The following is a 56,130-nucleotide window of genomic DNA, read 5'->3' as shown; positions in this document are numbered from 1 at the left end:
TTTTTGCTAATGCTTGCAAAGGTGTTCTGGAAAATTGGAAAATTAGTAGGTCCCCGCCTAAAAGGCGTTAGGGTGTGATGGTTTTTAATTCTGGTCTATTCTTTTTGAGTGAGGGTACTCTGAAAATCATTGGAGATGTTTATCCTCTTCTGACGCCTTTTGGGTGTATATTTAGAGTTAAACCGTTCAAAAAGAAGTGACATTCCATATACTTCTTTTATCACCTTTAAAATGCTCAAAACGTTGTAGGAAGTTCCAAAAACGAATTGTGGTGCGGTGGCCGGGATTTGAACCCGGGCCCGCGGCGTGGCAGGCCGCTGTCCTAGACCAGGCTAGACTACCACCGCACAACTCCGGTAGATAATCAACTATAGACGCTTTATAAATTTTTCGCTGGAATACTTTTAAATCCCACCGCTTTCCCGAACTCTTTTTCTAACGTTTGGGTCCCTATCGGCTATTCTTTTTAGTGCTTCTTCAAAGCTCATCCACTCGGGCACTTCTTCATTGAGGTATATCCCGGTTCTCCCTATTGCATCCCTTCTTGTCAAAATCTTCACTCTTTCTTGAACGGTCTCTATGCTAACCCCAAGAATCTTTGCAACTTCGCTTTCTCTTCCGACGACTTCTTTCTCTATGTGTCCTTTTTCGGTTGGGGTTATTAGTATCAGCTTTTTGTTGACTCCGGGTACTCGAAGGTTCGTCTTAAGCCCCCAAATGTCAACCATTCCGCCCCATTTGTAGAATTCGAGCTCCCTATCTTTGGGCTCAACTAATGGGAACGTTATCGTAGTCTCCTCGTCAATCTTGATATGCCCTTTTATTAGATGCCAGGGAGTCGCCATAACAATTCTCCGCTTTTCAAAGGGTATTCCTTCCAAGCTCAGCTCAATTAAGAAGCTGGGCACTTTATATGGAATTATAATGTCAATATCGCTGTCCTTTCTGACGTCTCCCCTAGCAACGCTTCCGTAAACATGAGGGTCAAACTGACTTAACCTTTCTATGATCTTTAGGGCTTTCTCACGTTTTTCCTTTAAGATTTCCCACCGCTTTGGTGAATAAATAACCTCTCTCTCGTCCCATATCCTGGCGACTTTTTCTCTTGGCATGTTATCTTTTTGTCGTCATTCTTTTTTAAATCCAATAGTTGACATCCTCGTCTCTTGGAAAATGCTTTCAAAAGGTAATCTTTAATAAGGCTATGGTAATCTTTAGAAGGAGGTGGAAACATGCCTGTTGTAGGTGTTAATGTAACAAAAATTGAGGTTGAAAAGCTGGGAGGGACAGTCAGTAAGGTTGAGGTAAACCTTTCCCCAAAAATTGAGGAAGTTAGGCTGGGGGAAATAAAGACCCCTTCTGGAAAGGTTAATGGGATTGAGGTTCTCTTCACTTATCAAATAGGGTACAACCCTGAAATTGCGAGAGCAGTAATAAAAGGAGCGGTATTTTATCTGCCACCTAAAAAAGAGCAGATAGACGAAATCTTGGACGGATGGGAAAAAGAAAAGAAGATACCTCCCGAAATGTTTGCGGAGATAGTGAACTTTGTGACAAATGAAATGACCCCCATAGTAATGGTAATTTCCAAAGAAATGAGAATCCCATATCCAATCCCGCTTCCAAGAGTTGCCCTAAGACAGCAGTCTTGAAATTGCCTCTATCAAAACTCTTATAAATTCCTTTTTCTCTCCCTTTTTGGTGGTTGTGATGAGGGGGGATTTACTTTGCTTTGCCAAAATCGGCGATCCAGGTATTTAACGCTTTAGGAGACAGACCCATGTCTTCTAAAGAACTTGCAAAAAGAACAAACCTTTCTGAAAGGACTGTCCGCTATGCTTTAAAGATTCTCAAGGAAAAGGATCTTGTTGAAGAGATATTTTTCTTGAAGGATGCTAGAAGGAGGGGGTATAGAAGGAAAGTTATTCTGGGCTGAACCCTTCTACCTTTTGTAATCCTTTTTTAATTTCTGGGAACCTTGTCTCAAAAATTAGCTCCGCTAAATCTATTGCCTGCGCATAGGCCTCCCTTTTTGCATAGAACTCCATCTGTTCAACGAATTCTAAGTAGTTCCTGCTTCTTTCCTTAGCAGCCAGATAAAAAAGAAGAGCTTTTCTTATTCTGTATCTGTGCTCCAATGTGACTTCTGCTTCATTGATGAGTTCTTTGTAAGTTTTTAAGCCCTCTAAAAGCTTGTCGAGGGCAAAGAGGGATTGAGCTAACATTACCAGAGTATCTCCGAGTTCCTTCATAAATCCTTTCTTTCTGTACTCACCTGCGAGCTGGTAAAGCATTTTTGCAGTATCTAATCCTATTAGCTCTGTTCGCTCAGAGTTTCCCGCTAAGAGGTAGGAATATTCAGCTTTAAGAAATGCTTTTGCGGCATAATAAAGGTCTCCATAAGCATACCATTCTTTACCTGCCTTCTCATAGTTTCTTCCTGCGTTCTCCATGAGCTCCATAAAATGGTCATCATACCCAAAAACATCCTTAACAATAAATGCAAGCTTGAAAAATGTGTCGCCTGCCTTTTGGTATTCTTTCTCGGATATGAATATCTCCGCCCCTTTACCATAAAGGTCGACTAAGATTGTCCCAACCTCTGAAATGCCGCTTGAGTTGTGGATTGTCTTGTGGTATCTATATGCCGTTTCGTAAGACTCGATAGCTTTCTGAATATCATGTCTTCTCATTTGAATATCACCAATGGACTTGTATATTATGGCAAACTCCCTTGCGTATTTTTCAAATTTGTTATTCTCTCCAAGAATTTCAAATATTCTGAGGATGTTGGAGCAGAATTCATCAAAAAGTTCTAAATTGGGCTCTTCAAGTTCAATTTCCCTCTCAAGAAGATCCAGATAATAATACGCACTCTTAAGGAGAAAAGGACGAGCGTCTTTCAAAGCTTGGGGATCAGCACTAAGAATGAGATCTCCTATGTATCTATAAATCCGGGCTGCATCTAAAACTCTTCCCTGTCTTTCATATTCCCTTGCAGATTTTATAAGAAGCCGCATACCGCTTTTCAGGTCTCCCTTGGTTACTAGGGTCTTTCCAGCGAGTTCAAGTTCGCCTGGACTAGACCTTATTATACCCGTTATCAAAAGGGCCCACCCCACTTGGTTTTAGCAAACTGTTTATTATTATATCCCCAATGTATTTAACGCTTTCTCCGATAGACAATAAAATGCATTAAAATTCGAAAAATTTTTGAAAAATTAGACTTTTAGTACTCTATATCCGGCTGCTTTCTTGAGCCTATTCATAACCGCGAGCCCTAATCCTTTTTCTTCAACTCCTTCGGCCAGTATTATATCCACTCCATCTTTATCAAGTTCTCTAAGGGCTTTGAATAGGTTTTTTGCTATTTCTTCTTCGCTCTCCCCTATGTTGAAACATGCATCTGCCTCGTAGAAGTCACCAGTTGCCATTACACCGACTTTCATACCTTGAGCTTTATATTCCTTGATAAGCTCCTTGATCTTTTCTTTGACTTTCTCTCGTTCCCCTTCAATAACAATTACCTGCGCCTCTGGGGCATAGTGTTTATACTTCATTCCCGGAGCTTTTGCAAGGTCTACAGGCTTTCCTTTCACGGCTGGGTGGATTTTTATCTTACCGATTACCTTTTCTATCTCCTCAAGGGGCAATCCACCGGGTCTTAGAAGCATTGGTGGATCTGTGGTTAAGTCTATTACAGTTGATTCGACTCCTATTTTAGTCTCCCCACCGTCTATTATGCACTCTATCTTTCCGTAAAAATCGTCAGCTACATGTTCTGCTAAAGTGGGACTCGGCTTTCCGCTTATGTTCGCAGAGGGGGCGGCAATTGGTCTTTTACTTTCCTCTATTAGCGCTAGTGCAATCTCATGGGCAGGCATTCTTATTGCTACTGTATCTAGTCCTCCAGTAGTGGCATAGGGGACTTTATCACTTTTGGGAAGCACTATTGTTAGAGGCCCTGGCCAGAACTTCTCCGCGAGTAGTTTGGCCTTTTCCGGGACTTCACTTGCAAGCTCGTAAACTTGAGTGAAGTCAGCTATATGGATTATTAGGGGATTATCGGGAGGTCTTCCCTTTGCCTCGAAAATACGTTTAACGGCATTCTCATTTAGCGCATCTGCTCCGAGCCCATAGACTGTCTCCGTAGGAAACGCAACAAGCTTTCCCTCTCTAATAGATCTCGCGGCTATCCTAATCTTCTTCCGATCAACGACATCTCGCATGTTTATTACTATTGTCATGTCCCTCACCTAAAACTTCTCTATAAACTTCCTCAACTTTCTCGGTTATTTTTTCCCATGCATATTTTTCACTGATTCTTCTTCCGGTTCTGCCCATTTTTAAAGCTTTTTTATTATCGAGTAAAAGCCTCACTTTTTCCAAAAGCTCGTCAAAATCCTTGAAGAAGTATCCATTTTTTCCATCTCTTATGAGCTCCTTTATCCCCCCAACGGCTCTCCCAACCACGGGAACGCCAAGTAAGTTAGCTTCAACTATCACAAGCCCGAACCCCTCTCTTAGAGAAGGCACTACCAGCATTTTACTTTCTGCCAGTACATTCTCGATGTCTGTTCTATATCCCAGAAATTTGACGTTGGGAGGTGCTTTGTTCTTCAATTCTCCCATAAGGGGGCCATCACCAACTATCAAGAATTTCTCCTTGGGAAAATGCTCTGCAAGACGTATAAATGTTTCTGGGTCTTTGTAATATGTTAACGCCCCTATAAATGTGATGTACCTTTTCACGGCTTTCTTTGGCTTTAATTTTCTTATACCGTTTGGGATAACATTTATTTTCCTGGCTCCAAGGTCGAGGGCTCTCTTTTTCAGGTAGTGGCTTACAGCTATTATCATATCGCTCTTAGATAGGCTCTCTCTGACAAAGTACCTTCCCAAGGGGAGTTTTGACATAAAGTCGAGGTCACTTCCATGAGCTGTTGTAATCAATGGGATGTTCAGCTTCTTTTTTGCAAGAACTCCTGCATAACTGGTAGTTCCAACGTAATGAGCGTGGATAAGATCAAACTTCAGCTTTTTGTGGAGCTTCAATATCTTTAAAAAAGCTAGGATGACAAACAAAACACCCCTCAAGCCGAATACTGGAGGAACCCTAACTTGATAAACTAGCTCTCTCTCAAACTCTCGCGGGGTTATGGGTCCATAAGTTAAAACATAAACCTCATGCCGCTTTCTAAGCTCTTTAACTAGGTTGTCAGTATGATTTGCGACTCCCCCTTTATGGGGGGGATAATGGCCTATTACCAAAATTCTCATGAATAAAAAATACAGAAGAGAAGTAAAAAGCCTTTCTATTACTTGCCTTTACCTTTTCCACGTGGTGGATTTACGGGCAAGTACTTCTCCCTTATCTTGCCTCTTTCTTGGATAAAGACTTCTCTTAACAAGTTTTTGGCATCCTCAATGAGCTCTCTGGCTGTCTCGTAGTCTCCTCCCTGTATTGCAGCTTTTGCAGCATCTATCTTTTCCTTTATTGCACTAACATCTATGCCTGCCTTTTCGAGAACTCTTACTTTAATTTCAAGCCTGTGTATTTCTCTTTCAAGCTTCATCTCTACCCTTGCGTGGATAACCTTTTGCCACTCCTTACTGGCCAGTTTAATTACTACCTCTGCGTGGGCTTTTGCTGCTATTGCCTGTCCATAAGCTTTTCCATAGTTTCCTTCGTTGTAGCTCTCGTTTGCGATTTGTATCTTCTCTTCGGCGAGCTCAATTAGCTTTTTGGCAGCTGGAACTGGGAGATCATCTAACATCTCTTTGGCTGTTTCAGTTCTGTTGATCGCTACTTGTATTGCTTCCCATGCCATCTCGGGTGTTATCGTCACGTTTTCTTCGGTTATGTTTCCGTCTCTGACCCTTTCTCTAATGCGCTCCCTTATCCTGTTGAGTGTTTCATTGTCTATCAAGTAACTCTTGAGTATTACAACTTTCTTGGTTTTGAGCAAGGTACCGAGTATTTCGGTTGTGTTTGTTAGGTTGTTGTCCACGTAGAGAATGAACTTCTTCCCTTCTATGCCCTTTGCCATTTTGATTGCCCCCAAATCCCTTCCGTGGGCAATGACTACCTTAACATTCTCAAAGAGTTCTGGGTGTTCTTCAATGGCTTTCTTAAGTACTTCTAAGTTCGTTCCATACCTGTCTTTACCGTACCACCTAACGTATGAAATTCCCATCTCGTTTAGATCTGTCTCATAATCCTTTGGCACTGCGTCGGGACCGCCTATGATTATAACTTTGTCTGGGGCATAGGACATTATTTCTGCTGTTACGTTTGGATCGTATACTCCCCATGTTGTTACCACTATGCTTGCGTTCAGCAAGGTGGCAAGTTCCTCTGCAAGTGCTGAGTCTGCCTCGTTGTCGCTTACGAGGATTACTATTGAAAGGCTCTGTGCCTGTGATAGTGGTATGATACTACCTAAAAGCAAAGCGCTAAACAGCCATACTAATACTTTTTTCTCCATCATGGCGTATCACCTCATTTTATTATAGTGAAGAACTCCTATTTAATCTTTTTTCACGAAATCGTTTTGCTGTGTCTTTGTTTGTTTATTAAAATCCTCTGAGAAATCATTCTGACTGTGGGAAAGTTAAAAAAGGTTTAAAACCGTTTATGTATGTTCAAAAACCTCGTAAAAGAGCTTTTCGGCAAATTGGGACAGTCTTAATCCTTCTTTTTTTGCAATCTTTTCGAGAAGCTTTTGTGCATTAGTGCCATACTGGCAGGCTTTCTTCTCCCTGTATGCGACCTCTTTGGGAAGACCCAGTTCGAGTGCGATCTCTCTTAGGATAACCTTTCTTGTCCCATTCTTTATTTTATACTCCAAGGGCGTTCTAAGCCCACTCCTAACAACGTTGAGGTCTAAAAATGGAAACCTTCCTTCAACGCTATTCAGCATGGCAATTTTGTCGTCTCTGGCAAGATTCTTTTCTCCAATTTCTAATATATCTTTCTCCATTAAAGAAGGATTCTCGAGGTATTTTGCGTATCCTCCAAAAAGTTCATCGGCTCCTTGACCCGTTAAAAGCACTTTGGTATTGTCCTCTCTGGCAAGTTTTGTTGCGAAGTATATTGGAATCCCTATTGCGAGGTTCATGGGGTTAGGTTCTTCTATAGCGAACATAACCTTTTCGAGGGAGTTCTTCACGTCGTCCAGGCTAAACACGTACTCCCTAAATTTCAAACCAAGCTTGTCACTGACTTTTCTTGCCCATTCTAAGTCTTGACTCCCTTCCGCTCCCGCCGTATAGAGAGTGACATCTGAGTATTTTGAAGCAAGAAGGGCTATTAAAGAGCTGTCCAAACCGCCAGAGAACAAAACTCCCACATTTTTTGCACTTCTAATTCTCACGGCGTATTCCAGACTTTTCTTTATGCTCAGCTTCGCTTGCTCATAGGAAAAGTATCTTCCCCTAAGTTCTAAGATATTAAAGAGCTGGGCTCTTTCAATGCCTTTTCTGGATATTTTAACGAGCTCTCCGGGGTTTACTGGAGTAGGTCTTTCACCTATGCTCCAGAGAACTTTCTTTTCCGAAGCAAAGAATCCATTTTGGGAGTAGTAAAGCGGTCTAACTCCAATAGGATCTCTGAAAAGATAAATGTTCTCTTTATCGGAAAATGCCACTGCGTAGTCTCCGTTTAAGGTTCTCATAAGATACTTCACACTTTTGGCTATAGAATTGTCGCTTTCAACTTGAAACTCCAAAAGGCGCAAAATTACTTCCGTATCAACGTCGCTCTCGAATTCCACTCCTTTTCTCTCTAAAAACTCCCTTATTTGTCTGTGGTTATATATCTCCCCATTGTGAACCAAAACAAAGTTATTAAAAAACGGCTGAGTAAAGCTTTTTGAACCTGTCATAGCTAAGCGGCACTGGAGAAGACCTATACTGCCATCTGGAATCTCGTTAATTTGGGAAAAGTCCTCGCTCTTCAATACTCCTTCATCGGTCCACACACCAAATGAGTCCCCACCCCTATGCTTTCCGGAGTTTATCATTGTTATGAGTTTGGGTTTTAGATGATTTCCGATTCCCCCAGCAATAAGGCACACTTCTCTCACCGAAATCTCTTAGTTTCTCCTAAATTAAAAACCTTCCCAGTTTCTTCCTAAAAAAGGATTCATTTTGGAGGACCTTTCTTGAATAAAGGTTCTGTTTTTCAGTTTTCCGTTGAACTTATGTTAAATCTCCACAGGTGCAATAGTGCTCATAAGCCAAAGTTTCAAGTTCATCAAACCCTTTTCTTTTCTTTGCGGATAAATAAAGCACCCTTACTGGAGGTGAGATCTCCGGCAAAAACTTACATAACTTGTATGCCAAAAGCCCCTGCATGGAAGTGTCGAGTTTTAAGCGGCCTGTGAGGTATTCAACATCCTCAAGATATCTTTTTGTCTCTTCCAAGTCCTTAAGGAGGTCTATCTTGTTTAGGGCTGGCACAGTCGTCGCACCAAGTCGGAGGTCTATTAAAAGTGCAAAGAGCCTTACGAAGCAGTAATCATGGGGCCTTCTAAGTATTGTTGGGTCAAATAAGTATACAACAAGTGGGTTTGGAAGGTTTTCCATTAGCTTAACTCCAAAATCGTGGAAAAGAAACGTTTCCATCTGCCCGGGAGTGTCTACAAGGACGTAGTCGTTTTCTTTCTCCAGCATCAGTATCTTTTCGATGTAATCTTCAAGGTAATTCATGAGGAAGTCATAACTTTCCACAATGGCTCCATTGGGCCCATACCCCTTTTTCATAAGCTCTTCTACGGTTATATGTTCTCTAACATCTACCGTGGGGATGTAAGGAAGACTCTTAACTCCAGTATCCAGATTTACGTATGCAACTTTCTTTTCGTTTTCCTCCAAAAATTTGCCAAATTCTCCCGTTAGGGTTGTTTTTCCGCTTCCAGCAGTCCCAACAAATACTACTATCATTCCATCCACCATTGTCTCTCTGTTTCCATTCTCACAAGCTTCTCTGCAAGCTCAAAAAATGCTTTTGTGGCCTTTGACTCTGGATTGTATGCCACTACTGGTATTCCCTCCAATGTTGCCTCTCTAACTTCTGGATCTTCTGGGATAACTGCCAAAAGAGGAAACTCCATGACCTCTTCCGCGGCTTCCGGCGGTATGTCGTTTTTATTTTTACCATACCTATTGAGTACAAAGCCTAGGATTTCTCGTCCAGCTTTTTTTAAGACCAATCCTACTTTCATGGTGTCGCTTATGCTTGCTATCTCCGGATTGGTTACTAGGATAATTTCCTCTCCGCTTAACATGGCGCTCATAGCATCTATTTGCAATCCAGCTGGACAATCTATTAGCACATAGTCAAAATCATTTTTTAACTTTGGGATTACCTCCGGGAGCTCTCTGGGGTCTGCTTTAGCAACGTGTTCCCAATCTACTGCAGCTGGAACCACATATACGAGTTCATATTTTGTCGGGTGTACAGCTTCCCTTATGTCTCCCCCTTCAATCAGCACGTCGTGGATAGTTTTTCCCGCATCATCTAACCCGAAATGCAGGCTTAGGTTTGCCATAGTTAGATCTGCATCAACTGCACATACTTTTTTTCCTAACTTTCCTAGAGCAATTGCTAGATTTGCTGTAGTGGTTGTTTTTCCGGTACCCCCTTTTCCAGATGCTATTGAGATCATTCTTCCCATATCGGTTCCCTACTACAATTCTCCTAAACCTTTATGAACTTTTACCAAAACCTTATATTTTTCTTCCGAACCTCGCCCTTTAGGGTGGGATGCAAACACTCTAAAGGCAGGCACCGAAAGGGTTAAATACCTCTATTACACACATAATAATGAGTGATGTCAATGTACCTCACCCAAAAGAACCATCTCCGAGTAGACAAGAAGACATACAAACTACTTCGAATACTCTCTCATCTCTCCAAAGACCTCTACAACCTCACCCTATATGTGACAAGACGACACTACGAGCTTAATGGAACTTTTCTACCATATGCCGAAGCCTATCACTTGGTTAAAGACAGTGAACCCTACAAACTCTTGCCAAGTCAAGTGGCACAGCAAACCATGAAAATTGTCGAAAGAAACTACCGCTCCTTCTTCAGACTGTTAAAAGAAAGGAAAAAAGGCAACTACAACAGGCCAATTCACCCGCCAAAGTTTTTACCAAAAGACGGTCACTTTGTTCTAATCTTCCCCTACCAGTCCTTCAAGGTAAAAGAGGACAAAATTGTTCTAACTCTTGGCCGAAACTTTGCCAAGAAGTACGGTGTAATGTACCTTGAAATCCCACTACCAAAGAACGTTAAAGGACACAAGATAAAGGAAGTCCGCATTTTGCCAAGACATAATGCCCTTTGGTTCGAGGTTGAGTACGTTTACGAAGTCCAGCCGGAAAAGAAGGATTTAGACTACTCAAAGTACTTGGCCATTGATTTGGGAGTTGATAATTTTGCCACTTGCGTCGACACCACCGGGACGGCCTTCATCGTTGAAGGCCGGTGGTTGAAGAGCTTCAACCGGTGGTGGAATAAAGAAAAGGCCAGACTCCAGAATCAATACGCTAGGCAAGGAGTAAAGTTTGGCAAAAAGATGGCTTGGCTTTTGAGGAAGAGGAAGAATGTAATGAATAATTTTATGAACCAAGCCGTCAACTACATAATAAAATACTGCTTGAAGAATAAAATCGGGAATATAGTAATTGGAGAGTTGGAGGAAGCAAAGCAAAGGGCTTCCTTGGGGAAAGTGAATAATCAGAACTTCCAGTATATCCCATACGGCCTCTTCAAGCAAAAGCTGAAGGCAAAGTGTGAGCGTTACGGGATTAACTTCATCGAAGTTGATGAAAAATACACGAGCAAGGCAGATGCTTTGGCTTTAGAACCGCTGGTGAAGAAGGAGAAGTATTGGGGTAAAAGAATCAAGAGGGGTCTCTATCAGTCTTCGACTGGAGTTTTGATTAATGCTGACGTGAATGGGGCTTTAAATATTTTGAGGAAGGTAGCCGGCGATTCTCCCGTTAGGGAGATAGCCGGTAGTGGCCGTGTGACCCGGCCAGTGAGAGTGAGGGTAGTCCCTGTGAACTCTCACGAAGCCCCGCCCTGAAGGGCAGGGCAGGTCACAAGTGGAGAGACTAAGCAAGGTGAGAGGTGGGAATAGTGAAGGTATTTGTTGCGGACACAAGCGTTATAGTTGATGGAAGGCTCACCCAGTATCTTAATAGGATTAACGAAAAGGTCAAGGTAATCATTCCTGAGGCAGTCGTTGCTGAGATTGAGCACCAGGCAAATGAAGGCAAGGCTATAGGGCACACTGGACTTGAAGAGTTAAAGAAACTCAGAAAGCTCGCAGATGAGGACAAGATTCTTTTAGAGTTCTATGGTGAGAGACCAGAGCTGTGGCAGATCAGAAGGGCAAAAGCTGGAGAAATTGACCACATGATAAGAGAAGTTGCCAGAGAGCTTAACGCAATTCTCATAACCGGAGATCAGGTGCAAAGAGACATTGCCATAGCAAAGGGCATAGAGGTAATCTATTTAGAGAGCAGGAAAGAAGTCAAACACAGACTCGAAGACTTTTTTGATGAGCATACAATGAGCGTTCACCTAAAGGCAGGTGTGAAGCCTCTAGCAAAGAAAGGAAAGCCTGGCCAGTGGAAACTCGTTCCCATAAGGGATAAGGAGCTTACCGATGAGGAGCTTGAAGAGATTGCAGACGACATAGTTGAGAGGGCTAGGAGAGACCCAGAATCTTTTATAGAACTCGATGAACCCGGGGCTACAGTAGTTCAGTTAAGGAACTATCGTATAGTTATAGCAAAACCCCCGTTTGCCGATAGAATAGAAATTACAGCGGTCAGGCCAATAACCAAATTGAGCATAGAGGATTACGACCTGAGCGAGAAGCTCCTTGAGAGGCTCATGGACAAGGCCGAGGGAATACTCATAGCTGGAGCGCCGGGTGAAGGGAAGTGCCTGCCTCCAGAAACCCCAGTACTCCTTGCCGATGGGACTTTTGCCCCCGTTTCCTCACTGCGGTCTGGAATGAGTGTGGTGACGCTCTCCCACAACAAGACTGAAGTCCAGAAAATTGAAAGGGTGTACCGGAGAGTTGAAACAAAGCTCCTCAAACTGAAAACCGCAACCGGAAGAGAGATAACCTTGAGTCCAAACCATCCGGTCTTGACGATAAGAAACGGTTTTGTTGTTTGGGAAGATGCGGGCAACCTTGAGATAGGCTCTCCCATAGCGGTTCCGAAAAAAATAGCGGTGAAGTCGGACCTTCCAAATGAGATTTGGGTTGGAGAGTTAGTCAGCGAAGGCTTCTTTGCGCGGCTAAAGGACGGAAGCGTTGTTCCCGTAAATGAAGCGTCGCCCAATGAGACGGTTAGCGTGTTCTACAGGGGGCGGAATTACAGGAGCTCACGTGAGATACCGCCCGTTATCAAGCTCAATGAAGAGTTCTTTGAATTCCTAGGCTTCATGTGGGCAGAGGGGTCAGGAAGCGTCTTTGAGTTCAACAATTTTGATGGGAAACTAATCAAACATTTCAAGCAATTGGTTAAGTCCGTGTTCAGCGTGCCGGAGGAGGACTTCTACTTTGTCTCACCGGGCAGATTGCGCGTTAGGAACTCGAAGACGATAGAGAAACTCCTCAGGGCCATGGGATACCCTGAGAAAGAAAAAGCAAGGACGATAAAAGTCCCCCAGCTCGTCCTCAAGGCAGATGAGAGGAGAATAGCCGCCTTCCTCAGAGGAGTGTTTGAGGGCGACGGATACATCGGGAAGGAACTTGAAATAGCAACCGCGAGCAGGGACTTTGCCCAGGGAATTCACTACCTGCTCCTCCGTATAGGAATTCCATCCATAGTTTCAAAGAAAAAGGTCAAAAGCCGCTATTACTATAGGGTGCTTGTCAAAAATTCGGACGACATCAGAAGGTTTTATGAACTCATTAGACCAAGATTTAAGGTCGAAGGGTTTGAGAGGCACCTGGATACACAGGCAAACCCCAACGTGGGCACTATCCCAGCGGGTGAGACCGTGAAGGCACTCGGCCTGTTGCTCCGTAAACCCTTCAAAGACCCGCTTAAGACTTCATACTCAGCAGACAGACTGAGGAGAGTCTACCAAGAATACCTCACACTTTATAGGGATTATCTTGGGATTGAAGGAGAAGTTAGGAAGCTTATGCAGTACGCGAAGGAGCTGGGCCGCTGGAAAGAAATCGTTGAACTCGTGGATTCTCAAGTCTCAAACGGATTCTACAGAAGAAACGGAATCGATGAACAGGGGCCAAAGCTGTGGTTGAAGGGCGAAAGGAGTCCCATGCCCTCGACTATAGCCAAGCTGATAAGCGCATTTCACAGAGAGAGCGGTCTGCTTGAACGGGAAGCAAAAATATGGAAGTCTCTCGGCGATGATGTTAGGGGATTGCTAACCGTTATATTCGAGAAGATAGGGCGCTCCACATACGGAACAATGTCCCAAGCAATGCTCAGCCTTTTCCTGTCTGGGGCAGAGGTTCAGGTTCCAACGCTGAGAAAACTTATCGAGAAAGCGGTCGAGGAATACTACACTAGGGCTGAGTTCATTGAAGAGTACCTTGCTCATCTGCGCCTCATGCTCGACGAAAACATATTCTGGGATAGAGTCAAGGAGATCGAAGTCATTGAAGGCGAATTTGAGGTCTACGACATAACAGTACCCAACCACAACTTCATAGCGGGTAGTACGCCGGTATTGGTTCACAACTCGACCTTCGCCCAGGCCTTAGCGGAGTGGTACGCGAGCATGGGCAAGATAGTTAAAACCATGGAGAAGCCAAGAGACCTCCAGGTTAGTGAAGAGATAACTCAGTATACAGCACTTGGAGGAAGAATGGAGAAAACTGGAGACGTTTTGCTATTAGTTAGGCCAGATTATACGATATTCGACGAGATGAGGAAGACAAGTGACTTTAAGATCTACGCAGACCTAAGGCTGGCTGGAGTGGGAATGGTTGGTGTCGTGCACGCTACAAAGCCCATAGACGCTATCCAGAGATTCATCGGAAGAGTAGAGCTTGGAATGATTCCCCAGATAGTTGATACAGTAATCTTCATAAAATCCGGAAATGTCGCCAAAGTTCTGACTTTAGAGTACAAGGTTAAGGTTCCCAGCGGAATGACAGAAGAGGATTTAGCGAGGCCAGTTATAGAAGTTAGGGACTTCATGACGGGCGAGCTTGAATACGAGATTTACACCTACGGTGAAGAAATAAGCGTTGTTCCTGTAAAGAAAGAAGAGAAGCCACCAGCACTAAAACTCGCAGAGAAGAAGCTCAAACAAGAAATCAAAAAGTTTCTCCCTGACGTTTATACGGAGGTTGAGCTTGCAAGTCCACACAAGGCAATAATATACGCCGATGAATTCGACATTCCTGCAATCATAGGTAAAAAAGGCAAGAGGATCAGCGAAATAGAGAAAAAGCTTGGAATAAGCATTGATGTAAGGAGCTTTGACGAGAAGCTTGCAGAAATGCCTAAGGAAAAGATTCCTGTGGAAGCTGAAGAAAAGAAGAAGCAGATAGTTCTTAGAGTTTCACCAGACTTCGCAAAGAAACCTCTCAAATTCTTTGCAGGCGACCAGTACATTTTCACAGCCACTCCATCGAGGAAGGGGCTTGTAAAGGTTAACAAAAACACTCCAATAGGCAAAGAGCTTAAAAGAGTGTTGGATGCGGGAATTGAAATTTGGGCTTCCCTTTGATCTTTTTTCTGGCTCAGTTGCGAGGGTACTCGTCACCCATCAGCTAGCGAAATTGTCTTCATCGCCCAAAATTTTTATATTTTGATTCCTTAAGTGTCTTTTGATGAGGCTGATCCTAGCATCCCAAAGCCCCAGAAGAAGGGAAATACTGTCCAAGTTCTTTAAGAATTTTGATGTTATCCCAAGCAAGGTTAGTGAAGAATCTATCGCAAAAACACCGGAGGAGCATGCCGTTGAAGTAGCCAGAAAAAAGGCTTGTGATGTCTACTCAAGGTATGGTGGAACTGTTGTAGGGGCAGACACAATAGTTGTTCTCAAAGACAAAATCCTTGGAAAGCCAAGAAATAAGGAAGAGGCCAGAAAAATGCTTAGGGAGTTAAGTGGAAAAGTTCACAAAGTCATAACGGGTTACTGCATAATTCACGAAGGAAAAGAAATTACGGGATATGTTGTTACCGAGGTCAAGTTCCGCGAGCTTAGTAAAGAGGAGATAGAGTGGTATATTTCCACAGGTGAGCCTCTCGACAAAGCAGGTGCCTATGGAATTCAGGGGAAAGGTGGCGTTCTGGTGGAATGGATAAAGGGTGATTATTACAATGTTGTTGGCTTTCCAATGAAAATAATCCTTGAACTTAAAAATCTAGGATTCAAACTCTCATAGGAGCTCTGAGAAAAGTAAATCTTCTTTTCTACCGCCGGCTTTTTTAAAAGCCTTTAAGCTCCAGCTTATGCTTCCAACGTCTCTTGGCTGGTGGGCATCGCTTGCAAAGGTGAGCTTCACTCCCCGCTTTATGCACAGCTTTATGAAATCCAACTCCGGCACCCTGTAGCGGGAGCTTATCTCAAAGGCTTTTCCGTACTCCGCTGCAAGGTCGACGATTTCCTTGTATTCCTCCATCGAAGGGTAACCGATATAGGGGAAAACGTTTCCAAAGTGGCCTATTATGTCCACGTTTTCATCTTGAATTGCGAGTTTTATGAGTTCAAGGTACTCATCATGTCTTCCAGGCTCAAGGTAAAGGTGCACAGAGGCTATTACATAATCGAGCTTTTTTCTAAAGTCATAACTTATATCAACTCCCTCCGGGAGGATATTGGCTTCAACTCCAGCTAGCACGATTGTCTCGCTTTCCTTTTTAGCCTGTCCTATGAGGGATAGGTACGAGTTGAGCAAATGAGGCGTGAAGAAATGTACATGGTCGCTGATTCCAACAATCTTTAATCCCTTTCTCTCGGCCTCTGCTATGTTGTCCCTTATATTCCCAATTCCATCAGAAAACACTGTGTGAGTATGGAGATCCATCATTTTAGCTCCCGTATTTTCCTTTGCTTAAGAATTTAAAAGTCTTGCACTATTATGGATAAAATATCCAATGTAAACCCTGACCTTTAGGTTTGACAACCTTTAAATACTATTTCACTCTAATGAAACTCGGTGGTGAAGGATGGATCGCTCAAAAGTTAGGGTTCTAATAGCCAAGCCAGGATTGGATGGGCACGATAGGGGAGCAAAGGTTATAGCGAGGGCGCTGAGGGATGCGGGTTTTGAGGTCATCTACACTGGGATAAGACAAACGCCTGAACAGATCGTAGAAAGCGTCATTCAGGAGGACATAGACGTTCTCGGGTTAAGCATCCTTTCTGGAGCTCACATGGTTCTTATACCAAAGATTCTCAAGCTTTTGGAAGAGAAGGGCATAAAACCAAATGAGGATATACTTGTACTTGCAGGAGGTATAATACCCCCTGATGATGCCCAAGAACTTGAAAAAATGGGCGTCGCTAGAGTCTTTGGTCCTGGAAGTCCAATTGAGGAGATTATTAAGTTTATCGATGAGAACGTTCCAAAACTGAAGAAGTTCAGGGGAGAAAGCTAAGGTTTATATTTTCTTTTTTGGATAATTAATCCAAGTGATAGAAATGATAGACGAGTTAATTGAGAGGATGCTTAAAGGAGATAAGAGGGCAACCGCAAGGCTGATAACGTTAGTAGAGAACGACGAAGAAAAAGCGAGAGAGATAGTCAAAAAAATCTACCCTTATACCGGAGATGCTTATATCGTCGGAATAACAGGTCCACCGGGTTCTGGGAAATCAACTCTGGTTGATAAACTAATAAAAAAAGCCAGAGATGAAGGAAAAATAGTGGGAGTTATAGCCGTAGACCCTACTTCCCCCTTTACAGGAGGGGCTCTTCTTGGAGATAGGATAAGGATGCAAAGACATTCCACAGATCAGGGCGTTTTCATAAGGAGCATGGCAACGAGGGGATCCCTTGGGGGGTTAGCAAAGGCAACCAACGATGCGATAAAAATACTCGATGCCTATGGATGTGATGTCATCTTTGTGGAAACCGTAGGTGTGGGACAGATTGAAGTGGACATTGTAAAAACTGCCGATACAGTGGTTCTAGTCACTGTTCCTGGCTTGGGTGATGATATCCAGGCCATAAAAGCCGGTTTAATGGAAATAGCAGACATCTTTGTAGTCAACAAAGCTGACAAGGAAGGTGCAGAGGCTACAATGTTTGAGCTTGAGCTAATGCTTGACCTTGAGAAGGAGAAATGGGAGAAAAAGGGCTGGAGGCCGCCGGTGATTTCTACAGTGGCTTTTACCAATAAGGGAATTGACCAGCTTTGGGAAGCTATCAATAAACACAAAGCTTTCTTGATGGAAAGTGGGGAGATCGAAAAGAAGAGGAAATTCAGGGTAGAGGAAGAGATTAAGGCTATTGTCTCAAGTACAATTGCAAGAAAAATTGGAGAAATGATGGAAGATAACGAAATAGCTCGGCTTATAGATAAGATTGTAAATAGGGAGCTTGATCCATACTCTGCCGCTGATCTTGTTTTGGAGAAAGCTTTGGGGGTGAAAGTATGATAAAGAAAGTCGACCACATTGGGATTGCCGTTAAGAACCTTGAAGAAGCCATAAAAATTTGGGAAAACCTTGGGTTGAAGGTTGAAGAAATTGAGGAAGTTCCTGACCAGAAAGTTAGGACTGCAATATTCCATGCAGGTGAAACAAGAATTGAGCTCTTGGAGGCAACTGCAGAGGATTCTCCAATAGCGAAGTTCATCGAAAAGAGGGGAGAGGGAATACACCACATAGCCCTTGGAGTTGAGAATATTGAGGAGCACTTGGAGAAGCTCAAGGAAAAGGGATTCAGGCTTATCGATGAAAAGCCCAGAATAGGAGCAGGTGGGGCTAAAATAGCTTTTGTACATCCTAAGAGCGTTGGCGGAGTTCTCCTTGAGCTTTGCGAAAGAGAAGAATGACTCCTTTTTGTTTTTCTAGATTTTTTGATTTTCTAGAAAGCTAACAAGGCAAAATCGCCCAATCTTGTTTGTTCTTGGAAGTTTTTGCAGAAAAGTTTGTTAAAATTTGTTGAGTGGCCGGCGGCGTCCCCGGTTTCCCGCCCCCTCTCGGAGGGCAGTACACCCGGGATCGCTGGCGGGCTTAACTTCCGGGGTCGAAACGAGTCCGGGTGTGGCCCCGCCGCTATGACCGCCGTACCGATACTAACTCTCAGCATAGGGTTTATAAAGTTTACGGTTGTATTTCCTTCGATGATCTACACATTGCTTAGAAGTGTTGAGAGATTAGCAATAAGCCCATCAAAAAGGGCTAGAGACTTTCAAAGGGTTATTCAATCATATAAAAATGGAGAGCCTATTGAGGTAGAGGGATTCTTAATCTTGAGACAGCCTCCCAATGTGCCGAAAGATGGTGCCTATTACCTTCTCTCCCCGTTATCTCCAAGTGAGCTCCCAAAGAGCGATATTAGGCCTTATGTTGTAATAAAGATTACTGAAAAGAGCAAAATAAATGCAGAGCTTAAGAGCGGGGAGTATGTTAAACTTAGCGGCATTGTGGATGCTTATCCATTTGGAAACATGCGTCTTATACACGTTATCTCTCTGGAGAAAGCCAGCGTTGAGGATTACTGGCTTCGTTACAAGGAACTTGCCCTTACAAAGGAAGAGCTGGAGCATCTCATAGATTCAACTATAACAGCTAATTACGAGCTAAAAAAGGCTATCCTTTATTCTCTCTTTGCTTCACCCTCTATAGTAGGGAGTAAAAAGGTTTGGGGCGATGGAGTGACTTTTTCTGCACTCAAAAACGACCCCAAAATTATAAAATCTCTCTGGGAAGCTTCGAGGTATTTAATCAGCCTATTTCCAGAGGAGCTGATTTTAAAAAAGAGAATATCAAAGTCCTTCGTAGATGAAGACCTCGACCTTGACTTCTCTTTCTTACTTGGGGGAGGGAGGTACTACTCGCCCCCGAGCAAAAGTCTCCTTAGAAAAGAAATTCCAGTTGCGGAGTGGGCTAGAGAGTATTTTGAAAAAAAGCAGGCAGTCTTTTTGACTCCAAAGATGTATAAGCGAATTTCTCCAGAGGATCCCTTAGCTTATACCTCCGAAGCCCCCTTTATTGTAAATGAGCACGTAGGATGGGAGAGGAACCGGGAGCTTGAGCAGCTTGTTCCTAACCTCTTGGCTACCATATTCGTAGAAAAAGAAAAAATTCCCTCTCTCAGCCCTTCTGATAAGACTGTTGAAAAGTTTAGAGAGAGATTTGAGAGATGGGTTTTTAGAAATGCCAGGGAGTACGGGGAGAAGTTCGATGCTTTGCGGCTTAAAGGAATGATATTTGAAACTAACACAAGATACCTCTTAAGCCTACGCCTCTTGGGGTCGATAGCAAGATTTGAAGGGGAAATAAACAACAGGATCATAAGCGACGTTATAAACATGAACCAAGAGATAGTGGACATGTGGATAAACGAAATCTCCGAAAGAGACATGCTGAAGGTGCTGGAGGTTTACGAAAAATATATTGAACGGGACTTCAGAAACAGGCGCTTAGTAATGGCTTTGAGGGTTTTCATGGACTTGGAGGCTGTTTCTACGGATGGATCCGTTAGTAGGGAGGAGTTTTACACCGCTCTGGTTGAGTATGGATTTAAGCCGTCATATGCAGAAGAAGTTATAGAACGCCTTATTGCCGATGGCTACCTCTATGAGCCGTTTATAGGCAAGCTGAAGATGATAAAGCCGGAGTAGGTGAGAAGATGGCAAAAAAGTTCATAAAACGCAAGGAGCAGAGGGAAAAGAAAAAGATCGCCCTTGAGAGAATAAATATTCTTTTTAGCTTGGCTGAGAGGGTCTTTCCTTATGATAAAGAGCTGGCAAATCGATATGTTGAGATAGCCTTAGCAGTCCAACAAAAGGCCAAAGTTAGAATGCCGAGGAAATGGAAAAGGAGATACTGCAAGAAATGCCATTCTTTCCTTGTCCCCGGTGTTAATGCAAGAGTCAGGCTAAGACAGAAGAGAATGCCCCATGTTGTCATACAATGCTTGGAATGCGGGCACATAATGAGGTATCCGTATTTGAGGGAAAAGAAGGAGCGGAGGAAAAAGAAAGAAGCAGAAACATCGGAAAGGAAAGATTAAGTGAGAGTAAGCGACTATTTGCATCACTTCTTCTTTTCCACCGGCACTATCTCCTTAAATCCTGTATACGGCCAGAGGACTTTTGGTATCTTAACCGTTCCGTCCTCCTCTTGGAAGTTTTCAATTATCGCAACTATTGCTCTTGATGTCGCTATTGCTGTGGAGTTAAGGGTGTGAACAAAGCGCGGCTTTTCATTTGGCTTGTCCCTAAATCTAATGTTTAGCCTTCTTGCCTGCCAGTCTGTACAGTTTGAACAGCTCACTACTTCCCTAAACTTCCCTTGCGCACTCATCCACGTCTCTATGTCGTACTTCTTTGCCGCAACGTAGCCCAAATCACCGGTACATATGTTGACAACTCTGTATGGGATTTCAAGAGCTTGGAAGATTTCCTCTGCATTTTGGAGGAGCTTTTCATGCCATTCCCAGCTTTCTTCTGGCCTTGAATACACGAACTGCTCAACTTTATGGAACTGGTGCACTCTAAATATTCCTTTGGTGTCTTTTCCAGCAGTTCCCGCTTCTTTTCTGAAACACGGGCTAACTCCAGCGTAGAGAAGGGGCAAGTCTTTTCCGTCAAGGATTTCATTTGCATGGAAACCTGCAAGCGGGTGCTCTGATGTGGGTATTAGGTAAAGGTCTTCTCCTTCAACTTTGTAGATAACGTCCTCGAAGTCCTCAAAGCTTGTGACTCCCTCTTCAACATACCTTCTAACCATGTAGGGTGGTATTACTGGAGTAAACCCTTTTTCAATGAGCTTGTCGAGAGCAAACCTTATCAATGCCAGGTCGAGAATTACGAGTTCGTTTAAGAGGTAGAAGAACCTTGAACCGCTAACCTTTGCGGCTCTTTCAAAGTCAGCTCCTCCAAGTTTGGGTAAGAGGTCAGCGTGAAGCTGGGGCTTCCATTCGATTACTTCGTATTCCATTTTTCCTTGGCTCTGCTCTAAAAAGCTCTCTAAGTGGCCTTTCCATACCCTTGCTTTACCCCAGAATTTTATTGGGACGTTTTCTGTGTCGTCTTTTCCTATGGGAACGCTTTCGTGGGTTATATTGGGCAAACGCCAGAGGTAATAGTCAATTTTTTCTTTGATTTCTTTGTTTTCCCTCTCGATTTCTTCAATCTGCTTTGCTATCTCATTGCTCTTTGCTAAAAGTTCATCTACAGGCTCTCCTGCCTTTTTCCTTTTGCCTATCTCTATAGCAAGCTTGTTCCTTTCTCTCCTGAGGGCGTTAATTTTCTTTAGGTTTTCTCTCCACTTCTTATCGAGTTCAAGAATTTCGTCTACCCACTTGAGCTTCTCTAACTCCCCACGCTTTATTAGGTCGCCCTTTACCAAGTCCGGATTTTCGCGGATGAGCTTTATATCAAGCATTCCCTTTCACCTACCATAATAACGGATGAGTTATTTAAAAGTTATTTGGAGTTAAAAGCGGAACAAAATAACGTCAATTTCCTCCCCTTCCTCGAGTATCTCAACGTTCTCTGGAATCTCAACGAAGCCGTCCGCCTCGATAAAGCTTGTAACTGCCCCGCTTCCTTTTAAAATTGGTTTAGCGATTTCTCCTTCCAGTTTAACCGGCAAAAACTGCCTCCTTCCCTTCACGGAGAACACTTTGTGAGCCAATCTCTTTTTGGTTCTCTCAGCTTTGAATTCCCCTCCTAGGAGCTTTCTAATTAAGGGAGCAACAAGAAGGGTAAAGTTCGTTAGGCACGACGTAGGATACCCCGGAAGTCCAAAAATGGGCTTTCCTTGGATAACTCCAATGATAGTCGGCTTACCGGGCTGTATTGCTATTCCATGCACCTTTATCTCGCCAAGCTCCTCTATTATCGAAGCCGTCAAATCCCTCGTTCCCCCACTCGCTCCGCCGGATAAGATTACTATGTCGTATTTGAGCCCTTCAACTATTTTCTCTTTCAAGCTTTCTTCGTTATCTCGGGCTATTCCGAGGAAGTAAGCCTCGCCTCCAAGTTCTTTAACGGCGTCGCTTATAGCTCGTCCGTTGATATCGTAAATCTTTCCACGTCTAAGCTCTTCTCCCGGCAAAATAACTTCATTTCCCGTGCTGATTACCGCCACCTTGGGCTTTGCAAAGACCTTTACCTTACTTATTCCAACAGCAGATAGGAGCGCGGTTTCCTTAAAGCCTAATTTCGTTCCTCTCTTTAGAATGAGCTTTCCCTTGGGGATATCTGCTCCAGCTTTCATTACACCCGCTTGAGGGTAAGTGGGCTTAGAGATTATTACCTCGTCCCCTTTCCTCTCCACAATCTCAAACTCTATCACAGCGTCTGCGCCTTTTGGCAAGACTGCTCCAGTTGATATGTATGCCGCTTCTCCTTCTTTGAGTTCAATTTGGGGCTCTTCTCCGGCATGAATTTCCCCAATTACTTTTAGAACTACTGGGTTGCTCTCGCTCGCGTTCCATGTATCTTGACTTCTTACGGCATATCCATCCACCGTGGCTCTATCAAAAGGGGGTACATCTGCAGGAGACCTTATGTCCTCTGCGAGAACTCTCCCCAGAGCATCTTCCAAGGCAACATCTTCAATTTTCGGCTCGAGCGGTAAAGAGTTAATGACGTTTAGTGCTTCTTCAAGAGGAACCACTTTCAAAAATGCCATTTCACCACCCAAATAAAGAAGGAGAAAAGGATTAATAAAATTGTTGGGAGGTTGTGAGAATCACCATTCTTCTTCCTCTTCGTCCCAGTCTTCATCCCACTCTTCTTCAAAATCTTCCTCCCAATCCTCCTCTTCCCACTCCTCTTCATTCCATTCCTCATCCCAATCTTCTTCCCATTCCTCCTCTTCAAAGAGCTCCTCTTCCTCCTCATAATCTTCAATCTTTTTCTTCTTGGGAGGCTGCACCTATATCACCCCCGCCCCTTCTAGGGGCAGTTTTATCTCCGCATTTGGAGTTTATAAACTTTATCATAAAATTTCCTGGCTCTTATCGCTTAGTTCTTAAATTTGGGCTGTTTTATTCTTCTTTTTGTTTTCCCTAATGTTTTTAATATTCTCCCTTGATTTATCAATCATGAGAGTTGCAGTTGTTACTGAGAACGCAAGGGTTTACTATATCGCAACAAAGGTCCTGCGCGAGTACAAGATCCCTTTTTACAGCCTTAGGCTTACCGATAAAATCCCTTTTGATGTTGAAGTTGTTCTAACGAGTGTAGAGGAGTATGATAAAATTAACTTCCCAGTAAAGATAGCGGTTGTAAATGAAAACTTTATAGATGAATTACTGGCGAGGCTTGAGGGGAGAAAAAGGTTTAAGAACGTATACATTGCCATAGACCCCGGGGAGAGGCCTGGTGTGGCCGTTGTTGCGGACAATAGAGTAATTGAGGTCTATCACCTCAAAAGCCCTAAGGACGTTGATACAATATTGGAGCTTTTGGAGAAGTATCCAAAGGCAAAGATTAAGATAGGGCACGGGGCAAAGAGACACAGGGTGTTAATGCTTAAAACTCTCGCCTCAGTACTTGGTGAGGAGTTCCCTATTATCCTCGTGAATGAAAGAGGCACAACCCCAAAGGTTGGCGGGATAGAGGTTTCCCAAATACAAGACATAGTTGCCTCGATAAATATAGCTTTAAGAGATGGGAGAGAGGTCAAGCTGAAAGACCTTATCCATGCCGGCGAGCCTACAAAGGGTGAGATCGAATACATAAAAACTCGCAGCCGAGAGCTTAGCAATGGTAAAATAACAATTTCATCAAAGCTCGCGAGGGAGGTTGCTAAGGGTAATTTAACTCTAGAAGAGGCAATTGAGCTTCATAGAAAGAAAAAGGGTGGTAAAAAATGATTTTTGGAAAAGAGGAGACTAAAAAGGAAATAAAGTTGAGGGTTGCTGAGGCATTAAAGCGAGACGTTGGTAGGGGAATAGTTAGGTTTGATAGAAAATATCAAAGGCAGCTCGGTGTTCAGCCAGGAGATATAGTGGAGCTTGAAGGAGAGCGTAAGACCGCAGCAATAGTTGAAAATGCTCATCCCGATGACAGGGGACTTGACATAATAAGGATGGACGGTTACATCAGGAGAAACGCTGGAGTTAGCATAGGTGATTACGTCACTGTAAGAAAAGCAGAGGCTCAAGAGGCCAAAAGGGTCGTTTTAGCACCTGCACAAAGAGGGGTTTATCTCCAAATTCCAGGGGAGCTTGTGAAAAGGAATCTCCTTGGGAGGCCGGTTGTTAAAGGAGACCTAATAGTGGCAAGCGGCAGAGAAACGGAGTTTTATACTGGGTCTCCATTCGATGAGCTGTTTAGAGGGCTCTTTGAAAGCCTTCCCTTAGGATTTGGCGAGCTTAAGTTCATTGTTGTGAACACAATCCCAAAGGGAATCGTTCAGATAACCTACAACACCGAAATAGAAGTTCTTCCACAGGCAGTAGAAGTGAGAGAGGAGAAAGTACCCGAGGTTACCTACGAGGACATCGGTGGTCTCAAGGATGCCGTTCAAAAGATTCGCGAAATGGTGGAGCTCCCATTAAAGCATCCGGAGCTCTTTGAGCGCCTTGGTATTGAGCCGCCAAAGGGTGTTCTGCTTTATGGACCACCGGGAACTGGTAAGACACTCCTCGCTAAAGCAGTTGCTAACGAGGCAAATGCCCATTTCATAGCTATCAACGGGCCGGAGATAATGAGCAAGTACTATGGTGAAAGCGAAGAGAGGTTAAGGGAGATCTTTAAGGAGGCGGAGGAAAACGCCCCAAGCATAATCTTCATTGACGAGATCGATGCAATAGCTCCAAAGAGGGAAGAAGTTACGGGAGAAGTTGAAAAGAGAGTAGTTTCCCAGCTTTTAACACTTATGGATGGACTGAAGGGCAGAGGGAAGGTTATAGTTATCGCCGCTACAAACAGGCCTGATGCCCTTGATCCAGCTTTGAGAAGGCCTGGCAGATTCGATAGAGAAATTGAGGTCGGCGTTCCAGACAAGCAGGGAAGGAAGGAAATACTCCAAATTCACACAAGAGGAATGCCAATCGAGCCAGATTACGACAAGAAGAGCGTTTTGAGGGTATTAAAGGAGCTGAAGAGGAAATCCTCCTTTGACAGAGAAAAGCTTGATGAGATTATCAAAAAAGTCGAGAAGGCAAAGGATGAAAACGAAATCAAGGCTATTCTGAAAGAGGACGGAGAAGTGTACAAAGAAGTAAAGCACCGTTTGATTGACCTCCTCCTCGAGGAGATCGCGGAGAAGACTCACGGATTCGTTGGGGCTGATTTGGCAGCACTGGCAAGAGAAGCCGCTATGGTGGTGTTAAGGAGGCTTATAACTGAAGGTAAAATAAACCCCGAAGAAGATAGAATTCCACCTGAAGTGCTTCAAGAGCTTAAGGTCACAAAAGATGACTTTTACGAGGCTTTGAAGATGATTGAGCCTTCGGCTCTTAGGGAAGTCCTCTTGGAGGTTCCGAATGTTAGGTGGGAGGACATTGGAGGTCTTGAGGAAGTCAAGCAAGAACTAAGAGAAGCCGTAGAATGGCCTCTCAAATATCCAAAAGCTTTCCAGAGGCTTGGCATTACTCCACCTAAGGGGATTCTCCTCTATGGACCTCCTGGAACAGGTAAGACTTTGCTTGCTAAAGCAGTTGCCAACGAGAGTGAGGCTAACTTCATAGGCATTCGCGGACCGGAAGTCCTTAGCAAGTGGGTCGGAGAAAGCGAGAAGAGGATTAGAGAGATTTTCAGAAAGGCAAGGCAAGCTGCTCCCACGGTTATCTTCATTGACGAAATAGACGCAATAGCCCCTGCAAGGGGGGTTCACGAGGGAGCCCACTACATGGAGACTTTGCTAAATCAGCTTTTGACTGAGATGGATGGTATTGAGGAGAACAGCGGTGTGGTAGTTATTGCTGCCACGAACAGGCCTGATATACTCGACCCGGCGTTGCTTAGGCCTGGCAGGTTCGACAGGCTTATCTTGGTTCCAGCGCCGGATGAAAAGGCAAGGCTTGAGATTTTCAAAGTCCACACAAGGAGAGTTCCGTTGGCAGATGATGTTGACTTAGAGGAACTTGCAAAGAAAACCGAGGGCTACAGCGGTGCTGATATCGAAGCCGTAGTAAGAGAAGCCGCTTTAATTGCCCTTAGGGGGGCAGTTTCTAAGACTCCCAGGGAGCTCGTGGAGGAGCAGGCTGAAGAATTCCTTGAGAAACTTCGCGTTTCAAGGAAAGATTTCGAAGAAGCACTGAAAAAAGTTAAGCCAAGCATAACTAGATACATGATTGACTACTACAAGCAATTTGAGGAGAGTAGAAAAGGTGCCGCAAGAGGGGAGCGTAAGGAAGTTGATTACTTCACTCTCTGACCCTAATTATTTTTAAGCTTAGAAAAGATTTTATAGAAAAAGGACGATTTCCTATGTAGGTAAAAATTGGAGGGGATTATGATGGTGAAAATTAAGGCATCAAAGCTTAGGGATATGGAGCTTATAACAGACACGGGAATAAGACTCGGATGGCTTTATGATTTGAGTTTTGACGAGGAAACCGGAGAAATTTTGGTGATTGTTGCTGAGCCGGATGAAGACCTAGACACGAGTGAGTTCGTTACCGATCATGAGGGTCTTCTCCTTATACCAATGAAGGCAGTTAAGAGCATCGGAGAATTTATTGTCATCGACCACAACAAGCTTGCCGTAAAGTCCAAGCTAAGAAGGCTTTCAACAATAAAGGAGAAACTCCAAGGGCCTTGATCTCCGCTTCCTCTAATTTTGGATAATCCCCTGGTGGTTATATGGAAGTTAAGCGCTGGCCCGTCTGGTTTATTGCCTTTAGCTTAATGATTTCGTTCGCATTGCTCACAGTTTATTTTGTGAAGTCTAAAAACCCTACATGGGCAGTAATCTCTGTGATGTTAGCTTTCGTTTCTATATATCTAGGAATGAAACTTGCAGGGATTGAGAAAAGCGAAGAAGAGAAAATTAAGGAAATGAAAGTTTTAACTTTGACTGTTGAGATCTCTTTTCCAATAATAGTAGCATTTTCCGTGTGGAAATTAGCGAGCAGTTATGGAACAGAAGAGTTTGAACTCCTCAGTAGATACTTTTCTGTGGCAGTACAGCTCTTCATATATTCGTATCTGATTTCGATGCTTTATCATTGGCTTAGAAAATAGAGAGTGAGTTCTTTGAAGTGCCTGAATCTTAGAATACCTTTGGGGATGTTGGGAGATTAATGCAAAAAGTTTATAAGGATGTAAAGTAAACTTTACGTAAAGGAAACTTTACATGGTGAGAGTGATGAAGGAGAAGAAGGTGTTATTACCCGCGCTCCTCGCGGTTGTAGCTCTCGGCTGGGTTGTGGGATGGGCCACGAGCTCAGAAAAAAGCGAGTTCGCCTTGGTTGCCTTCGCCTTAACCGCGATTTTCGTTAACCTCTACTTCTCTTACCTTGAGAAGAAGGGCTTTATTCTCGAAGACGAGAGAACCCTGAGGATAAACGAAATTGCTTCCAGAAGAACCCTTCAGATAACGAGCCTGGGCCTCGCCGTTGCTCTGCTTTTGCTGTCGGGAAAAACCTCGGACCCGAAGATGGAGGGCGCTTTCATAACGGTTGGCCTCGTGCTGGCAGTTATGTTGACGCTCCACCTCCTCTTCAGACACTACTATTCGAGGGTGATGTGAATGGGGAGCGAATGGCTATTCGTCTTCATAGCGGCCGCCACGGTAATCTACTGGCTCGCCTTCTACCGCTTCATGAAAGAGACAGGGCAGATGAAGGACGAGCGCGGGAGGAAAATAAACCAGATTGCCTCGGAGAAGACCCTCATAATCGTCCAGATGCTCCTCCTTGTGGGAATTCTCGCGGTTGATGCCTTTCAGTGGCTCGACCCCGCCAAGGTGCTCGCCCTCATCTACGTCGTTGCTATATTCGGACACGCCCTGATAAGGTACCACTACGCGAGGGTGATGTGAATGAACGAGCTAATTATTGTTTTCATAGTCGCCCTCGTTGGTGGTGGGGTTCTGGGGTACTTCATGACCCGGCTGTTTGTCAAAGAGATAGGAGCCCCTCCCGACGAGCGGGGCCTCGAAATAGCCAAGCTTGCAGCTATGAGGACACTGGAGCTGGTTCTGGCGGTGGACGTTGCTGCGCTCTATTACTCATGGCTCGTTATGAAGGATGAAGCCTGCAGAAATTTAGCGATCTTGATACTCGCCACGATATTCTTCGGCAGCCTTGCATTTAGGGCCTACTACGCGAGGAGGATGTAGCGATGAAAAACCGCCTGCGCGAGCTGAGGGAGGCGAAAGGCTTAACCCAAGAAGAGCTTGCGAGGGCCCTCGGCGTCACGAGGCAGACCATCATAGCAATCGAGAAGGGGAAGTACGACCCATCGCTGAGGTTGGCATTCAAAATAGCGAAGTTTTTTAAGGTTAAGATTGAAGACGTATTCATATACGAGGAGTAATAAAATTTCGAACCACCGGGGGTGGAAAATTGCCGGCTGTAAAAGTTGAAAATCTTGAAAAGGATTACGGCAAAGTCAAAGCCCTTAAGGGGGTAAGCTTTGAGATAAAGAAAGGCGAGATATTTGGACTTATAGGGCCAAATGGTGCGGGAAAGAGCACAACTCTTAAGATTCTGGCAACCCTATTGACGCCAACAGGAGGAAGAGCGGAAGTTTTTGGATACGATGTCGTTAAAGACGGGGAGGAAGTTAGAAAACTCATAAGCTATCTCCCAGAGGAGGCTGGTGCCTACAAGAACCTCAAGGGGATTGAGTATCTCCAATTTATGGCTAAGCTTTATGCCAAAACGGGAAAGAGCTATGAAAAGATGCTTGAGCTTGGCGTTAAGCTGAGCGGACTTGGAGATAGACTAAACGACAAGATATCCACCTATTCTAAAGGTATGACGAGAAAGCTCTTGCTTGCTAGGGCTTTGATGGTCGAGCCCAAGCTGGCTATTTTAGATGAGCCTGCAAGCGGACTGGACATAATTAATGCCTACACCATAAGACAAACAATAAAGCAGTTCGCAAGGGAGAAAGGGATAACGTTTCTGGTTTCGAGCCACAACATGCTCGAGGTTGAGTTTCTCTGCGATAGGGTGGCACTGATTAATAAAGGAGTAATTGTGGAGATTGGGACTCCAAAGGAGCTTAAGGAGAAATACAACGCTGAGAACCTCGAAGAGGTCTTTATGTCCATAGTCGGAAGAGAACAGAAAGTGGAGGTGTTTGAATGAGTGACTTCTGGGTACTTGTAATGAAGGAACTTAAGGACCTCTTAAGGGATAAAGGATTGATATTTGGAATAATCGTCGTTCCTCTCCTCATTTATCCAGCATTGGGTCAAATGATGCAAGTGGGATTTGAGCAAGCTCAAGGGGAAACCAAGGTTGTACTTGTAAACCTCGACGAGGGTCAATACGGAGAACTGCTTATTAAAGCTCTTGAGACCGCTCCCAATGTAACTCTCACCAAGATAGAAGCTCTAAGCGTTGATGAAGCAATTGAGAAAGCTCAGGAGAAGAATTACAATATGATTGTAATAATTCCCAAGAACTTTTCAAAGGCCATAGAAAACAACCAGAAAGCCCGAGTTGAAGTGTACGGCATAATCAAGGGCATAAGTGGAGGTATGAGAGAGGCGGTAAGTGAGGGAAGAATAAACGCCGTCTTAACGGTCATTAATGAGTACATTGCAAAGTTAAAAATACAACAGAATATTGAAGGCGATCCAGAGGCAATTTTAAGGCCGATAGATGCGAAAAGCTTCACCGTAATTAAAGGACGCATTATTGAAGTTCCGCCTTCATTGGTTGCCAACATCATAGCGTCTCAATCCTTTTCCATGCCAATCGTAATATTCATAATGATAATACTGGTTGCCCAAATGTCGGCGGGAAGCATGGCAATGGAGAAGGAGAACAAGACCCTTGAAACCCTTCTCACATTGCCTGTGAAAAGAATAACGATTGTTGCTGGAAAAATGGTTGGAACTGCAGTAATAGGCATAATAGCGGCAATAGCGTACATGATCGGCATGAGGAACTATCTTGGTAGCATTATGTCATCATCGGGCGAGATTGGGATTTCACTCGAAGATCTAGGCCTAACGGTTACTCCTCAAGGGGCAGCGCTTTTTGTCCTCATAATGTTCTTGGCGATGATATTCGCCCTAAGTTTCGCAATGCTCCTAGCAGTCTTTGCAGAAGATACAAAGAGTGCAAACACCGTAGTGAGCGCGGGAATAATGCCTCTGGCATTTCCCACGTTTATACTCATGTTTGTAGACATAGAGACACTACCCGCGGTGATCAAGTACATTTTGCTCGCAATACCCTTCAGCCATCCGATCCTGGCTTCTAGAGCAATGCTCATGGAACAATATTCCACAATGTATGCCAGCGCGCTTTATTTGGGAGTAATATCGGTACTGACGCTTTTTGTAACAGCAAAGTTCTTCACAACAGAAAAAGTACTCACAGCAAAGCTGAGGTTTAAACGAAGATAGCTTTATTTCCTTTTTTAAATTAATCCCGAGAACTGAAAGAGCTTGAAGATTCCGAGGGATAGCGCTATGCTAACCGTTGGCGTGGCAATCCATCCAAATGCTATCTCCCATATGACCTTCTTATCAACTCCTCTTCCTGTTACAAGACCCACTCCAGCAACTCCACCCACTATAGCTTGGCTTGAACTAACTGGGAGTCCAAACATGTTCGCCAAGCTAACTGCTATGGCGGATCCGAATTGAGCGGAAAAAGCTGATATGGGCCCAAGAGAAGTGATCTTTTTTCCGACGGTGTACATAACAGCGTAGCTGAAAGTTAAGGATCCTAAGGCTAAGCTTAAAGCCCCAAACATTCCCGCGGTTTTTGGGTCAAAGAAGCCTGCTCCAACGAGAATGCCAGTTGCATTTGCAACCTCGTTTGCTCCAAAGTTAAATGCCATGTATGATCCACCGAGAACGGCAAGCCATTTGTAAAGAAACTCAATTCTGCTTATGCTTTTGATGTTGTTTATTATTTTTCCATAAAACTTGAAGAGTATCAGAGAAAAGATTGCTGCCAAAATGGGAGAGAGCACCCACGCTCCGACTATTTTAATTAAAGTCGTCCATTTTATCGGTGCATTGGTTGCTATTCCCACTCCCACTACCCCACCAACTATGGCTTGGGTAGTAGACACTGGCAGCCCTTTTATAGTGGCTATCGTTACCCAAACGCCAGCCGCCAGAAGGGCTATTATAGCGATTTTAAGTGTCAAGTACTCGGGTGGAACAATGCCTTTGCCTATCGTTTTCATAACTTTGTATCCTTTTAGGTAAGCTCCAAGCATAACGAATATGGCTATTGTTAAAGTTGCCTGACGAAAGCTTAGCAACCCAGCACCTACTGCAGTCCCCATAGCGTTTGCGCTGTCGTTGGCGCCTATATTCCATGCTATGTAGAATGTAATTGCTATTGCCGCTATTGCTATTTCTTCCATGGTCTTCACCGTCTATATAGTCTATATAGGGGCTTAAGTGTTTAAAAAATTTGACCTTTGGGCTTTTTGATTTTATTTTACAAATGTAAAGACAAATTTCATGTCTGTTAATGTATTCTCTTATCCATCGGAATTGCTGTCTGTTCATTTTTACCCAAAGACAGATGCCGAAAGAGGCTTCTTGCCATACCGAAAACTAAATAAATGCACTATGAGAAATAATATCGACAAAACTTGGGAGGAAGAGACGATGATAGAGATTCGTTTTCACGGTAGAGGTGGACAAGGTGCAGTTACAGCCGCAAACATTCTAGCCGAAGCAGCTTTCTTAGAGGGCAAGTATGTCCAAGCATTCCCGTTCTTTGGTGTTGAAAGAAGAGGTGCTCCAGTTACAGCTTTTACAAGAATTGACGAGAAGCCAATTAGAATCAAGACACAGATTTATGAGCCAGATATTGTAGTTGTTCTTGACCCATCTCTCTTGGACACGGTTGACGTAACAGCCGGTCTAAAAGATGGAGGAATGGTAATTATAAACACCGAAAAGAGCAAGGAAGAAGTTCTTGAGAAGCTCAAAAAGAAGCCAGCTAAATTGGCACTTGTTGACGCTACAACAATAGCCCTTGAGATCCTTGGTCTGCCGATTACAAACACATCAATTCTTGGTGCCGTTGCAAAAGCAACAGGTATAGTTAAGATAGAGAGCGTTGAGAAGGCTATCAAGGAGACCTTCTCAGGAGAACTCGGTGAAAAGAACGCTAAGGCTGCAAGAGAAGCCTTCGAGAAGACTGTTGTTTACGAGCTTTGATTTTTCCTTCCTTTAAAATCCATTTATAAGGGGTGAAACATCTTGAACACCTTATTCGGGGAGAAGAAGGCGAAAGCTGAAAAACTGGTATTTAAATCTGTTGATGAATATCCAGAAGCTCCAATAACACTAGGGACTACACTATTAAACTTCACAGGCGACTGGAGAACTTTCATGCCAGTTGTCGATGAGAGCAAGTGTATAAGGTGCTACATCTGCTGGAAATTCTGTCCAGAACCGGCAATATACATCAAAGAAGATGGACACGTAGCAATAGATTACGACTATTGTAAGGGCTGTGGAATCTGTGCAAACGAGTGCCCAACTAAGGCAATAACTATGGTGAGAGAAGAGAAGTGAGGTGATATAAATGCCAAAGAAAGTTGTGAGTGGTAATTATGCGGCTGCTTATGCTGTTAAACATGCTAGAGTTGAAGTTGTAGCTGCTTATCCTATCACTCCTCAGACTTCAATTATTGAGAAAATTGCTGAGTTCATAGCTAATGGAGAAGTTGAAAACCTCCAATATGTTCCTGTAGAGAGTGAGCATTCCGCAATGGCTGCCTGTATAGGTGCCTCAGCTACTGGTGCGAGAACTTTTACTGCAACTTCAGCCCAGGGTCTTGCTTTAATGCACGAGATGCTCCACTGGGCTGCTGGAGCAAGGCTTCCAATAGTCATGGTTGACGTTAACAGAGCAATGGCTCCCCCATGGAGTGTCTGGGATGATCAAACTGACTCTTTATCTCAGAGAGATACCGGATGGTTGCAGTTCTATGCTGAGAACAACCAAGAGGTTTACGATGGAGTGCTAATGGCATTTAAGATTGCAGAGCACGAGAAAGTTAATCTCCCAGTCATGATAGTTGAGAGCGCATTTATCTTGAGCCACACTTACGATGTAGTTGACATGCCAGAGCAGGAAGAAATAGATGAGTTCCTCCCACCAAGAAAGCCCTTATACACACTCACTGACTTCGAGAACCCATTCTCCGTTGGTGCTTTAGGAACTCCAGCCGACTATTACGAGTTCAGATACAAGATAGCTAAAGCAATGGAAGAAGCAAAGAAAGTCATCAAAGAGGTTGGAAAAGAGTATGGCGAGAGATTCGGAAGAGATTACAGCCAGATGATAGAGCTATACAGAACTGACGATGCTGAGATAGTGTTCATGGGAATGGGCTCTCTTATGGGAACTGTGAAAGAAGCAGTTGACATACTAAGAAGCGAGGGATACAAGGTCGGTGCTGCAAAGGTGAGATGGTTCAGGCCGTTCCCAAGGGAGGAGCTCTATGAATTAGCAAAGAACGTCGAGGGAATAGCGGTTCTTGACAGAAACTTCTCATTTGGACAAGAGGGAATCCTCTTCAATGAGGCTAAGGGTGTTCTGTACAACACCGATGCAAGGCCAATAATGAAGAACTACATCGTTGGACTCGGTGGAAGAGACCTAACCGTAAACGACGTAAAAGCAATAGCCAAGAATATGAAAGAGATAATTGAAAAAGGCAAGCTTGATAGAGAAATCGAATGGTACCACTTGAAGAGGTGACAAAAATGGAGCTTCCTGCTGATGTTAAGAAAAAATTGACCTTACCATTTGAAGAGCACTTTTACGCTGGGCATACTGCCTGTCAGGGCTGTGGTGCAGCCCTAGGATTAAGATACGTCCTTAAGGCATACGGAGGAAAAGCAATCTTCACTATTCCTGCATGTTGTTCCACGATCATAGCTGGTCCATGGCCATACACGGCTTTAAATGCTCCTCTCTTCCACACAGCATTTGAGACAACGGGTGCAGTAATTAGCGGTATTGAGGCTGCTCTGAAAGCAAAGGGATACAAGGTAAAGGGTGAAGATGGCATAATGGTCGTTGGATGGGCAGGAGATGGTGGTACAGCGGACATAGGTCTCCAAGCCCTAAGCGGTTTCCTTGAAAGAGGACACGACGCTCTCTACATCATGTATGATAACGAGGCTTACATGAACACGGGTATTCAGAGGTCTTCATCCACTCCTTACGGAGCATGGACAACTAACACACCAGGTGGAAAGAAGCACTTCCTTGAGCAGAGACCAAAGAAAAAGGTTATTGACATTGTCATAGCCCACAAACCAGCCTATGCAGCAACTGCAAGCGTTGCCTATCCAGAGGACTTCATGAGAAAGCTCAAAAAGGCTCAAACAATTAAGGGTCCTGCTTTCATTCAGCTATTCGCACCGTGCCCAACTGGATGGAGAAGCCCAACGGACAAGACCATAGAGATTGCTCGCCTAGCAGTCCAAACAGCATATTTCCCACTGTTTGAATATGAAAACGGAAAGTACAAGATAAACATGCCCTCACCAAACAAAGAGCCAAAGCCTCTGGAGGAGTTTCTTAAGCTCCAGGGAAGATTCAAATACATGACAAAGGAAGACATAGAGACACTCCAAGAATGGGTGCTCAGAGAGTGGGAAGAGCTTAAAAAGAAGGCCGAGGTTTTCGGCTAATTTTTTAATTTCCTTTGCGAAAAGTTTAAAGAAAAAGGGGGATAATTCACTCGGGGTGGTATGTATGGCGGAAAGTCCATTCAAAGCTGATATTGAAAGAGTCCAAAAGGAGTATAGCGAAAAAATGACACCTGGTGCAATAGTTTACATTCCCGGAAGCAGCGTTGTGAACAAGACCGGCGGCTGGAGAGTTTTTAGACCACAGTTTAACAAGGATAAATGTGTTAGATGTTTCATGTGCTACACTCTCTGTCCAGAGCCAGCAATTTATCTCGACGAGGAGGGCTATCCGGTGTTTGATTACGACTATTGTAAGGGTTGTGGAATCTGCGCAAATGAATGCCCAACCAAGGCAATTGAAATGGTTAGGGAATCTAAGTGAGGTGGTATAAATGCCTATGAGAAAAGTTATGAAAGGTAATGAAGCTGCAGCTTGGGCAGCCAAGCTTGCAAGGCCAAAGGTAGTCGCTGCATTTCCAATTACACCATCAACACTCGTTCCTGAAAAGATCAGCGAATTCGTTGCCAACGGAGAGATGGATGCCGAATTTATAAAAGTTGAAAGCGAACACTCTGCAATTTCTGCATGTGTTGGTGCTTCAGCTGCGGGAGTTAGAACCTTCACAGCAACAGCTTCACAAGGTCTTGCTTTAATGCACGAAATTCTCTTCATAGCCGCTGGAATGAGGCTTCCAATTGTAATGGCAATTGGTAACAGAGCTTTGAGCGCTCCAATTAACATCTGGAACGACTGGCAAGATACAATAAGCGAGAGAGACACTGGCTGGTTGCAGTTCTATGCTGAGAACAACCAAGAGGCACTCGATTTAATATTGATTGCATTCAAAGTTGCCGAAGATGAAAGAGTTCTCCTTCCAGCAATGGTAGGTTTCGATGCATTCATCCTAACCCACACAGTCGAGCCAGTTGAAATACCAGATCAAGAAGTAGTTGATGAGTTCCTTGGAGAGTACGTACCCAAGCACGCCTATCTCGACCCAGCCAGACCAATCACACAAGGTTCCCTTGGATTCCCAGCTCACTATATGGAGGCAAGATACAAGGTATGGGAAGCCATGGAGAACGCAAGAGAAGTAATCAAGGAAGTCTTTGACGAGTTCGAGAAGAAGTTCGGAAGAAGATACCACATGATTGAAGAGTACAGAACAGATGATGCTGAAATAATCCTTCTCACAATGGGTTCACTCGCTGGAACACTCAAGGAGTTCGTAGACAAGAAGAGAGAAGAAGGCGTAAAGATCGGAGCCGCAAAGATGACAGTTTACAGGCCATTCCCAATTGAGGAACTTAAGGCTTTGGCCAAGAAGACAAAGGTTCTTGCAATTCTTGAAAAGGACGTAAGCTTTGGAATAGGTGGAGCAGTCTTTACAGATGCAAGCAGAGTACTCGTAAACGAGAAGGAGAAGCCAATACTACTTGACTTCATAGTGGGCCTTGGTGGAAGAGACGTTACTTTCGGGCAACTCGAAGAGGTCGTTGAAATTTCAAAGAAGGCACTTGAGGGAGAGAAAGTTGAGGAAGTCCACTGGATAGGATTGAGGAAGGAGATTTTGTGAGGTGATTATGATGGCCGTTAGGAAGCCCCCTATCACAACTCGCGAATACTGGGCACCTGGTCATGCTGCATGTGCTGGATGTGGTCCTGCAATAGTAATGAAGCTTGCCACAAAGGCATTTAGCGAAGCCATGGAAGAAAAATATGGTGACCCAAACGCTTTCGCTATAGCCCATGCTACAGGATGTATGGAAGTCGTTTCTGCAGTATTCCCATACACCGCTTGGAAAGCCCCATGGGTACACGTGGCTTTTGAAAACGCTGCAGCCGTAGCGAGCGGTATTGAAGCAGCGTGGAAGAAGCTCGGCAGGAAAGGAAAGATCCTCGCTATTGGTGGAGATGGTGGTACAGCAGATATAGGTCTCCAAGCACTTTCTGGAATGCTTGAGAGAAGGCACAACGTGGTTTACCTCATGTATGATAACGAGGCTTACATGAACACGGGTATTCAGAGGTCTTCATCCACTCCTTACGGAGCATGGACAACCACATCACCCCCAGGAAAGTACTCAATTGGTGAAGACAAGCCAAAGAAGTGGGTTGCCCTTATAGCTGCGGCTCACCAAGTTCCATATGTCGCAACAGCAAGCATTGGAGACCCCTATGACTTCTACAGGAAGATGAAGAAAGCTGCAAGCGTTGACGGACCAGCATTCGTTCAGGTATTAGCTCCATGTGTTCCAGGATGGAGAATTCCACCAGAGAAGACAATAGAGGTTGCCAAATTGGCAATTGAAACTGGTCTCTGGCCACTTTTTGAAATCGAAAATGGAGACTTCCACAACATAAAGTTCCAGAGATTCCCCAAGGACGGAAAGTTCAAGAGACCAATTGAAGACTACCTCAAGCTACAGGGAAGATTTAAGCACCTCTTCAAGAGGCCAGAAGCTATTCAAGAGCTCAAGAACCAGATAAAAGAACTATGGAGAATTCTCGGCAAAGAAGTAGAACTTCCATGAATTTCCCTTCTCTTTTTTGTTACTCATTTTTGTGTAATGTTGTGTAAACTATGGGCAAAGCTTATAAGCTTTTTTAGACCAGCCTAAACCAGAGGTGATAAAAATGACAATAAAAACTCCACCTAATTTTAACGTGCCCGGGTTGGGAGTTGATCCCCTTACTCAGAGAATAAAGGAGAAAGAGAAGGAGTGGAAATATAAAATAGCAGTCTTAAGCGGAAAAGGAGGCGTTGGAAAATCCACAGTTGCTGTGAACCTAGCAACAGCCCTTGCAAAGCAGGGTTATTTCGTAGGTATCCTAGATGCTGATGTTCACGGCCCAAACGTTGCAAAAATGCTTGGCGTTGAAAAAGCCGATGTTCTGGCAGAGAAGTTTGAAGATGGTCATTTTGAAATGATGCCCCCGATGAATGACTTCTCAGGCCAGACAACTCCGATTAAAGTTATGAGCATGGGGTTTATGGTTCCTGAGGATCAGCCAATAGTATGGAGGGGCCCGTTAGTCACAAAAGCCATTAAACAGCTCCTCGGAGACGTCAAGTGGGGAAGCTTAGATTTTATGATAGTGGACTTTCCTCCGGGAACCGGAGACCAGATTTTAACCGTTACCCAGACAATACAGCTTGATGCCGCTATAATAGTTACCACTCCTCAAGAAGTAGCATTGCTCGATACTGGTAAAGCTGTGAACATGATGAAACAGATGAACGTTCCTTACATAGGAGTTATTGAAAATATGAGCTATCTTATATGCCCCCACTGCGGAAACAAGATAGATATCTTTGGAGAAGGCGGCGGGGAAAAGCTAGCGAAGAAGGAAGGAGTTGACTTCCTTGGAAAGATCCCCATAGACCTAAAGGCGAGAGAAGCGAGTGATAAGGGTATACCGATAGTTCTCTACGAAGACACTCCGGCTGCAAAAGCATTTATGGAGATCTCTCAAAAGCTCCTAGCAAAACTGGAAGAGCTAAAAGAAAAAGAGTAAAATTTAAATCTCCTTTCTGGATTATTACCTATCGATGCGCGGCTGAGATCGGCATAGGCCGAAACTGTGATGCCGCGCTGGACCTGGCTACATAATTTTATTTGGTGGGGAAGATGAAGAAACTTTTAATTATGGCACTCTTCATAATGCTTCCTCTTGCTTCTGCGTCTCAATTAGAGTTCTATCCTAGTAAAAACGCCTTTGAGGAGTTCTTATTTGATGGAAGAACGTACCATGTAGTTCCTGGAGAAAGTGAATATTCCCAAGCGTGGGGATGGTATATTGACGAAAAGCTCTCCCGGTTTAAGGATAGGGGGAATGAAGTGCTTGTTCTCGTTGGGAACGTATATGACAATCCAGAAATGAAAAAGTTATGGGGTTTAACGGGATTACCTCCAGAGGCTTCTTTGAAGCCAATGGTCATAGTTCTTGACGAAGTTGTGTTCTTTACCGGAGACGAAAAGAGCATGTATCTCATAGAGAACGCGTTTTCTTCGTACTATAGGTTTAGCGACAGAGAAGTTTATATCTTCTTATCCATGGGCGCTGTTTTAACTATTTTCTTTGTGTTTTTGTTCTCTAGACATGGCAACTATACTCACTTTTTTTATTTCCTTGTGGTTTCCATCTTTGCACTTTGGATTCCAAACACAATACCTCTCACTATTGGAGAGGACTTCCTTAGAACCACTTTTCAAAATGCTCTGCTGGGACGTAAGGATACTCTGCTTTCTTTTGCTCTTGGTTCTTACTTCCGTCTTTACTCTCCAACGGAAGAAGCTCTTCTCGTTCTCCACTTCTTCCTCATTTTCTTGACATCCACATTAATGTTCTTTGCAGCACCAAAACCCTATAGAGAATTTGGCTTCCTAATTTTTGGGCTTGTCTTCTCGTCGCCCTCTTTTAGGAGTTCTATTGCAGATGTTTCCACGAACATTGGTATGTTTTTTGTAGTACTCGTTGCGGCACTTACGATAAATATGAAATTCACGGAAGATATTCCTAAAACAATCGTGCAGGTATTTCTCCTCTCGCTTATCGTTGCAGTGGGCAGTTTAGTGTGGCCTTATCTGATTGTCTTTCCTCTTTTCACGTTTTTTGTACTCCCAACAAAGTCTATAAGAAACTTCCTTTACCTTGGGCTGAGTACTGTTTTCTTTATTTTGGGCATAAGCGTTTTCTCAATTCCGAATTTTTCTCTATCCCTTGATCTGAACCCTATCTTTGTCTTACTGAAAGAAGGAGTTCTCCAACTGATTCTGATTTTCTACTTGCTGTTCAACTTCAGAAGATCTTTGTTAAATATGAGGGGAGGAAAAGCCCTGTTTTTCTGGCTCCTAATTGCATTCCTTCCAATATTGGTTTATTCCCCACAGTGCCTTCCAATGGTTCAATACCTCTCAGCCGCTCTTGCAGTTAGAATGATATGCGAGTTCCCTACTCAAACTTAATTGCTCCAAACACTGCAGCTTTTAAGTAAGGCCCTATTTCCTTGATTATTCCCGGAGCCTGTGTGCCTTTCTTGAGCACTAGGAGGGTTTCCATAAGCCCAAGCTCTTCGAGCCTCTTCACGTCCCTTGAGTGCCCGGTCTCTATCAAGGCTTCCTCGACTTTTTCACTTATTGTGCCTGCAATGAATATCTTGTCGTATCCATCACTTGTCCACTTTTTTATTTGTTTTAGCTGTCTTTCGGTGAATCTTCCTTCCATTTCTCTAGTGCCAAATTCTACTTTTACGATTTCCAGTTCAACGGGAATGTTGTCTATCCATCCGAACTCCCTTATGAGCTGTCTAACTGGTTTGTCTCCAAAGGTGGACTTGAGATAATAAAGGGGTATCAAAACGTCCTTTGGAGCTGGTGAGAATACCCCAATATCAACGTAGACCCCATACCCGACCTTTCCAAGGTCACTAAATCGTCCCCTATATACGTCTCCTTCTTTTACATTGCTCAGCTTGTATGGGATTTCCCCAAATTCTTCTCTTATAAGGTTTGCAGAAACTTCCTCGTCCTCTCCTTCCAAGGTTATTTTGGCCCACTGTTTTTGAGTAATTCCTATCTTCCATGAGACTTCCAATTCCCCTATAAGAGATTTAAGCTTCTTATTGAGCTTTTCAAAGCCACTTCTATCTCCGTATATCTTCTCAGGAATAACAATTTCCATGTTATCATCCCCGCAGTTCATTAAATTAGTCCAGAATCACGCTGTTATTCCGAGCTCCTTTTCGAGTTTTTTAATTTTTTCTTGGAGCTCTTTAACTATTTCGCTGTTGTCATACTGCATGAGCATTTCTCCACACAACGGGCATCTGAATTCGTAGTCCATTGCCTCATCAAACGTTAATCTTGGATGACCAGGGGTTCCGCAGTGGTAGTAAACCTCTTTGGTCTCTTCCTCGAGCATTTCTTTGAGTTTTTTGAGCTCTTGCATTTTTTTGGCTTTTATAATCTCGGGCAGCCTTTTTGTTTCAAGACGCCAATAGTAATAGTACCATCCGGTGTCCTTGTCTCTAACTCTCCTAAACTCTGCAAGCTGGTTATCGTAGAGGGCATATAGAATTTTGCGAACAGTATTCACTCTTATCCCTGTCATTTCTGCAATCTCTTCATCAGTTGCTTCTTTCTTTTTTTCAAGAGCCTTGATTACCTTAATAGCTTCTTCTCCTCCTATCTCCTCTGCGAATTCTAGGAGTTCTTTGTTTTTCTTTCTGGCCATAGTAAAACCTCCAAGTTTTTGGATTCTATCTTAAAAATTGATTCGTGAAACGCTGTATGTTCATCCAATTATATGTTAGGATGTCATAGTATATATAGGTTTTTGTCAAAAAAAGAAGTCTAATGTACAGAAAAAGACTTCAACTATTCTTTAAAATACTCATCAACAAGCTCTTTTGCAGAGGGTTTATAGAGCTCAAGAATCTGGATATCCTCTATAACGTTTCCCTCTTTAAGTTTAAGCTTAACTTTACCCCCATAAACTTGGAGATCAAGAAGCCCGTATATTGCGTCCTCTGCTTCCAAAGGAGTTTTAAACTTCATTATATACTCGCCGCTTTCATCTATGAGCTTCACCCAGTATTCGTTTTTTCTCTTAAAAGGGCGAGTAACTTTTGGTTTGAACTTCTCAATTATTATTTCCAATGAAGTCACCTCCATGAAATAGTTGCTCTATAAGCCCTTTTGTAGTCCTTTTATGGTTTATCTTTGTTACCATTTTTAAGCCTTTGCATAATTAAAAGCCATTACTTTTATGTACTCTTCTCAGCATAAATGATTTAGGGAAGAGTCATGTATGCAGTTGAGGTCTTTAATTTGAAGAAAAGATATCCTAAAAAGATTCCTCTCCCCTTAAGAAAGGTAGAATGGGTCGAAGCTGTTAAAGGCATCACCTTTAAGGTTAAAAAAGGAGAGCTTTTTGGACTTCTTGGACCTAATGGAGCTGGTAAAACCACCACAATAAAAATGCTTACCACTTTGCTTGAGCCCACCGAAGGAGAGGCAAGAATTCTTGGATACGACATACGAAAGGATGCAAGAGAGATCAGAAAGAGGATAAACCTCGTGGCAGAAGGAGAAAGGACTCTGTACTGGCGCTTGAGTGCATACGAGAACTTAAAATATTTTGCAAGGATTTACTATGTTCCCAAGAGAGAAGAAAAAGAAAGAATTGAAAAGCTCCTTAAGCTGGTTGGGCTGTGGGAGAGAAAAGACGACCTCGTTATGAACTACTCACGAGGAATGAAGCAGAGACTGGCTATAGCGAAAGCTCTGATAAACGACCCGGAAGTTCTGTTTTTGGACGAGCCTACTCTGGGCTTAGATGTGCAGAGCTCTGTATTCGTTAGGGAGTTCATAAGAAAGCTCGTTGACGAAAAGGGCAAAACTATTCTCCTAACTACCCACTATATGGTTGAAGCAGAGCAGCTTTGTGATAGGATAGCCATAATAGACCACGGCAGGATTATAGCTCTAGATACTCCAGATGGTCTTAAAAAGCTCGTTAGGGATGAAGATACTGTTGAGATACGCCTTAAGGGAAAGGTCACTTTTGATGATTTGCCTTGGAGAATGGCAGTTGTCAACGAGGATTCCGAAAGAGGAATTATAACTCTGAGGGGTCAAGTAGATGAAGAAGACCTTCCTAAGCTGGTTGAATGGCTTGTAAAGAGGGGAGCGAAAATAATAAGTGTAGAGCAGAAGGAGCCGACCCTTGAAGACGTTTTTATAAAGCTCACCGGCAGGGGGTTGAGAGATTGATACTGCTGGCTGTAATAGAGAAGGAGTTTAGAATGTTTTTCAGGTATCCTTTAAGAGTTGTAAGCTCCATCCTAGTTGGCTTGGTTTTTCTCCTTCAGTTCGTCTTCTTTGGGCAGGCAGTTCTTGGAGGCAGGTATTCCCAACTGCTCGCCGCTTCTACGGGAATGGGTGATTATCCAACGTATGCCTTGATTGGCTACGTTTTATGGTGGGTCTCAGTTTCACCTATGGAGGCTTACGTCTGGGGCGTGAGGAGAGAGCTCCAGAGAGGAACTTTTGAAATGAACGTCCTTTCTTCAGCCAGGATTTTAGAACTGCTTTTCGGATTAGCGGTTAGCTGGCTTTTAATGGACTCCGTCCTTATGGGAGTTGTCTTTGCAATTGGTGCCCTAATATTTGATATTCCCATTACAATCTCGGTAGTCTTGAGGTCTGTTCCAGTTATTGTAGCATCGCTCTTTGCGTTTTTGGGATTTGGGCTAATATTTGCAGGTCTTGTTATGCTTTTAAAGAACATAGGACCTTTTGCCCAGATATTTGAGTTCTCAATGCTCTTCTTCTCTGGGGTGTTCTTCCCCCTTAGTGTAATGCCCAAATGGCTCTTTGCATTTTCAAAGATATTTCCGTTAACTCATGCTGCTTCTGCGGTAAGAGCTATTTTCGTGGGAAAAGCATATGCAGAAATACAGGGCGAAATAATATGGCTTCTCTTTTTGATTCCCTTTTACTGGATAATCGGATACATTCTTTTTAAATGGGCGGAGAAAATAACCCGGGTGGTTGGATATGGAGGTTATTAACGAGCTTAGGGCACTTTACGGTGTTGCTGTCAAGAGCTGGAAGATCTTTTTGAGCTATAGAGTATGGTTCATTAGTGATGTTATGTTAGGTTTCTTTTTTGTCGGTCAGGCCTTGTTGATAGGGATAGGTCTTACCGGAGAGAGAAACTCCCCCGCGCTTCAGCGTCTCACGGGGTACTCAGACTACGTAACCTTTGCCGTGCTGGGGTTTATGGTGTTGGGCTTTGGATTGACTTTTCTTAGTGGCTTCGTATGGAGCGTTGTTGATGAGCTCTATGCTGGAACTCTCGAATATTCTTTTGCAGCGCCAATAAGGAGGCTGACCTTCTTTATGGGCAACGTGCTTACTCGAATTTTCTTGTCTCTCATCTATATGTCCATTTACATTCCCCTTTTCGTTGTGATATTTGATGTCCACTTCGACTTCATTAACTTCATTAAAGCCCTTCCAGTACTATTTATGGGCACTGTAGGGATGATAGGTATGGGAATGGCAGCTGCGGGCATCGTTCTCTATTTGAAGGACCCGGGACCTTTCATAACGATTCTCGAAATGCTGGTCTTTGCCCTAAGCGGTGCGATGTATCCGATTTCAATCCTGCCCAGGGGACTGCAGATAATGGCAAAGATTTTTCCCTATGCTCCAACAAGTGATGCCGTAAGAAAAGTCGTTGCCTACGGGTATGCAAAAGCCTCTGGGGAGATTTTATACCTCATTTTTCTTTCAACAGTCTATGCCTTGCTGGGGTATCTAAGTTATAAATGGAGCGAAAACCAGGCAAGAACAATTGGTTTGAAGAGCTATTAGAAGGGCAAGCCCAAATTCAGTTCTTCTGCTATTTTTTTAATTTCTTCCAGAGGAATTATCGCACTTCTTGCACCCACTTTCTGCACTGTGAGATACGCTAACAGGGTTCCGAGCTTTGCTGCATCTTTCAGCTCCCATCCTTTGAGAACTCCGTAGATGAACCCAGCGTCGAATGCATCCCCTGCTCCGGTAGAGTCTACTACTTCAGCGCTAAGCCCTCTAACTTCGAAAACTTTTCCCTTCTCATCTCTAACCATTGCGCCTCCGCCGTTTAGGGTTACAATGACGTTTTTAGCCCTAACATCGTGGATTTTCTCCAAGCTTCCATACTTTCGTTTGAACTCATCCTCGTTCATTAGTAAGTATGTTATCTTGTCTTCAACAGAGCTTGGCACTTCCGCCTCTCCTATGTCAAGCGAAATGGAAATTCCGTTCTCAAAGGCAAAGTTAACGGTCTTTTCAATGAGCTCTTTGGGGTTGGAGGACATATGGACGTGCCTTGCCTTTGAAAGGTAATCGAAATCGACATCTCTATAGGCATTAGCACCGAGATGCTTCACTATCCTCTTGTCTTCGCCCTTTATTAAGGAAACAGCGATTCCAGAATGCTCATTGACAACTTTAATACCTCCAACATCAACTCCAATTTTCTTGAAATACTGTATGTGTGCCTCGCCAATCTCGTCATTACCTACAGCCCCGATAAATCCTACCTTAACTCCCATATGTGCCAACCAAGAAGCGGTATTGCCCGCAGCTCCCCCCAATCCAAAGTGAGCTTTCTTTGCAATTACCTTCTCATGAAACTCAGGAAATCTCTCAACGAGAAGGGTTATATCATAGTTGAGATTACCAATTGCCACTACATCGAACATTCTTTCACCTCCAACCCTTCTTCTCGGCTTGGTCAATTTATATTTTTCTCGTCACAATGTCTTTTTATGTGCATCTTTGCTTGAGATAATGCTTTTATAGTCTTAAAATGTTAATTTAAATGATCGTCTGAACCTTTAGATTGTGGGTGATACACAATGGAGGAGAAATTAGAAAGTGCTCTTAACTGGGCTCTTGAGAAATTTAAAGCAGAGTACATAGAGATTCGCTATGAGAACATTAGCAAGAACACTTTGGAGCTCAAAGACGGGACTTTTACAACTTTTGCTGGCAAAGGGCAAATGGGAGTTGCAATCAGGGTTCTAGCGGATGGAGCTTGGGGATTTGCATCAACAAGCAGGCTTGAGAACCTTGAAAAAGCCATAGAGAGTGCATACAAACTTGCGAAGGCAACTGCAAAAGCCAAAAAAGAAAAGATTCAGCTTGCGGAGATAAAAGCCCATCAAGACTTCGTGAAGAGCAAGATGAAAATAAAGCCCAGAGATGTTCCAATAGAGGAAAAGGTTGAGAGGCTAATGGATCTGGAAGCTCTTCTCAAAGAAGACAAAGCCATAAAATCAACTTGGCTTCGCTATGAAGACGCAAGCGGTGAAAAAATCCTCATAACAAACGAGGGCACGAAGATAAAATGGGATTTGAACTACGTATGGCAATACGTTTGGGCAACGGGTAAAGAGGGAGAGAAGCTTGCAGCTGCGAGAGATGAAGTTGGAGCAGTGGATTATGGCTGGGAGCTCTTCAAGGAGAAAGAACCAAATGAAGAAGTTGCCAAAAGGGTCATAAGAAAAGTTCACGCCCAGCTTCAGGGAGTTGCACCAAAGAGAGGAGAGTTCCCAATAGTGGCGGGTCCGATAATTGTTGGCCTTATAGCTCACGAAGCCCTTGGACATCTTGCGGAAGCAGACTTAACAATAAACTCGCCGTTTAAGGACTTAATTGGCAAGCAAATTGCTCCCGAATACGTCACCATGAGCGAGCGCATCGTTGAAGGTGGATTTGGAAATGACAAATACGATGACGAGGGTGTTCCTGTTAAGGATATTCACATCATTGAAAACGGTATCTTGAAGGAGATAATGCTCAACCGTGAATACGCCCACAAGTGGAGCATGGAGCCAAATGGCCATGCAAGGGCTGAAAATTACACCTATCCGCCGATAATAAGGATGCGCAACACGATCTTTGAGCCCGGGGACTGGAAGTTCGAGGAGATGATAGAGGACATTAAGTTTGGATACTACGTGGTTGACTTCAGAGGAGGTCAGGCGCAGCTCAACTCAGCCTTCCAGGTAGGAGTCCAAGAGGGCTACATGATAGAAAACGGTGAAATAACGAAGCCCATAAGGGACACCTCGATAAGCGGAATCGCGATTGAGGCGTTAAAGAAGATAACTGCTGTAGGAAATGATTTTGGTCTCGAAATGGGAAGATGTGGAAAGGGACAGACCGCTTTTGTCAGCTCTGGTGGTCCACACATGCGCTTTGATGGAGGAATAATAATAGGCTGACCTCCTCCCCGCCCTGAAGGGCGAGGGTTCCCACAGGGAACGCCCTTAACCGCAGTCGCCTGCGGGGCATCGGGCAGGTTGGTGTCATCGGGCACGGCCAGAGGCACCCTCACTATAAGGTTAGGCGAAAAGTATTTAAAAACTTTACGCAAAAATACAATGAGTGCGTAAGATGAAGCTCACGCTGAAGATGAAAATGAGACCACTAACAAGGAACAAAGAATGGATGTTAGAACAATCTATAGGGGCATTCAGAGCCTGTGTTAATGATTGGCTTAGTGCAATTGCACAACTCGGGGAGAAGCCTAATAGGGGCAATCTACACCGCTTCGCTTATAGGAGAATTAGGGACAAATACCCCCAACTACATAGCAATGTCGTTCAGGATGCTATGAACTTAGCAATCGAAATCCACCGCTCTTGGCTTAAGAACGGGGGGAACTTCCCAGAGTTCCACTCCGATGTTATTTATTTCAAGGGCATTGATGTCAAGATAGAAAATAACGGGCTGGTCGTCCCGCTGATGGGCAAGAGGGTTTACTTGCCTTTATACGTTCCAAAGAAATTCAAGAAGTATCTTCAATACAAGCACGGTAGGGTAATAATAAAACGCATCGGCAAGGACTGGTACGCATTTCTCTCAATTAATGTTCCAGAGAAAGAGCCAGTAAAGCCTATTGGAGCAATTGGTGTGGACTTGGGATACTACAATTTATTAGTGGCAAGCGACGAGAAGGGAAGAGAAGTTATGAGGGTTCAAGGAGATGCATTGATAAAACACAAAGAGCATTTGGAAAAACTGACTGCAAGAAGGCAACAAAGGCTTATGAAGAAGTTTGGCATTTATGCTAAGACAAATCACAAAGACAAAAAGTTTGTTAACGACCTAAACCACAAAATTGCTAAGGAGCTTGTTCTAAAGGCAAAGCAGTTAAACAGAGCGATTGTTCTGGAGAAGCTGAAAGGTCTAAAGAGGCAAAAAAGACCAAAGCAACTAAGGAAAATTTTGCACCGTTGGAGCTATGCCGACCTCATAACTAAGATAATCTACAAGGCAAAGTTGCACGGCGTACCTGTCATCTTCGTAAGCCCAAGAGGAACCTCAAAGATGTGCTCAAATTGTGGCTATTATGTTAAGGGCTTTAAAAATGAGAGGGTGTTTAAATGCCCAAAATGTGGTTTTCAACTGGATAGGGATTTGAATGCAGCAAGAAATATTGCAAAGCGGGCTTTCCTCCCCTTAGAGGCTTCCAGCTCGCAAAGGAGGTGATAAAGATGGAAGAGCTGATTCGTTTTGGAGGGAAGTTCTTCGATGAGCTTGAGATTGCCGTTTACAAGAGCAGAAGTGCAAGCGTTAACATTGAGCTCAACGAGGTTTCCACTTCAGCTTTAAGGGAGAGAGTTGTTACCGTTATCAGGGGCATTAAGGACAAAAGGCTCGGGGTTTCGATAGTTGATACTGCAGACAAAGAAAAAATCAAAGAAGCCATAGAAAGGGCATACAAGATGGCGAAACTCAACAAACCCGATGAGAAGTGGGTTTCACTCCCAGAACCAGGAAAATACAGGGAGCCGAGAAAAGTTGATAAAGAACTCAAAGAGGTTTCCCCAGACTACTTTGTAGAGCTTGCGAGAAGAGGCATAGAGCTTGCAAAGGAAGACGGAATAGTAGTAGCAGGTGGCGAAGGAGGAGCAGAATGGGGAGAAAGCTTGATAATGAATTCTCACGGAGTTAACGTGTCTCAAGAGAGTGGAGGCGCTTTCTTCTACATTGAGCTTGTTGGAATGAAAGAGGGCAGAGTAACTCCGGGTATTTTCGAGTTTGATGCAAAGCTTTCCCTCGACCTTGATGTGGAAACCGTTGTTAAAAATGCTCTGCAGAAAGTTAAGTGGGCGTTTAAGGTTGAGAAAAGCAAAACGGGAGAAGGGAAAGTAGTTATAGAACCATGGGCACTTTCGAGCCTACTATCCTATGCTCTCTTCCCAGCGTTCAGCGGAGAAAGACTCGTCAAGGGAACGACCCCGTTAGCCAACAAAATAGGAGAAAACGTCTCAAACGACCTCCTCACGATATACGATGACCCATTCCATGAGCTCAGCATAAACCCGGTGATAGCGGACGATGAAGGAGTGCCAACCAGGAAAAACGTGATAATCGAGAAAGGTGTCTTTAAAGGCTTCATCTGGGACAACTACTGGGCAAAGGTTCACGGAGTTGAAAGTACCGGGAACGGAAAGAGAAACTTGTCCACGGGTGGAATAAACATAGGCTTCCACAACGTTGTAATCGAAAACGGCAAAAGAAGTCTTGATGAGATTATAGGGGAGATAGAGCACGGCTACCTCGTGGACGGCTTCCAAGGGGCTCACTCAAGCAACCCAGACAACGGAAACTTTGCAGTTGTGGCAAACCCAGCGTTCTTGATAGAGAACGGCGAAATAAAGGGCTCCACAGTTTTCATGATGAGCGGCAACATTTACGAGCTGCTGCCAAACCTCTACGAGGTAAGCAAGGAGCAAAAAGTGTTGCCCTTCGGAGGAAGCATGGTTGTTCCGGCAATGGCATTTGAGAACGTGAGGATAGCAGGCAAGTAGGATATTTTATCCATCCAACCTTTTTTAAACCCTCTCTTTAATTTTTCAACCATGTATGAGTTAACGGAAGACTATAAGCTTAGGAAGATAACCAAGTACGAGCTCGACATGGTAGATGAGAGGGAAGACCTGCTCATAATTCCTCCATCTTCAAAAGCCGGTCCATGTGGGAATGATTGTGTTTTTTGTTACCTTGTGCAGAATCCGCCTCAGATGATATACCGCGTTTCTAAGCACGATACTCTTAATGATCCTGACCTCGAAAACAGGATAGCCTATGCGAGAAAGCACTATGATTTGTGGATAAGGGTGACTGATACTAGTGCAAACGTTTGCTTTGATGAAAAGAGGATTGAGAGTTTGCACTCAGCGGGGCTTGATGAGATTCAGATTTCTCTCCACACCACAAAGAAGGACGTAAGAATTAGGCTCATGAAAAACAGAAACGCTGGGAAGGTTATTGACCTTCTACCTAAGGTTGTGGAGAACTTTAGGGTCATAGCGGATATAATCTTAACTCCCGGCTACAACGTTTCCGATATAGGGGAAATCTTGGACGATTTGGAGGACTTTGGTGTCCATGAAGCCAGACTTTTCCCTATTGGAGTAACTAGATATTCAAGGACGAGGGCATTAACACGGGAAGAGCTTCTCTTTGTTAAGAACGTCGCTCTTGAGAAGCAGAAGGAGCTCAACCTAAAGATAGTTATCCCTCCAATATTTCAGGCTCTGCTTGGGGAATTCAAGATTCCGCTGGAGCCTTTTAATGTTGAACCTTCCCTACCGACGTATATTTTCACCGGGGAACTAGCTTATCCAGAAATCAAACGCCTCTTCCCAAAAATTAACGTCGTAATGGTCAAAAATGAATTATTCGGAGGTAATATAGGAACTGCCGGTTTATTGACAGCTCATGATGTCCTTAGAGAAGTTGAAAAGCTCCCAGAGGTTGAGCTGGGAGTGCTCCTTCTTCCGGAGGTCATGTTTTACGGAGACTTTACTTTAGACGGCTGGAAGAGAGAAGAGCTCTTCAACAAAATTTTGGTGGAAAAGGGCTATATCGTCGAGACTGCCCTTGAGCCACAGGAGATTCCAAAAATACTGGATAGGTTTTAATCAACACCTTTAAAAACCCACTGTGAAATCTACTAAAGGCGAGACAATAGGAGAGGAAAGGTGAGAGAGATGAGAAACCCATTTGAGAAAATGCCGACTATACTTCTCGCGGATGAACTCATTGACAAAGCGTTTAGGCGAGCTGAGAAAGCCGCTTCAGCCTTTAATCCAAGGGGGAGTGTGGTTAGTAAAGCGAGACAAAGAGAGGAGCTTAGAATAAGGACTGTCTCAAACGTTATTAGGGATAACCTTAGAAAAATTCTCGATAGGACACCAGGTGTTTCAACCCTTCCTCCATTCTATCAGGAGCTCTTAGATATACTGGTTGACAGGAGGATGTTTCATAAGGCTTTGGCCTCAGTAAACTGGGCAATAAAAACCATAAGAACGCTGGAAGAGAGATACGTGGAAAAGATACGGTATTCAAGAGATCCAAAGGAGATTGCAAGGCTGAGAAGGGAATTCTACGGAAGAGTAGCCAGCGTCATAAAAGACATAGCCGACAACCTTGAGTACCTCAACAAGGCTAGGGACGTTTTAAAGGACATGCCTGTGATTGACCTCGATCTCCCAACAATAGTAATAGCGGGTCATCCAAACGTCGGAAAGTCCACCCTTTTGAGAAAGCTCACAAACGCGAAGCCCGAAGTTGCCAGCTATCCTTTCACAACAAAGGGTATAAACGTCGGCCAGTTCGAGGAGCACTGGATGAAGTATCAGGTTATAGACACCCCAGGTTTGCTTGACAGGCCACTGAGCGAAAGAAACGAAATAGAAAAGCAGGCGATCTTGGCGTTAAAGCATTTGGGCAAGCTGATAATTTACATCTTTGATCCAAGTGAGTACTGTGGCTTCCCAATAGAAGAGCAGATGCACCTTTTTGAGGAAATATATGAGGAATTCGGCGAATTTCCATTCATAGTCGTACTGAACAAGATAGACATTGCAGACGAAGAAAAAATAAAGAAGATAGAAGAGTTCCTCAGAAGCAAGGGAATTGAACCACTAAGGATTTCCGCTGAAAAGGGCATTGGAATAGAAGAGCTAAAAGAAAGGGTAATAAAAATAATAAAGCCCGAAATGGAGGCTATTGCCCACAGTATGGGCAGAATTGAAGGTGAATAGGCTTCAAAGCCCCGCAGTGCTCGCACTTTTCTTTTAACTTTGCTCCACAGTTGGGGCAGTGCAGATAGTCATCCTTTATGGGGAAGCCGCAGTTGTAACACTTATCCTGGGCAATTCTCCTCTTGTAAACCCTTTCAGGCTTGAAGTACTCCCTTCTCAGGTAGTAGAGGGCTAAGAGTGTTGCAAGTGCTCCAAAGAGGCTTATGCCTATAAGCTGGACTGTGCTCCATATTGCAGAAAGGAGCAGGTAAATAAGCAGCAGCGAAGAATACGCTATCAGCGAAGACGTGTAGATGTTTCTATACCGCCTAAGGAGCAAAAGCGATACTATGAAAATCGGAATGGCAAACGAAAGCTTTAGCATAAGAACCTTAAGTCTGTATGCATTGTATGCTCTGTTGTATTCTTCGTTTGCCTTCTTCATAAGCTCTTGGATCTTTGAGTTGAGCTCCTCCAGCTTTTCGTGAGTTTGCTCATAGGCGCTCTTTGCTCCTAGATACTGGAAATAAGCTTTCTCGTAGGCTTCCTTTGCCCTCAGGTATTCGGCTTTTAGCCCCTCTGTCGCATTTCCACTTTCAAGTGCGACTCTGTACTCCTCCCTTTTGAAGAGATAAACTCTCTCCGCCTCGGTTAAATTACTCTCGGCCTTTTGATACATCTCGAAGAGCTGTCTATCAAGCTCCCTTAAGCGACTTTGATTTTCGAGAAGAGCACTTATCCCATATTTTTCTAGGTAATACTCATAATTCGGCCTCTGGGGAACGTTCTCGAGCTCCCTGAGGAAATTTATGCTCGCCAGAAGGAGAAAAATAACAAAAAGACTCGCAAGTATTTTCTCAATGCGTGAATATTCCATCGGTTACACCAAAATAAATAGGGAGTTCAAGTATATAAGGGTTTAGAGATAAGACTTTAGAAAAGAAAGAAATCAGGCATTTTCTTCCTTGATAAGAACGGCGTTTACAACGCCATCTTGGCCCGGTCTTGAGGTAACGATTGCCTTTCCAACCTCTGTCTGTATTATTGCACCCTTTGTAATGATGTTCCTTCTAACGTACTGCCTGTTGGCTGGGTTCTCAACTACGCTGAGGATTCTTACTTTCCTACCCTTTCCGTTCTCAAAGACGTTTGCGTAAACTGCCTTTACGAGCCTGACCTTCCTGTTGCCACCGTATGTTCTAATTATTTTTCTTTCTTCTTTGTCTTCAACTACCCTTGTGAAGGCTGGCTCTCTTCCGAGCTCCCTCTTCCTCTTCTTTCTTGCGAGTATAATTCTTCCACCTGAAGGCTTTTTGAGTGATCTTCCCTGCCAGATAGCCATAACTCTCACCTCATGATGATCTTAACCCTATGGGCATTTTAGAGATTTGCTTATAAATCTTTTCCCTTCCAAAACCCTTAAAACCATAACTCTTCTATCTTCCTTGGTGGTGCAGATGGGCGCTGTAAACGCTTTTGCCGGAACTATTGTCGCTATTACAAAAAATCCCAAGCTTTTGCTGATTCCACTGATGATCTCAATTATTTTGAGCCCGATTTCTGCATATCTTGTGATGGAAATGCCAACCTTTGAGAGCTTTTCTGAACTTTCGGAAAGCAGCGATGAGAGTATTATCTTTGAAGAACATGGCACTTTTTCTCAGGAAATGCTCACCGAGCTTGCAGACTTCTTCAAGTTTTTGTTGGTGTTTGTGCTCATAACATTTCTCCTCCAAGCTTTGAGCCAGTATGCCGTGATAAAAGGTGCTTTACTGGCGGAGGAAGGGAAAGAGTATTTGCTCATCGACCTAATATATGAGGGAATAATGCACGTTTTTCAAGTGTTCCTGATAACCATAATTGTTGGGATTATAGGCTCTGCAATCCTTTTACTCCCATTGTTTTTGTTCAGCGGCTTGATACTTCTCTCAGGGGGGAGTTTGGTATTACTCCTTCTCCTCATCTTGGCCGAGATAACTTTAGTCTTGTTTGTAGTAGGGGCGAGCTCAATGGCGGTGCCTATTTACGTGCTAAGCAACTCCATCAGCGCTTCTTTGGCGTGCTTTTCGCTGGCTTTCAAAAACAAACTTTCTTCCATAGCTTTTGGAGCGCTACTTACTGTGTCAAGCTTTTTCCTCTTAGCAGTCCCGGCGTCTTTCATTGGCCTTCTCTTCCTAGGAAGAACAGACTTTGTTGCGAATTTAATAGCCAATATTCTGCAGGCTCCATTCCAAGCCCTAATCCAGGCGTTATTCTCAATTGGGGGCTTGATGCTCTACCTTGAGTTTTCAAAGAGAAGAACTGAAGAAGAAGTAATAGAAGAGTTTGAAGTTTAGGCTTTTCTCTCTTTTGCCGCTCTTACCAATTCTCTGAACACCGGGGCTGGGTTCATTGGTCTTGACTTGAACTCCGGATGGAACTGAGTTGCTATGAAGTAGTGCTTATCTGGTAGCTCAAGAATTTCCATTCTTCTTTCATCGTCTCCAGCTATGCCGCTGAAAACAAGACCTGCTTTTTCAAGCTGTTTAACGTACTCTGGGTTTACCTCCCAGCGGTGCCTATGGCGTTCGTAAATGAGCTCTTTGCCATAAACCCTGTGGGCGAGGGTGCCCTTCTTTATTTTTATTGGGTACGCTCCAAGCCTCATTGTGCCACCGAGCTTGTCGAGACCTCTCTGTTCGGGCATAAGGTCAACAACTGGATACGGCGTTTGTGGGTCTATCTCTGTTGAATTTGCTCCTTCAAGACCAAGGACGTGCCTTGCGAACTCCACAACGGTTAGCTGGAAGCCAAAGCATATTCCCAAGAATGGAATGTCGTTTTCTCTCGCATATTGTATTGCCATGATCTTACCTTCACTTCCCCTCGCTCCAAATCCGCCTGGAACTATTATTCCGTGAACCCCTTCAAGGAGCTTAAACCCTTCTTTTTCTAGGTCTTCCGCTTCAATCCATCTTATCTTCACTTTCACGTCGTTGGCAACGCTTGAGTGCTTCAAGGCTTCTTTTATGCTGAGGTATGAATCGGCAAGCTTAACGTACTTTCCTACAATCGCTATCTCAACTTCTTCCTTCAGACTCTTGTACTTCCTGACCATTTCTTCCCATGCCTTTAAGTCTGGTTCCCTGTCCTCTAGCCCGAGCCTCTTGGTGAGGTATCTGCCAAGGCCTTCCCTCTCAAGGAGGAGCGGGACTTCGTAGGTGTCTTCAACGTCGTAAGCACTTATCACTGCTTCCTCAGGTACATTTGTAAACAGGCTTATCTTTTTTCTGGCCCCTTCCTCAAGCGGGTCCTCGCTTCTGGCCACTATGGCATCTGGCTGAATTCCCAGTGAACGGAGCTCTTTAACGCTGTGCTGGGTGGGCTTTGTCTTTTGTTCTCCAACAACCTTGAGCTTTGGAACGTAGGTTACGTGGACAAAAGCAACGTTGTCCCTTCCTTCTTCGAGCTGCATCTGACGTGCTGCCTCGAGGAATGGCATGCTTTCTATATCTCCCACTGTACCGCCTATTTCCACAACGACTACATCGTAGTCCTTGGCGATTCTCCTTATTCTCTCCTTTATCTCGTTAGTGATGTGGGGGATAACTTGGACGGTTGCGCCTAGGTAGTCGCCTCTTCTCTCCTTTTCTATGACGGCAGAATATACCTTCCCGGTTGTTATGTTGTGGTCGAATGTTAGGTTTGTGTTCAAAAAGCGCTCGTAGTTTCCAAGGTCGAGGTCAACTTCTCCCCCGTCGTCAAGCACAAAAACTTCTCCGTGCTGGTATGGGCTCATAGTTCCAGCGTCGTAGTTGATGTACGGGTCTATTTTGATGTTCGTCGTTTTAAAGCCTCTTGACTTCATGAGCTTTCCAAGTGAAGCACTCGTTATTCCCTTTCCAAGCCCGCTCACTACTCCACCGGTTACAAAGATGAACTTCGCCATCTCAAAACCTCCAAAAGTTATGTTGTCCCTTGCAACAAGGAAGCTTAAAAGTTTTGTTTAGAAAAAGCTAAAAACGATAAACCCCAAATTATAAATCCCGGCAAAAAACGAAAAACACAAATTCAAATGCCGTTGTTATCGTCAATCTCTACGCCTTCTTCCTCTTTTCCGTTGTGGAGCTCTTTAATCTCAAAAACCTTTAAAGGCACTTTTTTCAGAGCTTTTCCAACCACGGCTTTGGCAATTCTCTCTGCATGCTCGAGACTTTGGGCATTAAACACCTTAAGCGTTAAATAAATCCCAACCAGACCCACGCTTCCGATAACAAAAGCACTCTCAAAGGGCGAACCACACACAGGGCATTGAGAGTAGCCTATTTCAACCCTCACAAAGTCGAGCTTTTCCTTGTTTAGAGCCTTTGCCACCTTTGATACAGCAACGTTTATCGCATCATCCGGAGTTTCAACGTCTCTCACTATTATTGGAGCCTCAAGGACGACTATATAATCTCCCATCTTCCTCACCCGAACGCAAATAGTCTGTCATCTTCTCCTTTAAACACTCCAAGCCTAACTCCCGCGTCAATAAAGCCATGAGCGTAGTTCAAGGCGGCGAATGCGGTGACG

60 protein-coding genes, 1 tRNA gene and 1 rRNA gene (1 of these 62 only partly in view) are annotated in these 56,130 nt (G+C 43.9%); 38 read left to right on the top strand and 24 right to left on the bottom strand.

Going from position 1 to position 56,130, the window contains the following annotated elements:
- Window positions 1-269 precede the first annotated feature (269 nt).
- Window positions 270-347: transfer RNA gene (locus tag NF865_RS04445), tRNA-Gly, on the bottom strand.
- Window positions 348-404: 57 nt separating this feature from the next.
- On the bottom strand, window positions 405-1,112 hold the full coding sequence (locus tag NF865_RS04440) for a nucleotidyltransferase domain-containing protein (protein ID WP_253305378.1): 708 nt from the start codon (window positions 1,110-1,112) through the stop codon (window positions 405-407).
- 120 nt (window positions 1,113-1,232) lie between these two features.
- On the opposite strand from NF865_RS04440, the gene NF865_RS04435 reads away from it, so the two are divergent.
- Window positions 1,233-1,652 (top strand): hypothetical protein, encoded by a 420-nt coding sequence (locus tag NF865_RS04435; RefSeq protein WP_253305377.1) that lies wholly within the window; start codon window positions 1,233-1,235, stop codon window positions 1,650-1,652.
- A gap of 128 nt (window positions 1,653-1,780) precedes the next feature.
- Window positions 1,781-1,936 carry a winged helix-turn-helix transcriptional regulator gene (locus NF865_RS04430; RefSeq protein WP_253305376.1) on the top strand — a complete coding sequence of 52 codons (156 nt, stop codon included), beginning with the start codon at window positions 1,781-1,783 and terminating at the stop codon, window positions 1,934-1,936.
- On the opposite strand, the gene NF865_RS04425 is transcribed toward NF865_RS04430, so the two are convergent.
- The 7 genes from NF865_RS04425 to minD form a co-directional block, all read right to left on the bottom strand.
- Window positions 1,923-3,107 (bottom strand): soluble NSF attachment family protein, encoded by a 1,185-nt coding sequence (locus NF865_RS04425; RefSeq protein ID WP_253305375.1) that lies wholly within the window; start codon window positions 3,105-3,107, stop codon window positions 1,923-1,925. The two genes, NF865_RS04430 and NF865_RS04425, sit on opposite strands and share 14 nt — an antisense overlap.
- A 114-nt stretch (window positions 3,108-3,221) precedes the next feature.
- Window positions 3,222-4,247, bottom strand: coding sequence for an L-threonylcarbamoyladenylate synthase (locus NF865_RS04420; RefSeq protein WP_253305374.1), 1,026 nt, complete (start codon window positions 4,245-4,247; stop codon window positions 3,222-3,224).
- Window positions 4,213-5,280: a glycosyltransferase family 4 protein gene (locus NF865_RS04415; RefSeq protein WP_253305373.1), complete on the bottom strand. Its 1,068-nt coding sequence runs from the start codon at window positions 5,278-5,280 to the stop codon at window positions 4,213-4,215. Before NF865_RS04415 ends, NF865_RS04420 begins: the two co-directional genes overlap by 35 nt.
- Before the next feature lie 38 nt (window positions 5,281-5,318).
- On the bottom strand, window positions 5,319-6,491 hold the full coding sequence (locus tag NF865_RS04410; protein ID WP_253305372.1) for a cell wall-binding repeat-containing protein: 1,173 nt from the start codon (window positions 6,489-6,491) through the stop codon (window positions 5,319-5,321).
- Window positions 6,492-6,635: 144 nt separating this feature from the next.
- Window positions 6,636-8,078 carry an asparagine synthase (glutamine-hydrolyzing) gene (asnB, locus tag NF865_RS04405; protein ID WP_253305541.1) on the bottom strand — a complete coding sequence of 481 codons (1,443 nt, stop codon included), beginning with the start codon at window positions 8,076-8,078 and terminating at the stop codon, window positions 6,636-6,638.
- Window positions 8,079-8,202: 124 nt separating this feature from the next.
- Window positions 8,203-8,946 (bottom strand): ATP/GTP-binding protein, encoded by a 744-nt coding sequence (locus NF865_RS04400; RefSeq protein WP_253305371.1) that lies wholly within the window; start codon window positions 8,944-8,946, stop codon window positions 8,203-8,205.
- On the bottom strand, window positions 8,943-9,680 hold the full coding sequence (gene minD / locus NF865_RS04395) for a cell division ATPase MinD (protein WP_253305370.1): 738 nt from the start codon (window positions 9,678-9,680) through the stop codon (window positions 8,943-8,945). Before minD ends, NF865_RS04400 begins: the two co-directional genes overlap by 4 nt.
- Window positions 9,681-9,836: 156 nt before the next feature.
- On the opposite strand from minD, the gene NF865_RS04390 reads away from it, so the two are divergent.
- From NF865_RS04390 to NF865_RS04380, 3 genes are all read left to right on the top strand, one after another.
- Window positions 9,837-11,102 carry an RNA-guided endonuclease InsQ/TnpB family protein gene (locus NF865_RS04390; protein ID WP_253305540.1) on the top strand — a complete coding sequence of 422 codons (1,266 nt, stop codon included), beginning with the start codon at window positions 9,837-9,839 and terminating at the stop codon, window positions 11,100-11,102.
- A 53-nt stretch (window positions 11,103-11,155) separates the two neighbouring features.
- The gene (locus NF865_RS04385) at window positions 11,156-14,746 is read left to right on the top strand and encodes an LAGLIDADG family homing endonuclease (protein WP_253305369.1); all 3,591 of its coding nucleotides are present in this window, start codon (window positions 11,156-11,158) and stop codon (window positions 14,744-14,746) included.
- A 103-nt stretch (window positions 14,747-14,849) separates the two neighbouring features.
- Window positions 14,850-15,407 (top strand): Maf-like protein, encoded by a 558-nt coding sequence (locus NF865_RS04380; RefSeq protein ID WP_253305368.1) that lies wholly within the window; start codon window positions 14,850-14,852, stop codon window positions 15,405-15,407.
- Here NF865_RS04380 and NF865_RS04375 read toward each other — a convergent pair.
- Window positions 15,402-16,049 (bottom strand): PHP domain-containing protein, encoded by a 648-nt coding sequence (locus NF865_RS04375; protein ID WP_253305539.1) that lies wholly within the window; start codon window positions 16,047-16,049, stop codon window positions 15,402-15,404. The two genes, NF865_RS04380 and NF865_RS04375, sit on opposite strands and share 6 nt — an antisense overlap.
- Window positions 16,050-16,191: 142 nt before the next feature.
- Here NF865_RS04375 and NF865_RS04370 point away from each other — a divergent pair, with 142 nt between their 5' ends.
- The 3 genes from NF865_RS04370 to mce are packed head-to-tail and all read left to right on the top strand — an operon-like array spanning window position 16,192 to window position 18,024.
- The gene (locus NF865_RS04370) at window positions 16,192-16,623 is read left to right on the top strand and encodes a cobalamin B12-binding domain-containing protein (protein ID WP_253305367.1); all 432 of its coding nucleotides are present in this window, start codon (window positions 16,192-16,194) and stop codon (window positions 16,621-16,623) included.
- 43 nt (window positions 16,624-16,666) lie between these two features.
- A complete protein-coding gene (gene meaB / locus NF865_RS04365; RefSeq protein WP_253305538.1) occupies window positions 16,667-17,626 on the top strand; it encodes a methylmalonyl Co-A mutase-associated GTPase MeaB in 960 nt (319 codons plus the stop codon).
- Window positions 17,623-18,024, top strand: a complete 402-nt coding sequence (mce, locus tag NF865_RS04360) for a methylmalonyl-CoA epimerase (RefSeq protein ID WP_253305366.1) — start codon at window positions 17,623-17,625, stop codon at window positions 18,022-18,024. The genes meaB and mce overlap by 4 nt, the downstream gene beginning before the upstream one ends.
- Window positions 18,025-18,139: 115 nt before the next feature.
- Here mce and rrf read toward each other — a convergent pair.
- Window positions 18,140-18,261 (bottom strand): 5S ribosomal RNA (gene rrf, locus NF865_RS04355).
- Window positions 18,262-18,315: 54 nt separating this feature from the next.
- Between rrf and NF865_RS04350 the strand changes: the two genes are divergently transcribed.
- Window positions 18,316-19,818: a hypothetical protein gene (locus NF865_RS04350; RefSeq protein ID WP_253305365.1), complete on the top strand. Its 1,503-nt coding sequence runs from the start codon at window positions 18,316-18,318 to the stop codon at window positions 19,816-19,818.
- An 8-nt stretch (window positions 19,819-19,826) separates the two neighbouring features.
- Entirely contained in the window at window positions 19,827-20,210 is a 384-nt protein-coding gene (locus NF865_RS04345) for a ribonuclease P protein component 4 (protein ID WP_253305364.1), read from the top strand.
- A gap of 23 nt (window positions 20,211-20,233) precedes the next feature.
- Here NF865_RS04345 and serS read toward each other — a convergent pair whose 3' ends face one another.
- The 3 genes from serS to NF865_RS04330 are packed head-to-tail and all read right to left on the bottom strand — an operon-like array spanning window position 20,234 to window position 23,086.
- Complete coding sequence (gene serS / locus NF865_RS04340) at window positions 20,234-21,586, bottom strand: serine--tRNA ligase (protein WP_253305363.1); 1,353 nt, start codon at window positions 21,584-21,586, stop codon at window positions 20,234-20,236.
- 51 nt (window positions 21,587-21,637) lie between these two features.
- Complete coding sequence (locus NF865_RS04335; RefSeq protein ID WP_253305362.1) at window positions 21,638-22,840, bottom strand: molybdenum cofactor synthesis domain-containing protein; 1,203 nt, start codon at window positions 22,838-22,840, stop codon at window positions 21,638-21,640.
- A 60-nt stretch (window positions 22,841-22,900) separates the two neighbouring features.
- Window positions 22,901-23,086 (bottom strand): hypothetical protein, encoded by a 186-nt coding sequence (locus tag NF865_RS04330; RefSeq protein WP_253305361.1) that lies wholly within the window; start codon window positions 23,084-23,086, stop codon window positions 22,901-22,903.
- A gap of 169 nt (window positions 23,087-23,255) precedes the next feature.
- Here NF865_RS04330 and NF865_RS04325 point away from each other — a divergent pair, with 169 nt between their 5' ends.
- The 10 genes from NF865_RS04325 to NF865_RS04280 all read left to right on the top strand — a co-directional run bounded on the left by NF865_RS04325 (window position 23,256) and on the right by NF865_RS04280 (window position 30,694).
- Complete coding sequence (locus NF865_RS04325; RefSeq protein WP_253305360.1) at window positions 23,256-24,029, top strand: RuvC family protein; 774 nt, start codon at window positions 23,256-23,258, stop codon at window positions 24,027-24,029.
- On the top strand, window positions 24,026-26,539 hold the full coding sequence (locus NF865_RS04320) for a CDC48 family AAA ATPase (RefSeq protein WP_253305359.1): 2,514 nt from the start codon (window positions 24,026-24,028) through the stop codon (window positions 26,537-26,539). Before NF865_RS04325 ends, NF865_RS04320 begins: the two co-directional genes overlap by 4 nt.
- Before the next feature lie 81 nt (window positions 26,540-26,620).
- Window positions 26,621-26,926, top strand: coding sequence for a PRC-barrel domain-containing protein (locus NF865_RS04315; RefSeq protein ID WP_253305358.1), 306 nt, complete (start codon window positions 26,621-26,623; stop codon window positions 26,924-26,926).
- A 41-nt stretch (window positions 26,927-26,967) separates the two neighbouring features.
- A complete protein-coding gene (locus NF865_RS04310) occupies window positions 26,968-27,348 on the top strand; it encodes a hypothetical protein (protein ID WP_253305357.1) in 381 nt (126 codons plus the stop codon).
- Window positions 27,349-27,472: 124 nt separating this feature from the next.
- Entirely contained in the window at window positions 27,473-27,856 is a 384-nt protein-coding gene (locus NF865_RS04305; protein WP_253305356.1) for a DUF2178 domain-containing protein, read from the top strand.
- Entirely contained in the window at window positions 27,857-28,147 is a 291-nt protein-coding gene (locus NF865_RS04300; protein WP_253305355.1) for a DUF2178 domain-containing protein, read from the top strand.
- Window positions 28,148-28,447 carry a DUF2178 domain-containing protein gene (locus NF865_RS04295; protein WP_253305354.1) on the top strand — a complete coding sequence of 100 codons (300 nt, stop codon included), beginning with the start codon at window positions 28,148-28,150 and terminating at the stop codon, window positions 28,445-28,447.
- A 2-nt stretch (window positions 28,448-28,449) separates the two neighbouring features.
- A complete protein-coding gene (locus NF865_RS04290) occupies window positions 28,450-28,644 on the top strand; it encodes a helix-turn-helix transcriptional regulator (protein ID WP_253305353.1) in 195 nt (64 codons plus the stop codon).
- A gap of 29 nt (window positions 28,645-28,673) precedes the next feature.
- Window positions 28,674-29,423 carry an ABC transporter ATP-binding protein gene (locus tag NF865_RS04285; protein ID WP_253305352.1) on the top strand — a complete coding sequence of 250 codons (750 nt, stop codon included), beginning with the start codon at window positions 28,674-28,676 and terminating at the stop codon, window positions 29,421-29,423.
- Entirely contained in the window at window positions 29,420-30,694 is a 1,275-nt protein-coding gene (locus NF865_RS04280) for an ABC transporter permease (protein WP_253305351.1), read from the top strand. The genes NF865_RS04285 and NF865_RS04280 overlap by 4 nt, the downstream gene beginning before the upstream one ends.
- Window positions 30,695-30,708: 14 nt before the next feature.
- Here the strand turns inward: NF865_RS04280 and NF865_RS04275 are convergent, their stop codons facing one another.
- Window positions 30,709-31,671, bottom strand: coding sequence for an inorganic phosphate transporter (locus NF865_RS04275; protein WP_253305537.1), 963 nt, complete (start codon window positions 31,669-31,671; stop codon window positions 30,709-30,711).
- 250 nt (window positions 31,672-31,921) lie between these two features.
- Here NF865_RS04275 and NF865_RS04270 point away from each other — a divergent pair, with 250 nt between their 5' ends.
- The 9 genes from NF865_RS04270 (at window position 31,922) to NF865_RS04230 (ending at window position 39,943) form a co-directional block, all read left to right on the top strand.
- Entirely contained in the window at window positions 31,922-32,479 is a 558-nt protein-coding gene (locus NF865_RS04270; RefSeq protein ID WP_253305350.1) for a pyruvate/ketoisovalerate ferredoxin oxidoreductase subunit gamma, read from the top strand.
- A 42-nt stretch (window positions 32,480-32,521) separates the two neighbouring features.
- Window positions 32,522-32,839, top strand: a complete 318-nt coding sequence (locus NF865_RS04265; RefSeq protein WP_253305349.1) for a 3-methyl-2-oxobutanoate dehydrogenase subunit delta — start codon at window positions 32,522-32,524, stop codon at window positions 32,837-32,839.
- A 10-nt stretch (window positions 32,840-32,849) separates the two neighbouring features.
- Window positions 32,850-34,031, top strand: coding sequence for a pyruvate ferredoxin oxidoreductase (gene porA / locus NF865_RS04260; RefSeq protein ID WP_253305348.1), 1,182 nt, complete (start codon window positions 32,850-32,852; stop codon window positions 34,029-34,031).
- Window positions 34,032-34,036: 5 nt separating this feature from the next.
- Window positions 34,037-34,972, top strand: coding sequence for a 3-methyl-2-oxobutanoate dehydrogenase subunit beta (locus NF865_RS04255; RefSeq protein ID WP_253305347.1), 936 nt, complete (start codon window positions 34,037-34,039; stop codon window positions 34,970-34,972).
- Between the two features lie 64 nt (window positions 34,973-35,036).
- A complete protein-coding gene (gene porD / locus NF865_RS04250; RefSeq protein ID WP_253305346.1) occupies window positions 35,037-35,354 on the top strand; it encodes a pyruvate synthase subunit PorD in 318 nt (105 codons plus the stop codon).
- Window positions 35,355-35,364: 10 nt separating this feature from the next.
- Entirely contained in the window at window positions 35,365-36,549 is a 1,185-nt protein-coding gene (porA, locus tag NF865_RS04245) for a pyruvate synthase subunit PorA (RefSeq protein WP_253305345.1), read from the top strand.
- A gap of 10 nt (window positions 36,550-36,559) precedes the next feature.
- On the top strand, window positions 36,560-37,507 hold the full coding sequence (gene porB / locus NF865_RS04240; protein ID WP_253305344.1) for a pyruvate synthase subunit PorB: 948 nt from the start codon (window positions 36,560-36,562) through the stop codon (window positions 37,505-37,507).
- Window positions 37,508-37,610: 103 nt separating this feature from the next.
- The gene (locus NF865_RS04235) at window positions 37,611-38,492 is read left to right on the top strand and encodes an Mrp/NBP35 family ATP-binding protein (RefSeq protein ID WP_253305343.1); all 882 of its coding nucleotides are present in this window, start codon (window positions 37,611-37,613) and stop codon (window positions 38,490-38,492) included.
- 113 nt (window positions 38,493-38,605) lie between these two features.
- Window positions 38,606-39,943 carry a hypothetical protein gene (locus tag NF865_RS04230; protein ID WP_253305342.1) on the top strand — a complete coding sequence of 446 codons (1,338 nt, stop codon included), beginning with the start codon at window positions 38,606-38,608 and terminating at the stop codon, window positions 39,941-39,943.
- Here the strand turns inward: NF865_RS04230 and NF865_RS04225 are convergent.
- The 3 genes from NF865_RS04225 to NF865_RS04215 form a co-directional block, all read right to left on the bottom strand.
- Window positions 39,930-40,658, bottom strand: coding sequence for a DUF2110 family protein (locus NF865_RS04225; protein ID WP_253305341.1), 729 nt, complete (start codon window positions 40,656-40,658; stop codon window positions 39,930-39,932). The genes NF865_RS04230 and NF865_RS04225 overlap by 14 nt on opposite strands.
- A 36-nt stretch (window positions 40,659-40,694) precedes the next feature.
- Window positions 40,695-41,210, bottom strand: coding sequence for a transcription factor E (gene tfe, locus NF865_RS04220; protein WP_253305340.1), 516 nt, complete (start codon window positions 41,208-41,210; stop codon window positions 40,695-40,697).
- 143 nt (window positions 41,211-41,353) lie between these two features.
- Window positions 41,354-41,635: a hypothetical protein gene (locus NF865_RS04215; protein WP_253305339.1), complete on the bottom strand. Its 282-nt coding sequence runs from the start codon at window positions 41,633-41,635 to the stop codon at window positions 41,354-41,356.
- A 147-nt stretch (window positions 41,636-41,782) separates the two neighbouring features.
- On the opposite strand from NF865_RS04215, the gene NF865_RS04210 reads away from it, so the two are divergent.
- From NF865_RS04210 to NF865_RS04200, 3 genes are read left to right on the top strand one after another with little or no spacing between them, the layout of a single operon-like run.
- Window positions 41,783-42,751: an ABC transporter ATP-binding protein gene (locus NF865_RS04210; RefSeq protein WP_253305338.1), complete on the top strand. Its 969-nt coding sequence runs from the start codon at window positions 41,783-41,785 to the stop codon at window positions 42,749-42,751.
- Complete coding sequence (locus NF865_RS04205) at window positions 42,748-43,551, top strand: ABC transporter permease (RefSeq protein WP_253305337.1); 804 nt, start codon at window positions 42,748-42,750, stop codon at window positions 43,549-43,551. The genes NF865_RS04210 and NF865_RS04205 overlap by 4 nt, the downstream gene beginning before the upstream one ends.
- The gene (locus tag NF865_RS04200; protein ID WP_253305336.1) at window positions 43,538-44,359 is read left to right on the top strand and encodes an ABC transporter permease; all 822 of its coding nucleotides are present in this window, start codon (window positions 43,538-43,540) and stop codon (window positions 44,357-44,359) included. The genes NF865_RS04205 and NF865_RS04200 overlap by 14 nt, the downstream gene beginning before the upstream one ends.
- Here the strand turns inward: NF865_RS04200 and NF865_RS04195 are convergent.
- The gene (locus NF865_RS04195; RefSeq protein ID WP_253305335.1) at window positions 44,356-45,234 is read right to left on the bottom strand and encodes an ADP-dependent ribose-1-phosphate kinase; all 879 of its coding nucleotides are present in this window, start codon (window positions 45,232-45,234) and stop codon (window positions 44,356-44,358) included. The genes NF865_RS04200 and NF865_RS04195 overlap by 4 nt on opposite strands.
- A gap of 156 nt (window positions 45,235-45,390) precedes the next feature.
- On the opposite strand from NF865_RS04195, the gene NF865_RS04190 reads away from it, so the two are divergent.
- The 5 genes from NF865_RS04190 (at window position 45,391) to NF865_RS04170 (ending at window position 51,597) form a co-directional block, all read left to right on the top strand.
- On the top strand, window positions 45,391-46,761 hold the full coding sequence (locus NF865_RS04190) for a TldD/PmbA family protein (protein ID WP_253305334.1): 1,371 nt from the start codon (window positions 45,391-45,393) through the stop codon (window positions 46,759-46,761).
- 172 nt (window positions 46,762-46,933) lie between these two features.
- Window positions 46,934-48,031: an RNA-guided endonuclease InsQ/TnpB family protein gene (locus tag NF865_RS04185; protein WP_253305536.1), complete on the top strand. Its 1,098-nt coding sequence runs from the start codon at window positions 46,934-46,936 to the stop codon at window positions 48,029-48,031.
- A gap of 5 nt (window positions 48,032-48,036) precedes the next feature.
- A complete protein-coding gene (locus NF865_RS04180) occupies window positions 48,037-49,356 on the top strand; it encodes a TldD/PmbA family protein (RefSeq protein ID WP_253305333.1) in 1,320 nt (439 codons plus the stop codon).
- A gap of 51 nt (window positions 49,357-49,407) precedes the next feature.
- Window positions 49,408-50,472: a DUF512 domain-containing protein gene (locus NF865_RS04175; protein ID WP_253305332.1), complete on the top strand. Its 1,065-nt coding sequence runs from the start codon at window positions 49,408-49,410 to the stop codon at window positions 50,470-50,472.
- Between the two features lie 69 nt (window positions 50,473-50,541).
- Window positions 50,542-51,597 carry an NOG1 family protein gene (locus NF865_RS04170; RefSeq protein ID WP_253305331.1) on the top strand — a complete coding sequence of 352 codons (1,056 nt, stop codon included), beginning with the start codon at window positions 50,542-50,544 and terminating at the stop codon, window positions 51,595-51,597.
- Here NF865_RS04170 and NF865_RS04165 read toward each other — a convergent pair.
- Together NF865_RS04165 and NF865_RS04160 are read right to left on the bottom strand one after the other, a co-directional pair.
- Window positions 51,560-52,453: a zinc ribbon domain-containing protein gene (locus tag NF865_RS04165; protein ID WP_253305330.1), complete on the bottom strand. Its 894-nt coding sequence runs from the start codon at window positions 52,451-52,453 to the stop codon at window positions 51,560-51,562. The two genes, NF865_RS04170 and NF865_RS04165, sit on opposite strands and share 38 nt — an antisense overlap.
- A gap of 72 nt (window positions 52,454-52,525) precedes the next feature.
- The gene (locus NF865_RS04160) at window positions 52,526-52,918 is read right to left on the bottom strand and encodes a 30S ribosomal protein S8e (RefSeq protein WP_253305329.1); all 393 of its coding nucleotides are present in this window, start codon (window positions 52,916-52,918) and stop codon (window positions 52,526-52,528) included.
- 106 nt (window positions 52,919-53,024) lie between these two features.
- Here NF865_RS04160 and NF865_RS04155 point away from each other — a divergent pair, with 106 nt between their 5' ends.
- Complete coding sequence (locus NF865_RS04155; RefSeq protein WP_253305328.1) at window positions 53,025-53,912, top strand: hypothetical protein; 888 nt, start codon at window positions 53,025-53,027, stop codon at window positions 53,910-53,912.
- On the opposite strand, the gene pyrG is transcribed toward NF865_RS04155, so the two are convergent.
- The 3 genes from pyrG to NF865_RS04140 form a co-directional block, all read right to left on the bottom strand.
- Window positions 53,909-55,504: a glutamine hydrolyzing CTP synthase gene (gene pyrG / locus NF865_RS04150; protein ID WP_253305327.1), complete on the bottom strand. Its 1,596-nt coding sequence runs from the start codon at window positions 55,502-55,504 to the stop codon at window positions 53,909-53,911. The genes NF865_RS04155 and pyrG overlap by 4 nt on opposite strands.
- A 122-nt stretch (window positions 55,505-55,626) precedes the next feature.
- Window positions 55,627-56,019, bottom strand: coding sequence for a DUF555 domain-containing protein (locus tag NF865_RS04145; protein WP_253305326.1), 393 nt, complete (start codon window positions 56,017-56,019; stop codon window positions 55,627-55,629).
- Between the two features lie 5 nt (window positions 56,020-56,024).
- A protein-coding gene (locus NF865_RS04140; RefSeq protein ID WP_253305325.1) for a DUF357 domain-containing protein crosses the window boundary here: on the bottom strand, window positions 56,025-56,130 show its end. The gene runs 182 nt beyond the window's last position; 106 of the gene's 288 nt are visible here — the last part of the coding sequence; its start codon lies beyond the right edge, outside the window; it ends in the stop codon at window positions 56,025-56,027.

Origin of the sequence: Thermococcus aggregans (genome assembly GCF_024022995.1) — an archaeon.
Taxonomy (GTDB): domain Archaea; phylum Methanobacteriota_B; class Thermococci; order Thermococcales; family Thermococcaceae; genus Thermococcus_A; species Thermococcus_A aggregans.
Note: the sequence above shows the minus strand (reverse complement) of the source record. Positions and strands in the feature narration are given on the sequence as shown.

Coding starts and splice junctions, on each gene's coding strand:
- NF865_RS04225 (WP_253305341.1), bottom strand. CDS start 40,658: ATGGAAATTGTTATTCCTGAGAAGATATACGGAGATAGAAGTGGCTTT.
- NF865_RS04295 (WP_253305354.1), top strand. CDS start 28,148: ATGAACGAGCTAATTATTGTTTTCATAGTCGCCCTCGTTGGTGGTGGG.
- NF865_RS04275 (WP_253305537.1), bottom strand. CDS start 31,671: ATGGAAGAAATAGCAATAGCGGCAATAGCAATTACATTCTACATAGCA.
- NF865_RS04350 (WP_253305365.1), top strand. CDS start 18,316: ATGATCTACACATTGCTTAGAAGTGTTGAGAGATTAGCAATAAGCCCA.
- NF865_RS04310 (WP_253305357.1), top strand. CDS start 26,968: ATGGAAGTTAAGCGCTGGCCCGTCTGGTTTATTGCCTTTAGCTTAATG.
- NF865_RS04380 (WP_253305368.1), top strand. CDS start 14,850: ATGAGGCTGATCCTAGCATCCCAAAGCCCCAGAAGAAGGGAAATACTG.
- NF865_RS04165 (WP_253305330.1), bottom strand. CDS start 52,453: ATGGAATATTCACGCATTGAGAAAATACTTGCGAGTCTTTTTGTTATT.
- NF865_RS04270 (WP_253305350.1), top strand. CDS start 31,922: ATGATAGAGATTCGTTTTCACGGTAGAGGTGGACAAGGTGCAGTTACA.
- NF865_RS04210 (WP_253305338.1), top strand. CDS start 41,783: ATGTATGCAGTTGAGGTCTTTAATTTGAAGAAAAGATATCCTAAAAAG.
- NF865_RS04370 (WP_253305367.1), top strand. CDS start 16,192: ATGGATCGCTCAAAAGTTAGGGTTCTAATAGCCAAGCCAGGATTGGAT.
- NF865_RS04170 (WP_253305331.1), top strand. CDS start 50,542: ATGAGAAACCCATTTGAGAAAATGCCGACTATACTTCTCGCGGATGAA.
- NF865_RS04190 (WP_253305334.1), top strand. CDS start 45,391: ATGGAGGAGAAATTAGAAAGTGCTCTTAACTGGGCTCTTGAGAAATTT.
- NF865_RS04185 (WP_253305536.1), top strand. CDS start 46,934: ATGAAGCTCACGCTGAAGATGAAAATGAGACCACTAACAAGGAACAAA.
- NF865_RS04325 (WP_253305360.1), top strand. CDS start 23,256: ATGAGAGTTGCAGTTGTTACTGAGAACGCAAGGGTTTACTATATCGCA.
- porA (WP_253305345.1), top strand. CDS start 35,365: ATGCCTATGAGAAAAGTTATGAAAGGTAATGAAGCTGCAGCTTGGGCA.
- porB (WP_253305344.1), top strand. CDS start 36,560: ATGGCCGTTAGGAAGCCCCCTATCACAACTCGCGAATACTGGGCACCT.
- NF865_RS04435 (WP_253305377.1), top strand. CDS start 1,233: ATGCCTGTTGTAGGTGTTAATGTAACAAAAATTGAGGTTGAAAAGCTG.
- NF865_RS04175 (WP_253305332.1), top strand. CDS start 49,408: ATGTATGAGTTAACGGAAGACTATAAGCTTAGGAAGATAACCAAGTAC.
- NF865_RS04440 (WP_253305378.1), bottom strand. CDS start 1,112: ATGCCAAGAGAAAAAGTCGCCAGGATATGGGACGAGAGAGAGGTTATT.
- NF865_RS04195 (WP_253305335.1), bottom strand. CDS start 45,234: ATGTTCGATGTAGTGGCAATTGGTAATCTCAACTATGATATAACCCTT.
- NF865_RS04180 (WP_253305333.1), top strand. CDS start 48,037: ATGGAAGAGCTGATTCGTTTTGGAGGGAAGTTCTTCGATGAGCTTGAG.
- NF865_RS04160 (WP_253305329.1), bottom strand. CDS start 52,918: ATGGCTATCTGGCAGGGAAGATCACTCAAAAAGCCTTCAGGTGGAAGA.
- NF865_RS04255 (WP_253305347.1), top strand. CDS start 34,037: ATGGAGCTTCCTGCTGATGTTAAGAAAAAATTGACCTTACCATTTGAA.
- NF865_RS04235 (WP_253305343.1), top strand. CDS start 37,611: ATGACAATAAAAACTCCACCTAATTTTAACGTGCCCGGGTTGGGAGTT.
- NF865_RS04200 (WP_253305336.1), top strand. CDS start 43,538: ATGGAGGTTATTAACGAGCTTAGGGCACTTTACGGTGTTGCTGTCAAG.
- NF865_RS04280 (WP_253305351.1), top strand. CDS start 29,420: ATGAGTGACTTCTGGGTACTTGTAATGAAGGAACTTAAGGACCTCTTA.
- NF865_RS04400 (WP_253305371.1), bottom strand. CDS start 8,946: ATGATAGTAGTATTTGTTGGGACTGCTGGAAGCGGAAAAACAACCCTA.
- porA (WP_253305348.1), top strand. CDS start 32,850: ATGCCAAAGAAAGTTGTGAGTGGTAATTATGCGGCTGCTTATGCTGTT.
- mce (WP_253305366.1), top strand. CDS start 17,623: ATGATAAAGAAAGTCGACCACATTGGGATTGCCGTTAAGAACCTTGAA.
- NF865_RS04420 (WP_253305374.1), bottom strand. CDS start 4,247: ATGACAATAGTAATAAACATGCGAGATGTCGTTGATCGGAAGAAGATT.
- NF865_RS04145 (WP_253305326.1), bottom strand. CDS start 56,019: ATGGGAGATTATATAGTCGTCCTTGAGGCTCCAATAATAGTGAGAGAC.
- minD (WP_253305370.1), bottom strand. CDS start 9,680: ATGGGAAGAATGATCTCAATAGCATCTGGAAAAGGGGGTACCGGAAAA.
- pyrG (WP_253305327.1), bottom strand. CDS start 55,504: ATGGCGAAGTTCATCTTTGTAACCGGTGGAGTAGTGAGCGGGCTTGGA.
- NF865_RS04410 (WP_253305372.1), bottom strand. CDS start 6,491: ATGATGGAGAAAAAAGTATTAGTATGGCTGTTTAGCGCTTTGCTTTTA.
- NF865_RS04315 (WP_253305358.1), top strand. CDS start 26,621: ATGGTGAAAATTAAGGCATCAAAGCTTAGGGATATGGAGCTTATAACA.
- NF865_RS04430 (WP_253305376.1), top strand. CDS start 1,781: ATGTCTTCTAAAGAACTTGCAAAAAGAACAAACCTTTCTGAAAGGACT.
- NF865_RS04300 (WP_253305355.1), top strand. CDS start 27,857: ATGGGGAGCGAATGGCTATTCGTCTTCATAGCGGCCGCCACGGTAATC.
- NF865_RS04290 (WP_253305353.1), top strand. CDS start 28,450: ATGAAAAACCGCCTGCGCGAGCTGAGGGAGGCGAAAGGCTTAACCCAA.
- NF865_RS04230 (WP_253305342.1), top strand. CDS start 38,606: ATGAAGAAACTTTTAATTATGGCACTCTTCATAATGCTTCCTCTTGCT.
- NF865_RS04375 (WP_253305539.1), bottom strand. CDS start 16,049: ATGGATCTCCATACTCACACAGTGTTTTCTGATGGAATTGGGAATATA.
- NF865_RS04390 (WP_253305540.1), top strand. CDS start 9,837: ATGTCAATGTACCTCACCCAAAAGAACCATCTCCGAGTAGACAAGAAG.
- tfe (WP_253305340.1), bottom strand. CDS start 41,210: ATGGCCAGAAAGAAAAACAAAGAACTCCTAGAATTCGCAGAGGAGATA.
- NF865_RS04415 (WP_253305373.1), bottom strand. CDS start 5,280: ATGAGAATTTTGGTAATAGGCCATTATCCCCCCCATAAAGGGGGAGTC.
- NF865_RS04305 (WP_253305356.1), top strand. CDS start 27,473: ATGAAGGAGAAGAAGGTGTTATTACCCGCGCTCCTCGCGGTTGTAGCT.
- NF865_RS04345 (WP_253305364.1), top strand. CDS start 19,827: ATGGCAAAAAAGTTCATAAAACGCAAGGAGCAGAGGGAAAAGAAAAAG.
- serS (WP_253305363.1), bottom strand. CDS start 21,586: ATGCTTGATATAAAGCTCATCCGCGAAAATCCGGACTTGGTAAAGGGC.
- NF865_RS04320 (WP_253305359.1), top strand. CDS start 24,026: ATGATTTTTGGAAAAGAGGAGACTAAAAAGGAAATAAAGTTGAGGGTT.
- meaB (WP_253305538.1), top strand. CDS start 16,667: ATGATAGACGAGTTAATTGAGAGGATGCTTAAAGGAGATAAGAGGGCA.
- porD (WP_253305346.1), top strand. CDS start 35,037: ATGGCGGAAAGTCCATTCAAAGCTGATATTGAAAGAGTCCAAAAGGAG.
- NF865_RS04335 (WP_253305362.1), bottom strand. CDS start 22,840: ATGGCATTTTTGAAAGTGGTTCCTCTTGAAGAAGCACTAAACGTCATT.